Here is a 57,671-nt window from a genome sequence, read left to right on the forward strand (position 1 = left end):
TCCAGAGCATGGTCACGCTCTTGACGCGAACCCTAAAGGGACACCCACCGCCCGCGACGTCGAACACGTCCTCGTGCTCGACGACGCCAACCCACCTACACCTGATCAGCCACCATGTCGCTCAACAAGCGGCTCGGACACTCCTCGGCGGTCGAGACCCTCGACACCTACAGCCACCTGTGGCCGGACTCCGACGACCGCACTCGTGAGGCGGTCGACTCTGTCCTCGCGCCTGCACCTCCTGCGGACTTCCCGCGGACCCGGGATGGTCAGATCTAGCGTCCTCGCAGGTCAGCGACTCATGTGCGGATGAGCTGGCCTGTACGCCGGGTTCTGTCCCCACGCGCGGTTGCCCCCGCGTGGGTGGCGACCATCCATCTACGACGTACGTTGCCGCACGCCTCCAGCGGTCTACCCGGGAGCTCGGACGGGCTGCCCTCGAACGCTCCCTGTCTGACCTTGCTCCGGGTGGGGTTTGCCTAGCCGCACCGGTCACCCGGTGCGCTGGTGGTCTCTTGCACCACCGTTTCACCCTTACCCCGCACGTCCCGAGGGGCGTGCGTGGCGGTCTGCTCTCTGTGGCACTGTCCCGCGGGTCACCCCGGGTGGGAGTTACCCACCACCCTGCCCTACGGAGCCCGGACGTTCCTCGGCCCCCACGACCGAGACCGTGGGGAACGCGGCCGCCCGGCCAGCTCATCCGCCCGGCCAGCCTACCGGTCCGGGCCCCTGGCGTGTCGGACGACCTAGAGTGCTCGGGTGCTCGTCCTCCTGCCGCCCTCCGAGGGCAAGACCGCTCCGGCAAGGGGTGCCCCGGTCGACCTCGCCGCGCTCGGTGCACCGGGGCTCACCGAGCACCGGTCGGTCGTCCTCGACGCCTTGGCCACGACGAGCGCCCGCCCGGACGCCGCCCGGGTGCTCGGCGTGGGCGCAGGGCTCGCGGACGAGGTCGAGCGGAACACGCGCCTGCGGGTGGCGTCGGCAGCGCGCGCCGCCTCGGTCTACACCGGCGTGCTGTTCGCCGCCGCCGGGCTCGACCGGCTGCCCGACGGCGCGGCCCGCGACCGCGCGCACCGCTCGGTGCGCATCGTCTCGGCGCTGTGGGGTGTCCTGGCCCCGGGCGACCGGATCCCCGCGTACCGGCTCTCGATGGCCGTGGACCTCCCCGGGGTGGGGCCGCTCGCGGCGTCCTGGCGCCCGCACCTGGCGGCGGAGCTCGACCGGCGCGCGGGCGAGCTGGTCGTCGACTGCCGCTCGACGGCCTACGCCGCCGCCTGGCGACCCCCGACGGGTGCGCGCGGCTGGGTGGCGGTAAGCGTGCTGCGCGAGCTCGGCGGCCGACGCACCGTCGTCTCGCACAACGCCAAGCACGCCCGCGGCGAGCTCACGCGCCACCTGCTGGTGCGCTCGGGACGTCCGCCGACCACGCCCGAGGGTTTGCTCGCCGCCGCCCGTGAGCTCGTCGGGGGGCCGCTGGTCGACGCGGAGCTCGAGCCGGCGCCGCCCGGGTCGCACGGCGCGCGCGGGCCGCGCACGCTCACCCTCGTCGTCGCCTGACCCGACCAGCAGGCCAGCAGGCCACCCGGCCACCCGGCCACCCGGCGGACGCTCCGTCCCACCCCGTTCACACGGGACGCGTACCGACGACCACCGTCGCGTCGAGGTCGGCCGACCGCACCACGCGCGCCAGCAGGCCCGCGCGGGTCATGGCCTGGACGGTGCGCGGGGCCTGCAGCCCGCTCGACTCGACCAGCACGTGGCCGCCCGTCGCGAGCAGCCGCGGTGCCGCCGCGATCACCCGGCGCTGGACGTCGAGCCCGTCGGCGCCGCCGTCGAGCGTCACGCGCGGCTCGTAGAGGCGCGCCTCCGCCGGCAGCAGAGGGATCTCTGCAGTCGGCACGTACGGCGCGTTGGCGACCAGGAGGTCGACCAGCCCGCGGATCTCGGGGGGCAGCGGCGCGTCCAGGTCACCGAGATGGGCCCGGCCCCCGACCGCGACAAGGTTGCGCCGGGCGCACGCGACCGCCGCAGGCTGGATGTCGACCGCGTGCAGCTCGACACCCGCCACCCCGTTCGCGGCGAGGCCGGTCGCGACCGCGAGGCCGATCGCGCCGGAGCCGCAGCAGAGGTCGACGAGCACGAGCCCGCGCGCGGTCGCCGCCGATGCCCCTGGGCGCGCCCGCTGCTCCCCCAGCAGCACGGCCTCGGCCACGAGCAGCTCCGTGCGGCGGCGGGGCACGAAGACGCCGGGCTCGACCGCGACCCGCAGCCCCGACAGCTCCGCCCACCCCAGGACGAGCTCGAGAGGGACGCCCGAGGCACGCCGCTCCACCAGGAGGTCGAGCTCGGCCGGCGTCGCCGCGGCGGCGACCAGCAGCGCCGCCTCGTCCTCGGCGTAGACGCACCCCGCGGCCCGGAGCGTCGCCACGACCGGCCCGGCGACGTCGTCGGGCGCCTCAGGCACCGGAGGGCGCCCCCACGACGGTGACCTCGCTCGCGCCGTCGGCCCACAGCCGGACGATGCTCACCGACGCGGGCGCGACGCGGATCCGCGCCCACGACGACGAGTTCGCCCCGATCGCCACGCCGACCGCCGAGCGTACGGACACCGAGTGGGTCACGACGACGACCGTCCGTCCCACGCCCGCCGCGCGCACCGCCTCGAGCCCGGCGCGCACCCGTGCGCCCACGTCCTCGATGGACTCGCCGCCCGGTGCGGGGAACGCGGCGTCGTCGTGCCAGCGCTCGAGCTGACCCGGCCACCGGGCCTCGATCTCGGCGGCGGTGAGGCCCTCCCACTCCCCGAAGTCGCACTCGGCGAACAGCGGCTCCACCCGGACGGGCAGCCCCAGCCGCGCCCCGATCACCGCCGCGGTCTCCTGCGTCCGCACCATGGGCGACGCGAGCAGCTCGCTCGGGTCGGGCAGCGCGCCCCACACGTCCTGGCCGATGCTGTGGACCAGCTCGGCGGCGCGCGCAGCCTGTTCGCGCCCGCGGTCCGTCAGCGACGGCCCGACGACGGACGACCCGGAGTACGCCTTGCTGACGGTCATCGGCGTCTCGCCGTGGCGCACCAGGACCACGGTGACCGGCTGGGCGTCGTCGAACCGGACGGGCGCCCCCGAGGCGAGTCGTCCCGGGACGACCGGGTGGACGTCGTCCGGTCGGCCGAGGTCCCGGGCGATCGTCGTCCGCTGGTCCATCGCGACGTTCGCGAGCGCATCGGCCGCGGCGTTCTCGGCGCGCGGCACCCAGGTGTAGGTGACCCGGTCGGGCGCGACGACCGCGCGTGCCTGGGCCGCGAGCCGGCGCATGTCGTCGTGCTTGATCTGCCAGCGGCCCGACATCTGCTCGACCACGAGACGGGAGTCCATCCGGACCTCGACCTCCGCGTCCGGGTCGATCTCGACCGCGGCCCGCAGCCCGGCGACGAGCGCCGAGTACTCCGCGACGTTGTTGGACGTCACACCGAGGAACCCGCCCCGCTCGGCGAGCACCCGGCCCGTGCGCGGGTCGCGGACCAGCGCTCCGTAGCCGGCCGGCCCCGGGTTGCCACGCGACCCTCCGTCGGCCTCGACGACGAGCCGCGCGCGCGTCATCGGGTCAGCCCTTCGCGGGTTCCGGCAGGCGGACCAGGATCCGGCCGCACTCCTCGCAGCGCACCACCTGGTCGGGTGCACTCCGCCGGATCGCCTCGACGTCCGTGGGGTTGAGCTCGAGCCGGCACCCTTCGCAGCGCCGTCCGCGCAGCGCGGCAGCGCCGAGCCCGCCGAGCTGGCCACGGAGCCGGTCGTAGAGCTGGACGAGCCCGGCGTCGAGGCCGGCGGCGGCGGTCTCGCGCTCGGCAGCGAGCGTCGCGGACTCCCGGTCGAGCTCCGCGAACGCCGAGTCGCGCTCCGCCTCCGCCTCGGACTTCTGGCCCTCGATCACCGCGGCGGCCGCATCGAGCTCCGCGAGGGCCGTCTCGTGCGACTCGAGCCGTTCCATGACCGCGAGCTCGATGTCCTCGAGCTCGGCCTGGCGGCGTGCCAGCGCGGTGAGCTCGCTCGTGATCGCCTGCAGGTCCTTCGCGCTCGACGTCCCCGAGTCGATGCGGGCCTGGTCCCGCGCGACCCGCGCGCGCACCTGCTCGACGTCGCCCTCGGCCTTGGTCAGCTCGCGCTGCAGGTCCTTGACCGCGGTCCGCGACGCGACCCGCGACGTGTCGACGTCCGCGAGCCGCGACTCGAGCTCCGCCACGCGCGCGAGTGCCGGGTGCGTCCGCCTCTGGTGGGCGATCTGGGCCGCGCGCGTGTCGAGGGCCTGGACGTCCAGCAAGCGGCGCTGGTCCTCCAGCGGTGCGGTGGTCACAGGGTGCTTCCTTTCGACGAGGCGATCCGCGCCGTCCACGGATCGGTCCGCAGCGTGCTGACGCGCGTGCTCACCGTAGTGCCGAGCGCGGCGAGCTCGGACTCGAGGTCCGCGGCGGCCCGGGGCAGCCAGGGCCACTCGCTCGCGAAGTGCGCCACGTCCACGAGGAACGGCCGATCGGAGCCGTCCCCGGCCGCCGCATCGAACGCCGCCCGCTCCCGCAGCTCGCTCGCCGGGTGGTGACGCAGGTCCGCGGTCAGGTACGCGTCGACGCCGGACGCGCGCACGGCGTCGAACAGCGAGTCCCCCGACCCGCCGACGACGGCCACCGTCACCACCTCCCCGTCGAGGTCACCCGCGAGCCGCACACCCTGCTCGGTCGCGGGCAGGACGGCGGCGACCCGCTCGCCGAACCGGCGCAGCGCCAGCGGCTCCGGCAGCCGACCGACGCGCCCGATCCCGGTGGCGGCATCCCCTCCCGCGAGCTCGAGCACGTCGAACGCCGGCTCCTCGTACGGGTGCGCGGCCCGCATCGCCGCGACGACCGTCGAGCGCAGCCGGCGCGGGGCCACCATCTCGACGCGGGCCTCGTCGACGTGCTCGGCGACGCCCGCGGCGCCGATCGTGGGGTTCGCCCGAGCGGACGGGGTGAACGTCCCGGTCCCGGTCGTCGACCACGCAGCCCGGCTGTACTCCCCGAGCCGTCCCGCCCCGGCCGCGGCGAGCGCGTCGACCACCCGCTCGGCGTCGGCCACGGGGACGAACACGACGTGCTTGTCCATCGCCTCGGCCGGCGCCGGGACGAGCGGGGCGATGTCGACGAGCCCGATCGCCTCGGCGAGCGCCGCCGCGACCCCGCCGACCGCCGCGTCGGCGTTGGTGTGCGCCACGTGGAGCGCGACCCCGGCCCGCACGAGCCGGTGCACGAGCGCGCCCTTGAAGGTGGTCGCCGCGACGGAGTGGACCGGGCGCAGCAGCAGCGGGTGGTGGGTCAGGAGGAGGTCGGCACCCCAGTCGATCGCCTCGTCGACCACGGCGGCGGTCGGGTCGACCGCCAGCAGGACCCGGCGCACCGGCTGGGCGGGGTCGCCGGTCACGAGCCCGACGGCGTCCCACGGCTCCGCGGTGCCGGGGGGGAAGCGCCGGTCGAGCACCGCGACGACGTCCGCCAGCGTGGCCGGCGGGCCGTCGGCCGGGGTGCTGCTCGCCGCGGGGACGGCCGCGTCCGTCGAAGAGGTGGACCTGGTCGGTTCGCGGGAGGCGGTCACCCGTCGAACGCTACCTGCGCTCGTGCGCGACGGGCCCAGCGGCATGCACAGGGGCCGAGCACAGGGCCGAGTGCAGGGCCGAGCACAGGGCCGAGCACCGAGCGGGACCTCTCCCTTGCCGGTCCGCGTCCGCCCGCCCGGAGCCCCCGGAGGTGACCGCGCCGAGGTTCCGGCATGCTGGGCACGGACCGAAGGAGGAGCTGTGGGCCAGAGCCCGATCGAGACGTCGACCGTGCTCGCCGGTCGGTACGAGCTGCTCGAGCGCCTGGGCGCCGGCGGGATGGCGGACGTCCACCGGGCGCGGGACACGCTGCTGGGCCGGGACGTCGCGATCAAGGTGTTCCGTTCGGCTGCCACCGAGGGCGAGTTCGACGCGCGCCAGCGCGCGGAGATCGGCCTGCTCGCGGGGCTCAACCACCCGGGGCTGGTGACCGTCTACGACGCGGGATCGGGCGTCGTGGACGACGGTGCGCGGCGTGCCTTCCTCGTGATGGAGCTGGTCGCGGGGGCGTCGCTCGGCCGGCGACTGTCCGAGGGGCCGCTGCCGCCCGACCAGACGGCGATCGTCGGGGCGCACGTGGCCGAGGCGCTCGCGTACATCCACGAGTCGGGGATCGTCCACCGGGACGTCAAGCCGGCGAACATCCTGCTGCCCGCGGAGTCGCGCACGGGCTCCACCGAGTCCTGGACCAAGCTGACCGACTTCGGGATCGCGCGGCTCGTCGCGGAGGAGCACCTGACCTCGACGGGGCTGCTCCTGGGCACACCGAGCTACCTGAGCCCTGAACAGGCGACCGGCGTCTCGCCCGGTCCCCCGACCGACGTCTACGCGCTCGGTCTGGTGCTCCTCGAGTGCCTCACCGGCGAGCGCGCGTACCCGGGGACCGCGCTCGAGTCGGCTGCCGCACGCCTCCACCGTGACCCCGCCGTGCCCGCCGAGCTGGGCTCCGCGTGGGCGACCCTGCTCATGTCGATGACCGCGCGCGACCTCGCCGAGCGCCCGACCGCCGTCGAGGCCGCAGGGATGCTCCGAGAGCTCGTGACCCTGCCCGAGCCGACGCGCGTGCTGCCCGTCCTCGACGTCCCACCGGCCGACCCCGCACGCGTCCCGGGTCCGCCGACCGAGTCCGAGGCCGGCCTCGCGCACGGAGCGCGATCCGAGCGCCCGGGCTGGTCGGCACGCCTGCGCCCGGGACGGCACGCCGCCGGTGCGATCGTCGCCCTCACCGCGGTGGTCGGGCTGGTGCTCGGGCTGTGGGCGGGCCGCGACGACGCCGGGGCGCCCGCCGGGCCGGTGCAGTACCCCGCGGTCGACGGGCAGCTGGGCGAGCACCTGAGGCAGCTCCAGGAAGACGTGCAGCCATGAGGCCCGGACGCGCGCGGTTCGGACGAGTCCTCGCCGCGTGCGCGGCCGTCGTGGTCACCCTCGGGCTCCTCGGGGGGTGCGCGCAGCGGCCCGACCTGACCGAGAGCGGCGCCGAACGCCTCCAGGCGCGCGTCATGTCCGTCACCGAGGCGGCGGCGGCCGGCGACCTCCCGGGAGCTCGTGCGGCGCTCGATGCGCTGACGCAGGAGCTCGACGCGGCGGCCGCCGCCGGGGAGGTCTCGAGCGAGCGCCGACGCCTCGTCGAGGCGTCCATCGTGCAGGTGTCGGCCGACCTGACGAGCCTGGAGCAGGAGGCCGCGGCCCAGGCGGCTGCGGCCGAGCAGGCCGCGAAGGAGGCCGCCGCTGCGCAGGCAGCGGCCGAGCAGGCCGCCGCCGAGCAAGCCGCCGCCGAGCAGGCCGCCGCCGAGGCGGCCGCCCGCGCAGCCACGGACGAGGGCAAGGGGAACAACGGCAACGAGAACGGCAAGGGGAACGGCAAGGGGAACAAGGACAAGGACGACGACTGAGGCTGAGGAGGTCCTCAGCGCTGTGGGCGCCGGTCTTCTGCCATTCCGAGGCGTACGCAGCGCCCGGGCCGCGTCATCTCTCGGATCGCGCCGGCTCCGTCGGGGAGGGTGGGCCCGGCCGGTTTCGAACCGGCGACCTCCGCGGTGTAAGCGCGGCGCTCTGACCAGCTGAGCTACAGGCCCTCGTCGTGGGGAAAGCGTACCCATCCGACCCCCGGCCCCGACGCGGGCCGTCAGAGCGTCGCGAGGGCCGCCCGGTACGCGTCGAGGTCGCGCGGCCGGCCGGCCGGGCTGACCACGGACCAGCGCACGACGCCGTCGGCGTCGATCAGGAAGCTCCCCCGCAGGGCGCGCCCGCGCTCGGGGTCGAAAACCCCGTACTCCTGCGCGACCGCACCATGGGGCCAGAAGTCGGAGAGCAGGTCGAAGCCGAATCCCTCCTGCTCCGACCACGCCCGCAGCGACGCGACGGCGTCGCACGAGACGACGACAAGGCGCGCACCGGCCGTCTCCAGCTCACCGAGGTCGTCACGGAGCTCGCGCAGCTCGCCGGTGCAGACGCCCGTGAAGGCGAACGGGACGAAGACGAGCACGACAGGTCTCCCCCGCAGGTCCGCGAGCCGGACCGGGGTCCCGTGCGTGTCGGTCAGTGTGAAGTCGGGGGCCGGCGCGCCGACCTCGAACAGGGAGTCGTGGACGGCGGAGCCGTCAGCGACCACGGCCGCGCGTGCCGAGCTTGGTCGCGGACCAGTCGGCGGCGATCGAGAACGTGCTCGTGGCGTGGAGGCCCGTGGTCGTCGCGGCCTCCTCGATGTCGCTGTGGCTCACGTGACCGGGGCGACCGGGCTTGAGGGTGAAGATCCAGATCTGCCCCGTGTCCTCGAGCACCGTCTGCACGTCGACGAGCGTGTCCGCCAGGTCGCCGTCGTCCTCGCGCCACCAGAGCACGACGCCGTCCGTGACGTCGTCGTAGTCCTCGTCGACGAGCTCGGAGCCGGTGAGGTCCTCGATCGCGGTGCGGAGCGCCTCGTCGACGTCGTCCGACCACCCGAACTCCTGAACGACCTGGCCGGCGGTGAAGCCGAGTCGGCTCGCGCCCTGAGACGCCGCGGCGTCCCCCGTCGGGCTCGCGCTGGAAGACACGTGCAGGCCCATTCCCTTCTCGTCGTCGCCCGGCCCTTGGTGCGGCCCGAGCACTGTCCGCACACGCTAGCCCACCGCGGGTCGGGTCGGCGTGGCAAGCCTCCCAGGCGAGCCGGTGTCACGGACGTCACGCGAGCCCGCGAGGCGCTGCGTGTGACTTTCGCTCACGGAAGGTCAGAGAATAGGAGCACTACCGAGACATGCGGGGCTCACAGTCTCCCGACGCCTCGGTCCGATGCTGCACCGGGGCCCATCCGTCCCTGCCGCAGACGAGACGCTAGGAGCGATGGTGGCTTCGTACGAAGAGACCGGACCGCTGATCAACGGCCTGCTCAGCCAGGTGCCCGACATCGACCCGGCCGAGACCGGTGAGTGGGTCGAGTCCCTGGACGGCCTGATCGACGACCGTGGGGGCCCGCGGGCCCGGTACGTCCTGCTCAACCTGCTGAAGCGGGCCCGGGAGCGCAACGTCGCGATCCCGATGCCGTTCACGACGCCGTACGTCAACTCGATCGGCGTGCACGAGGAGCCCTACTTCCCCGGCGACGAGGCGCTCGAGCGGCGCTACCGCTCGTGGATCCGCTGGAACGCCGCCGTGATGGTGACCCGGGCGCAGCGGCCCGGCATCGCCGTCGGCGGCCACATCTCCTCGTACGCGTCGGTCGCGACGCTCTACGAGGTGGGCTTCAACCACTTCTTCCGGGGCAAGGACCACCCCGGCGGGGGCGACCAGATCTACTTCCAGGGTCACGCCTCGCCCGGCATCTACGCCCGCGCCTTCCTCGAGGGCCGGCTGAGCGAGCACCAGCTGGACGGGTTCCGGCAGGAGCTCTCGCACCCGGGCGGCGGCATGCCGTCGTACCCGCACCCGCGGCTCATGCCGGACTTCTGGGAGTTCCCGACGGTCTCGATGGGGCTCGGTCCCGCGTCCGCCATCTACCAGGCGTGGACCAACAGGTACCTGCACAACCGCGGGATCAAGGACACCGCGCAGCAGCACGTGTGGGCCTTCCTGGGCGACGGCGAGATGGACGAGCCCGAGAGCCGCGGCATGCTCCAGCACGCCGCCCAGCAGTCGCTCGACAACCTCACGTTCGTGGTCAACTGCAACCTGCAGCGTCTCGACGGCCCGGTCCGGGGCAACGGCAAGATCATCCAGGAGCTCGAGGCGCAGTTCCGCGGCGCCGGCTGGAACGTCATCAAGGTCGTCTGGGGCCGCGAGTGGGACAAGCTCCTCAACGCCGACAAGGACCGCTCGCTCATCAACCTGATGAACAACACGCCCGACGGCGACTACCAGACGTACAAGGCCAACGACGGCGCGTTCGTCCGCGAGCACTTCTTCGGCCGTGACCCGCGCACCAAGAAGCTCGTCGAGAACATGACCGACGACGAGATCTGGCGGCTCAGCCGCGGCGGCCACGACTACCGCAAGATCTACGCCGCGTACACCGCCGCGATGGCGCACACCGGCCAGCCGACCGTGATCCTCGCGCACACGATCAAGGGCTACGGGCTCGGGTCGGGGTTCGCCGCGCGCAACGCGACGCACCAGATGAAGAAGCTCAAGTCCGACGACCTGAAGACGCTCCGCGACTCCCTGCGCATCCCGATCACCGATGAGCAGATCGACGCCGACCCGTACCAGCCGCCGTACTTCAACCCCGGTGCGGAGGCGCCCGAGATCCAGTACATGCTCGAGCGGCGCCGCGCGCTCGGCGGGTTCCTGCCCGAGCGCCGGACCTCGTACAAGCCGGTCGAGCTCCCGCCCGCGTCGTCGTACGACCTGCTCGCCAAGGGCTCGGGTCACCAGGAGGTCGCCACGACGATGGCGCTCGTGCGTCTGTTCAAGGACCTCATCAAGGACAAGCAGTTCGGCCACCGCATCGTGCCGATCGTGCCCGACGAGGCCCGGACCTTCGGGCTCGACTCGATCTTCCCCTCGGCGAAGATCTTCAACACCCAGGGACAGCACTACCTCGCGGTCGACCGCGACATGATGCTGTCCTACAAGGAGTCCGAGGCTGGGCAGCTCATGCACACCGGCATCAACGAGGCCGGCTCGGCAGCCGCGTTCCAGGCCGTCGGCACCTCGTACGCCACGCACGGCGAGGTCCTGGTCCCGTTCTACTTCTACTACTCGATGTTCGGGTTCCAGCGGACGGGCGACCAGTTCTGGGCGGCCGGCGACCAGATGACCCGCGGCTTCCTCGTCGGGGCCACGGCCGGTCGCACGACGCTGACCGGTGAGGGCCTCCAGCACGCGGACGGCCACTCGCCGCTGCTGGCGGGCACCATGCCGCACGTCGTGCACTACGACCCGGCCTACGGGTACGAGATCCGGCACATCGTGCGGGATGGCCTCCAGCGGATGTACGGCGACGACGGGCGCGACCCCGACGTGGTCTACTACCTGACCGTCTACAACGAGCCGATGCTCCAGCCGGCGGAGCCGGACGGCGTCGACGTCGAGGGCATCCTGCGGGGCATCCACCTGGTCTCGCCGGCCGAGGGCGACGGTCCGCGCGCCCAGATCCTCGCGTCCGGGGTCGCGGTGCTCTGGGCGCTCGAGGCGCAGCGGATCCTCGCCGAGGACTGGGGCGTGCGGGCAGCGGTCTGGTCGGTCACGAGCTGGAACGAGCTGCGCCGGGACGGTCTCGCCGCCGAGGAGCACGCCTTCCTCCACCCGGGTGCCGAGCCGCGCGTCGCGTACCTGACGCAGAAGCTGTCCGAAGCCGAGGGGCCCTTCGTCGCGACGACGGACTTCAACCACCTGGTGCCCGACCAGGTGCGTCAGTGGGTCCCGGGCACGTTCGCGACGCTCGGCGCGGACGGGTTCGGGTTCTCCGACACCCGGCCCGCGGCGCGGCGCCACTTCAAGATCGACGGCCCCTCGACCGCCGTGCGCGTGCTCCAGCAGCTCGCGCGTGACGGCAAGGTCGCGGCTGACGCCCCGGCCCAGGCGATCGACCGGTACCGCCTCGGGGACGTCACGGCCGGCACCTCCGGGAGCGCGGGCGGGGACGCCTGAGCGCAGGCGTCGCCACCCGCCGGCGTCGACCGGCAGACACGAGGAGAGGCCCCCGACGACGTCGGGGGCCTCTCCTCGTTCGTTCCCGGTGCGGTTGTCGGTGCCGTGCGGTTCCCGGCGTCCTGCGCCTTTCGCGTTGCTCGTGCGTCGTGCGAGGTACGACGCAGCCTGCCTATGCGCCCGCGTTCTGCTGCTCCGCGCGGCCGACCGCCGACTCGAGCTCGGCCTTCAGCTTCGCTATCGCGTCCTGATCCGGATAGAAGTCGAGCGCCTGGAGGTGCTGCCGGGCCTCGACGGGGCGGTCGGCCTCGATCGCGGCGAGCACGAGGTGGCGACCGATCTCGGGGGTCTGCTCACGCGGCCGCCAGTGCCCGACGCCGAGGCTCAGCGCATCGTTCGGGAGGCCGGCGTCCCGGAGCACGGCGATCCCCTCGGAGAGCGCCTCGCCCGAGGCGTCCCGCTCGGCCGCGGTGACGAGCCGTCGGATCGTGCCTTCGTGGTCGTCCCGGACCGACAGGCGGGCGAGCTCGACCAGCGGGTACCAGGCGCGCGGATGGCCCGCGAGCTCCTCCGCGAGCGACCAGACCGCGAGGTCGGCCGCCTGCTGGCGCTCGTGCGGGTCCATCGGCGCGGTGAGCGGGTCGCCGTCCGGTCCCGTCTCGGCGGCACGACGCCGGACGATCTCCGCGAGCGCCTGGAAGGCCCGGACGTTGTTCGGGTCGTCGCTCAGCATCGAGCGCAGCGCGTCCTCGTGCAGCGTGTCGCCGCGTCGGGCGGACGTCGTCGGACGCCGGGCGCCGACCTTGGACGCGGACGACGGGCGCCGCATCAGCTGACGCAGGCGAGGAAGCAAAGCCATGGAAAAGACCATAGCCGCTCGACCCGACGCCCACCGGTCGACGGCTCACCGGTGCCGATCGGATGCCGTCCGGATCCACGGCTCGATCGCGCTCCGCCGGCACGGCAGCTTTGTCGCATCCCTACAACGCGCGGCCGTATGCTTCCGGGATGGCCGCGCAGCCCCCCACGACCGGCACGGACACGCTCCGTCGTCTGCGCGACGGGAGCGGCCTCCTGGGGGCCGCGGCGATGCGGCGCCTCGACGAGGACCTCGCGTGGTACCGGGCGCTCTCGGCCGAGCACCGCTCGTGGGTCGGCCTGGTCGCGCAGGCGGGCATCAACGCGTTCGTCTCGTGGTACGCCGAGCCGACGACGCTGCACGGCGTGAGCGAGATCTTCGCGACCGCACCACCCGAGCTGACCCGGTCGATCTCGCTCCAGCACACCCTGCAGCTGGTCCGCGTGATCGTCGACGTCGTCGAGTCGCACAGCGACCAGCTCGCGGCCCCCGGCGGCGAGCGCGACCTGCGCGAGGCGGTGCTGCGCTACTCGCGCGAGGTGGCGTTCTCGGCCGCGGAGGTCTACGCGCGGGCGGCCGAGGTCCGGGGCGCGTGGGACGCACGGCTCGAGGCGCTGGTCGTCGACGCGCTGGCCCGTGGCGAGGCCGACGACAACCTGCGGTCCCGGGTGGCAGCCCTCGGCTGGAGCGGCCGGGGCTCGACGCTCGTCGTGGTGGGGACGTCGGCAGCACCGCTCGACGACGTCCGCGCAGCCGAGCTCCGCCGGGCGGTCCGACGTGCCGCCGACGACGCGCTCGTCGGGATCCAGGGTGATCGCCTCGTCATCTTCCTCGGCGGACGAGGCGACCTGCACGCCGCCGCCGTCTCGCTCCTGCCCCGGTTCGGCGCCGGCCCGGTGGTGCTCGGACCGGTCGTGGCGGGGCTCACCGACTCGGCGAGGTCCGCGCGTGCCGCGCTCGCCGGGCTCGCCGCGGCACCGGCGTGGGAGGAGGCGCCGCGGCCTGTCGCCGCCGACGACCTGCTCCCGGAGCGGGTCCTGACGGGCGACACCTCGGCGCGGCGCACTCTCGTCGAGCAGGCGTACCGCCCGCTGGTGGCGAGCACCGGGTCGCTGCTCCAGACCCTGTCCGCCTACCTCGGTGCGGGTCGGTCGCTCGAGGCGGCGGCGCGCGGCCTGTACGTGCACCCCAACACGGTCCGCTACCGCCTGCGCAAGGTGGCGGAGGTCACCGGGTGGGATCCCCTGGACCCGCGGGAGTCCTACGTGCTGCAGGTGGCGCTCGCGCTCGGCCGCCTGGAGGACGCCGGTTCGCCGCCCGCGCGCTTGTAGGTTCCGGCACTTGTAGAGTTCCGACAACGCGGTTCCCCATCCTTGGTGCCCGTCGTGACCCGGCGCGGCCGGACGATCCGGGCACAGTGGACGGATGCTCGTCGTCGCCTGCCCCGGCCAGGGTGCCCAGTCCCCCGGCATGCTCGCCCCGTGGTTGGAGCTCCCCGGCACGGCCGAGAGGCTCGCGGGGTACTCGGCCGTCGTCGGCCAGGACCTCGCGGCCCATGGCACGACGTCGGACGCCGAGACGATCCGCGACACCGCGGTCGCCCAGCCGCTGCTCGTGGCGACCGCGCTCCTGACCGCTCACGTGGTACGCCACGGCGCGGATCTCCCGAGTGCCTGGGCCGACGTCGTCGCGGGCCACTCGGTCGGTGAGCTGGGCGCGGCGGCGCTCGCCGGCGTGCTGACCGAGTCCGAGGCGCTGCGCCTCGTCGCGGTGCGGGGCGCCGCGATGGCGCGCGCGGCCGCCGCCACGCCGACCGGGATGAGCGCGGTGCTCGGTGGCGACGCGCAGGAGGTCCTGGCGCGGATCGCCGAGCTCGAGCTCACCGCGGCCAACGTCAACGGCGGCGGGCAGGTCGTCGCGGCGGGCACGCTCGACGCGCTCGCGAGGCTCGCGTCCACGCTGCCCACCCGGGCACGCGTCGTGCCGCTCCAGGTCGCCGGAGCCTTCCACACCCGGTTCATGGAGCCTGCGTCGGACGAGCTGGCCACGGCGGCCGCGGCCGTGGTGCCCGCGGAGCCGCGCACCCCTCTGCTCTCGAACGCCGACGGCACCGTCGTGCGGTCCGGTGCGCACGCCCTGGGGCGCATCGTCACCCAGGTGGCCAACCCCGTCCGGTGGGACCTGTGCCAGGCGACGCTGCAGGCTCTGGGCGTCACCGCGCTCCTGGAGCTGGCCCCCGGCGGTGTCCTCACCGGACTCGCGCGGCGTACCCTGCCGGGGGTGGAGACGGTGGCCCTGAAGTCGCCGGCCGACCTCGACGCGGCCCGCGACCTGGTCCGACGACACGCCGGGACCTCCGCCGCGGGCGCGCCCGCTGTGCCTTCGATCCCCGACCGCCAGGAGACCCCGTCGTGACCCGTGCGACCCTCACGCAGGTGACCGGACCTGCCCACACCCGCATCCTGGGCCTCGGGGCCGCGCGCGGCGAGGTGACCGTCCCGAACGACGACCTGGTCGAGGCGATCGACTCCTCCGACGAGTGGATCCGCCAGCGCACCGGCATCGTGACGCGGCGCCGCGCCGTGAAGGAGACGGGAGTCCTCGACCTCGCCGAGCGCGCCGCGCTGGACGCGCTCGAGAACGCGAGCCTGACCGGGGCGGACATCGACGCCGTGATCGTCTCGACGACCACGCACTTCCACCAGACGCCCGCCGCCGCCGCGTTCGTCGCCGACCGGATCGGCGCGACGCCGGCCGCCGCGTACGACGTGTCCGCCGCGTGCGCGGGGTACTCGTACGGGATCGGCCAGGCCGACGCCCTGGTGCGCTCCGGCCTGGCCCGCCACGTCATGGTGATCGGCGCCGAGAAGATGAGCGACTTCGTCGACCCGACCGATCGCACGATCTCGTTCCTCCTGGGCGACGGCGCGGGCGCCGTCGTCGTCGGGCCGTCCGACACGCCGGGGATCGGCCCCACGATCTGGGGGTCCGACGGCGGCCAGGCGCACGCCATCCGCCAGACGCACTCGTGGCTCGACGTCCGGGACGACCCGGCCGCCGGCTGGCCGACCCTCCGCCAGGAGGGTCAGAGCGTGTTCAAGTGGGCGGTCTGGCAGATGGCGCCCGTCGCGCAGAAGGCGATGGACGCCGCCGGCGTCGGCCCTGACGACCTCGACGCGTTCATCCCGCACCAGGCGAACATGCGGATCATCGACCAGATGATCAAGCAGCTGAAGCTGCCCGACAGCGTCGTGGTCGCGCGGGACATCGCCGACATGGGCAACACCTCGGCGGCCTCGATCCCGCTGGCCGCCGAGCGACTCCTGCGCGAGGGTCAGGTGGGCAGCGGCGCGCTCGCGCTCCAGATCGGGTTCGGCGCCGGCCTCGTGTACGCGGCGCAGGTCGTCGTCCTCCCCTGAGACAATTCAGCGTTCGAGTCGGGTTCCGACACCTTCACACCAAGGAGACACGATGGCGTACAACGAGCAGGAGATCCTGGCCGGGCTGGCCGAGATCGTCAGCGAGGAGACCGGGCTTCCGACGGACTCCGTCCTGCCCGAGAAGTCCTTCACCGACGACCTCGACATCGACTCGCTGTCGATGATGACCATCGTCACGCTCGCCGAGGAGAAGTTCTCCGTGCGGATCCCCGACGACGAGGTCAAGAACCTCGCCACCGTCGGTGACGCCGTCTCCTTCATCTCGGGCGCCCAGGCGTAGCACCGCCACGATCGCCCTGCGGTCGGGCGCCCGGCTCCCAGGAGTCGGCGCCCGACCCGCCCCCGAACCGTCCACAGGAGCACGTCATGACCAGCGCATCCGACGTCGTCATCACCGGTCTCGGCGCGACCACGCCGCTCGGCGGTGACGTCGACAGCACCTGGAAGGCCTCGCTCGCCGGCCGGTCCGGGGTCCGCACGCTCGACAACGACTGGGCGGAGAAGTACGAGATTCCCGTCTCCTTCGCCGGGACGCTCGCGGTCCCCTCGGCCGACGTGCTCACCCGTCCCGAGACCAAGCGCATGGACCCGTCCGCGCAGTACGCCATCGTGGCCGCGCGCGAGGCGTGGGTCGACGCCGGGGCGCCGGAGGTCGACGGCGACCGGCTCGGCGCTGTGGTCGCGTCGGGCATCGGCGGCGTCTGGACCCTGCTCGACGGCTGGGACACCATCCGCGAGAAGGGCGCGCGCCGCGTGCTGCCCCTCACCGTGCCGATGCTCATGCCGAACTCCCCGGCCGCCAACGTCTCGATCGAGTTCGGCGCGCGGGCCGGGACGCACGCGCCGGTGTCGGCGTGCGCCTCGGGCGCCGAGGCGATCGCCTACGGCGTGCAGATGATCCGCACGGGCCGCGCCGACGTCGTCATCGCCGGTGGCACCGAGGCCGCCGTGCACCCCATGCCGATCTCGGCCTTCGCCGCCATGAAGGCGTTGTCCACGCGCAACGACGACCCGGCGGGCGCCTCCCGTCCCTACGACGTGACGCGCGACGGCTTCGTGCTCGGCGAGGGCGCGGGCGTCGTCGTGCTCGAGAGCGCGGAGCACGCCGCCGCGCGGGGTGCACGGGTGTACGGCCGCGTCAGCGGGCTCGGCATGAGCTCGGACGCGCACCACATCGCCGCACCCGAGCCGACCGGCGCCGGGCAGACCGCCGCCATGCAGCGCGCGCTCGAGGACGCCGGGATCAGCGCGAGCGACATCGTGCACGTCAACGCGCACGCCACGTCGACGCCGCTCGGCGACATGATCGAGGCGCGCGGGATCCGCGCGCTCCTCGGTCCGCACGCCGACCAGGTCGCGCTGTCCGCGACCAAGTCGATGATGGGTCACCTGCTCGGGGCGGCGGGCGCGGTCGAGACCATCCTGGCGGTCCTGGCGCTGCGCGAGCGGACCGCTCCCCCGACCATCAACGTGACGGAGCCGGAGCCCGAGCTCGAGGTCGACCTCGTGCGGGACACGCCTCGGGACCTGCCGGCGGGCCAGATCGCCGCGATCAACAACTCGTTCGGCTTCGGCGGGCACAACGTGGCGCTGGTGCTCACCAGCACCTGACGACGTGCCGCGAGTGAAGAGTCGGCCGCTCGGCCCGCCCTTCGCGCTCGCCCGGATCCGAGACATCCCGGGTCCGCCCGGACCCGGGACGTCCCGGCCCGACGTCAGCCGACGCGGTGGAGCCAGCGCACCGGTGCGCCAGCGCCGGCGTACCGGAACGGCTCGAGCTCGTCGTCCCACGCCTGGCCCAGCGCGAGGTCGAGGTCCGCGCGGAGCCGGGCGGCGTCGTGGCCGTGCGCGAGCGCGGCGCGGATCCGGTCCTCGGGCACGACGACGTTGCCGTGCACATCGGTCGCCGCATGGAAGATGCCGAGCTCCGGCGTGTGGCTCCAGCGCGCGCCGTCGGCGCCGTGGCTGGCCTCCTCCGTGACCTCGTAGCGCAGGTGCGCCCAGCCGCGGAGCGCGGACGTCAGGCGGGCGCCGGTCCCCTGCGGGCCCTGCCACGAGTGCTCCGCGCGGAACAGGCTCGGCGCAGCGGGCTGCTCGGTCCAGTCCAGGCTCAGGCGCGCGCCGAGGACACCGCCGGCTGCCCACTCGATGTGCGGGCACAGCGCTCGCGGTGCTGAATGCACGAAAAGTACACCGCGGGTGATGACACCAGCCATGTCGTCCCTCCTGACGGGTCGAGGTTCGTCTTCCCCAACGACCTCATCCCTGACGGGAGGGGCACGGTTTCGCGGCGTGCTGTGGCGCCATCATGCCCCATCCGGGCGGTCCCGGGCTACAGCGATGTGGTTCGGCGGCCCAGGAGCGCGCGGGGTCCGCAGCTCAGGTGGGTCAGAGCTGCTCACGCATCGCGCGCATGGCCTTCTTGCGGACCGTGCGCTCCAGCCGGTCGAGGTAGAGCATCCCGTCGAGGTGGTCGACCTCGTGCTGGAGGCATCGCGCCATCAGCTCGGTCCCCTCGACGCTGACCTCCTTGCCGTCCAGGTCCGTCCCCACGACCCGCGCGTACCACGCACGCTTGGTCGGGTACCACAGGCCGGGGACCGAGAGGCACCCTTCGTCGCCGTCCTGGTAGTCGTCCGACAGTTCGGCGATCGTCGGGTTGAGCACGTACCCGATCTCGTCGTCGATGTTCCAGGAGAACGCCCGCAGATTCACACCGATCTGGTTCGCCGCGAGACCCGCGCGCCCCTCATGGTCGACCGTCTCGAGCAGATCCTCGACCAGGGAGCGAACCCGCGCATCGATCGTCGTGATCGGCTCGCACGGGGTGCGCAGGACCGGGTCGCCGACGGTGCGGATCTCTCTCATCGCCATGGCGCGATCCTTTCATGAACCGACGACGCCGAAGGCTAGAGCCACCGCGGTCGACGCGCCGGGGAACGCAGCAGCGCGTGGGTGCGAGAGGCACCCACGCGCTGCGCGGAGCTGCGTCGATCGACTGCTCAGGCGGACGGGTCGCGCTGCTCCGGGACGCCCGTGAGGAGCTGGCGCACCTCGGACTCGTGGAAGCGGCGGTGGCCACCGAGCGTGCGGATCGCGGAGATCTTGCCGGCCTTCGCCCACCGGGTGACCGTCTTCGGGTCGACGCGGAACATCGTGGCGACCTCCGACGGGGTCAGAAGGGCGCCCGGGGCGTTGGAGTCGGACGTGTTGTGCGCACTGGTAGGCATGATTGCGGAGTTCTCCTGTCGTTCGGTAGCTCGGCTGGCCCTGGAGGCCCCGTGGCTTTGCGTCCCCACCTCTCGGCGGGTTTGCCGTTTCGCTGACATGGACATCATGTCCGGAACTGGACATTTGTGCAACAACGCCTGACATGCGGGTGAAAGAGATCACCCCGTCGGGCTAGTCGGCGGTCCGGGCGACCGGTGCCGGGGCCGCAGTCGTTCGCATGCGAAAGGTGCAAGTTCGGCCAAGAGAGCGTACAGTCGAGGCAACGTCCACGCGAGAGCGGGACGGGCGAGCCCAGAGGCTCGCTGCCAGAGACGGGCGCCTCACCCTGTGCAGGTAAGGCGCCCGTCCGCATGTCCCGCGGAAGTGAGGCCTCCCCCGCGGGCCCACGTAGCTCCGCCGGAGCGATCCGACGGGCTGCCCGCGTGGGGCAGGTGGTGGGGCAGGTGGGGCTTGAACCCACGACCCACGGATTATGAGTCCGCTGCTCTGACCGGCTGAGCTACTGCCCCGCAGGCTGTCACGCTACCGGCTGCGTCGGCGGGCCTCGTACCGGCAGATCACTCCGGAGGCGCGTTAGCGTACGGGGATGCCGATCTTTGCGCGCCGCGCTCCCCTGCCGCCCGACGTCCGAGCGCGCGTCGACCTCGCGGCGCGGGACAGGGTCCTCGCGGCGGCCGAGCTCACGGACGGCTGGGCGATCGCCACACGTCTCGCGCTCTACGTGGTGGCTGCGCCCAGAGACGTCGAACGCAGGGCGTGGGCCGACGTGGACCGCGCGACGCTGGACCCGGAGCGGTCGGTCATCACGGTCGACTGGGTCGATGGCGGCCGACGCGAGCTGCACGTCGCGGATGAGAACCAGAACGCGTTTCCGCGCACGCTCCACGAGCGGGTCCAGTCCTCCGTCGTGCACAGCGAGACGGTCGAGCTGCCGGGCGGCGGCCGCGTACGGGTCGCGCTGCGCCGCGACGAGGACGGCGAGCTGTTCTCCCAGGTGATCGGCGACGGCCTGACCGACCTGGGCGATCCGGGCGTCGCGGCGCGCGTGGACGCCGCCGAGGCACGGGTCCGCGGAGCAGCAGGACTGCCTCTCTAGGGCTGCTACAGTTTCTCCCGCGATCCCTCGTAGCTCAATTGGCAGAGCATCCGACTGTTAATCGGACGGTTACTGGTTCGAGTCCAGTCGAGGGAGCACACCGAAAGGCCCCTGACCAGCGGAAACGCCGGGTAGGGGTCTTCTCATTGCCCCCGCGTGCAACCCGCGTGCAATAGCGAGGGGGGCCGACCGAGGGTCTGACGGGTGGGCGGAGGCACTGGTGGCGCTCAACAGCGGCGCGCCGAGGCACACTCGGAAGCGCCGGGAGGCGACGTCGACCACGCGGCCCGGACCGCTATCGAGCTCGAGTCCAGCTCTGTACTGGCGACCGGCAGGCAGCCGGTTCGCCCTATCGCTCGCGTCGACCGACTCGTCGTCCGATGCTCAAGCCGGACGTTCGGGCGTCGGGTGCGGCGGCTGGCCCCCTGCCGATGGGACTGCCCGGGCCGTGCACCGGCTCGAGCAGCGCATCAATGTCGACTTGGCGGACACGTACGACGCGGGACCCCACCCTGACGGCGCGGAGCTCGCCGGTAGCGATCAGGCGACGGACGAACCGCTCGGTGACTCTCAAGCGGTCGGCGACCTCGGCGACGGTGAGGAACTCCGGGCGGCGGGCGGCGTCGTCGACCACGGTCCGTGTCGGCTCGTGCACGAATCCGCACCTCCCCTACCTCTCGGCCCGCCAGTCTCCCGCCGGAACCGAGGCGCGACTCGTCATGCGGGCGTAAGTGCCGTGAAGCCGACGGTCACGAGTGCGACCTTGCCGCGTTCGTGCCAGCCGGCGGTGTGGGCGATGGCGTGGAGCACGATCGTGGTGTTGACCTGGTCCAGGCGGCTGAGCAGGTGGCCGAGCGGTTGCTCAAGGTCGTGACCGGCCAGGCCGACGGCGACCTGCAGCATCGCGATCTCTGAGCCGCTGGCGGGTGCTCGGCGGGCGAGCTCGGCGGCTGCGGTCCAGTCGATGCCGATGTACTCGGGTCCGTCGTCGCCGATCAAGAGCGCGATTCCCGTGAAGTCGCGTCGGTGCAACCAGCCCCGGTGAGCGAGCAGCAGCTCGACGGCGGCCTCGGCCGGGTACAGACCACGCGCCCACGCCCGCAGGCCGGTCGCAATCTGGTCGAAGGTCAGGTCGTCGATCGCATGCATCTCGGGCTCCTCACGTCGGCTCGGGCGCTCGCGGCGTGGTGTGACTACGGCCGACTAGCGCGAGGTACGCCTCGTCCCGGGCCAGGTGCGCCCGTTCGGCGATGGCCTGGGACAGGGACGTGATCGTCACCATCAGGTGGTCCGCAAGGATCGAGATCTCCGGCTCGGCGGGGCCGTCCGTGTCACGGTGGAGCTCGGCCCAGTAGCTCTCCAGGCGATCGTCGTAGCCCCACGCCGATCGCTGGGACCAGCCGGGCAGATCGATCGGACGCTCGAAGCTGTGGCGGGTCATGGGTCGCTTCTTCCGATCGGCTCCTGACCGGCGTGGTGGCCGACGTCGACACGCAGGGGCTCGGCGCGCAGGGTGAGACCGTCGGCGCCGGAGAGTGCCTCGATCCGGACGGTCGCCACCCGTGCGTACATGTCCTCGACGACACCGAGCTGCTGCTCGCCGACCGGAGCGAGGCGGCCGGTGAGCTTCGCTTCCGCGAGCACCTGGCTGTCGGTGACTTCCTCCCCGGCCAGGATCCGGCCCGGGACGTAGACCTGGTGGGCGCGCGCCATCCGGGCGACCGTGGTCCGGTTCCAGGTCGCGATCTCAGAGGTCATCCGCACGGCACCGACCAGGGCCTGACTCAAGCGTCGGGCCTCGCCGCGCGGGAGGTCCGGCGCCGGCGCCGCGAGCGGGGCGATCGGGCGCAGGAGGTGCCCGAGGCGGTGCAGGTCTTCGGTAACACGCGGGTCGGCGGGCTCAGCGGCCCGCCAGGAGAACAACGCCCGGGACAGGTCCTGCCACGCCTTTCCGTGGCGGACCAGTGCCGTATGCCGGGGGTCGACGGTCGTCGCGTGGGCAGTGGGTGAGCCGCCGAAGAACGCCAGGGCATGGGCATGCACCGCGACCCCGAGCGTGGCGTAGGTCTTGAGGGTGTCCACGGACGGGTGGTCGGCGCGGGCCATCTCCCAGGCGGTCCGGCGCAGCCGCAGCATCCGGTCGTAGATCTCCTCGGCCGCGTCACCGGTCCGGATGGGCGCACCGGCGGCAGCCAGCTGCTCCAGGTGCGCCCAGGTGGGCAGTGACCCCACCCCGGCCACGTCGCGGGCGTGGGCGTGCGCCTCGGCGAGGTCGGGCACCAGGTCCCGGATCTCTCGCCAGGGCACGCCGGCCTGCAGGGCCCGCAGCGCGAGGTGGTCCGCACCGGTCAGCAAGGTGGCCGCCATGTCACCCACCTCGGCCAGACCCGCCTGGCGGGCCGCCGGATGCCGCAACACCGCGTCCACATCCGGCGTGCGGGCATCGCCCGACGCGTCGAAGTGGGTGGCCAGCAGTTCGCCCGCGGCATGCACGCACCGGGCCGCGATCCCCCACGGCGACTGGCTGACCCGGGCACCCACCCACGCCCACGGCGGCTTCGGACCCACGACCTCGTGAAGCACTTCCCCCAGCCGCACGGCGGCGCGTTCGCGCGGGTCCGGCGTGGCCGAGGCGGTGATTCCTTGAGTGCGGGTCGGCTCCAGAAGCACCCACGTGTGCTCCTTCAACGCCAGCAGCAGCTCACGGAAGTCGCCCATCGCGTTCCGCGCGAACTCGGGCTCCTCCAGAGGAAGCCCCTGCATCCAGGCGACGCCAGCCTGGATCCCGATCGCCGCTCGCAGCATCAGGTCCCCGTACGTCGCCGGCGCGCTCACCGCGCACTCCCGTCGAGTTCCGCGCGCGCCGCCGACAGGAGCGTCAGCACTCGTGCGCCGAGCAGTGTTTGCGAAATGTCCGCGTCGGGCTGCGCCAGGGCACGCATGACGGCTCGCTCGGCAGCGACTACCAGCTCGTCGACGGCAGCGACGACCGCCCCGGCGTCGATCATGGAGACGTCGCCGAGGTCCACCGCCACCGACGCGGACCTGTGGTACGCGATCGATTCGATCTCAGTCAGGGCGTGCGACAGGTCGAGCGCCGCGTACACCAGTCCGAGGCCCTGGTCAGGCGTCGGCGACTCCGCGGGATTCAACGCCACCTGACCCGCCGCGTAGACCAGCGTCCACGCGCCATCCCAGCCATCCATGCCGTCGACGAGAGCCGAAACCGGATCACGCCAGTTCGCATTCATCGCAACTCCGCCCCGACGGTCCCCGCGCACGCCACACTCACACATCACCTTGCACGGCCGCTCGAACGGAACGCCCCGAGCGGGCGCGTACCTGTGGAGGGACGTCGCCATTACAAGCAGGTGTGCACGACAAGCGTCGAACACCGGGCTCCCGACGAGAACCGGACTACATTGCCCGCGCGTAACGGGCCCGTCGCGCGGGAGGGGCTATCGAGCGCTGTGCGAACTCCTCGTCCGTCCACTGCTCGCCCCGGCGCCAAAGCACCGTCACCACCGTGCGGCGCTCCGGGATCACGACGATCGCGAGATCGCCGCGCTGGTACACGAACCGGCCATGACCGTAGTCGAACGCGCTGTACGTCACCTCAGGCGCCGCGATGACCTCCAGGATCGACCGGACGGACACCCCACGGATTCGTGCCTTCTGACGAGCGTGGGGGCAGAGTGACCACCCCACGGTGGAGCGGATGTCCGCGACGGCGGTCATCGCCCAACACCGTCGAGCACCTCTGTGAGACGCGCGTGGTGCCAGGAGCCAGGCACACCCTTCGAGTTCAGATACCCGAACGTCGAGAGATACCGAGCGATCCAGACGCCGTTCTGGCCCTCTGCTTCGAAGTGTCGCGCGGCGGTCCTCGCTGCCTCGAAGTCACGGACGTGATCGGGTTCCTGCATGATTTTCGCCGCCTCGGCGTTGAGCGCCGCCCACGCTGGTGCACGCGTATCGAGCCGCTCCAGGAGTGCGTCCTGGCTGTACTTGCCGGAGAGGCGCTCGACCTCGATGAGTCGCGCACTGGTTGTTCCGTCGAGGCGGTACAAGGACCGACGAGCGAGGGGCGCGGCTGGCGGCGTGACGAGCGCGATCCGGTCGCCCGCTGCCACCGGCCAACTCCTTGTTGCCGTGAGCAACAGGTCGCGGGTGAGCTCGTCCAGCTTCGACCAGGACGGCACGACGACACCGCCGCCGTGCAGCATGACGGCGTTGAGGCGTCCGATGATCAGATCGTGAAGCACACCGTCGAGCGCGTCAGGGTCGTCGGAGCCGAACTCGAGGCGCTCGCCGAGGAAGAACGTGCCGCCGGCCTCGACTGCGCGCTCTTCGCGGGTCCAGCCATCGGTGGCGGGAGTGCCGCGGTCGCCGATGAAGGTGAGCCCGCGGCGGGCGCCGCGTGACGGCTCGGAGAGCGAGTAGACGGGCGACTCGGCTGGGTACGGGACGGGGATACGCATTGCGCTGAACCTCCTTGAGGCACGACGGGGTGTCGGTGCACGGCAAGCGTCGACCCGGTCGGCTCTCACACCATATTGAGCATTGTGACACTCTGCCGGTACTTATCTCCCGAACTTATGTCGAGGTCATGTGAGAGCCGTGACCTGTGCGAATACGGCTTGTACGCTCACCAGCGAGAGGTAGGGGACTCCAGAAAAATGGCGGCGCCTCGGGCTTGACAAGATGTTCAGTTGCCCCCGAAGGCGGGCGGCGGAAACGTCATCGAATGCCACGGGAGAACGGCTACCCGAGTGGTGGGGGCTCATGCAAAGGGACCGATCACTCCTCGCGCTCACCGGAACCTCTGGATAGTTCCTGGGCGAACCTCCATCGCGCGCATCGTGCCAGCCAGCACTGACCGCCGATGCGCGCCGGTTCCCGACACGCTGCGCGGTCGATGGGTAATTCCACCTCGTCCTCTCCCATGACCACCGTGCCGAGGCGCTGAACTCGTGAGGTCAACCCTCGGCCAGGGGCCGCGACGGACCGCACGTGATGCACCGCTACGTCAGCGCCGGCGGCTCGCGTCGGATGACCGCGCGAAGCCGAGCACTCAGTGGTGCACGGGGCTGTGATCGGACGAACTGCATGCGCACTGTGGTGACCTCGAGCGTGGCAGCGTCGACGTACGACAGCAGCCCGGACCACATGAACACGATGGAGCCGGACGTGACGTCCACTGGGTCGAGAGCTCGCCAGATCTGCGGTGGGCGGCGGTCGTACGTGCGGTGCAGCTTGAGGAGTGTCACCCCGTCGTCCACCCATCGATCGAGGACGACCCATGCTTCGCCGTTCGTCTGTCGGTACGCGGCCGCGTCGTTGTAGAGACGGTCATCGCGTCGAGCTTGACTGAGCTGTCGGCGCCCGTCGGCGAAGGTGTACAGCCCGGGCGCTGTGCGACGTGTCGCGGTGGTCGAGGCCGGGGACGGCTGCCGAAGCGTGCACGGGTGCTTGGGCCACGGCGGTCCCATCTCGTCGAAGAACACGCGGCTACCGTGCTCGTTTGAGTAGAAGTACACCGCCGCGCCGCAGACAGGGCATTGGGCATTGGGTCGCACCCAGCGCTGCGAGAACGGCGCTGTGCGCACCGGTCGTGGTCGGGGCGGCGAGGGGTAAGCGGTCCGGGCATATGAGCTCCGAGCACGACCGCTGGTACGAGTGACCGTGTGCGTGGACACCCAGTGCCTGGTTCCGCCCGGGCCGCGTCGCCAGTGCCCGCTGCGGCGGTAGGTAGTCAATCCTTGTCTTCCTCATCGGAGTCGATGCCGAGCGATGCGAGCGCGAGGCGCTCTTGCTCCTTTTCGACGATCGTGCGTGCGAGCTGCGACTCGGAGATGTCGACGGCGCCCGGTGCCGCGGCCGTGAGGGCGGAGTCGCGGACGTAGGCGTCGAACAGCAGCTTCTTGGTGCCGAGGATCTCGAGCATGCGCTGGTCGACGGAGTCGGCGACGAGGAGGCGGTGCACCTGCACGGTGCGGACCTGACCCATGCGATGGGCGCGAGCGATGGCCTGGGCTTCGGTCGTCGGCTTGACCTGCGGTTCGCACAGGATGACGACAGATGCCGCTTGAATGTTCAGCCCGACGCCGCCGGCCTCGATCTGCGCGACGAGTGCACCGGCATTGGTGGAGTTGGCGAAGTCGTCGACGACTCGTTGGCGCGCCACCGGAGGTGTCGATCCTGTCAGCGGTCCGAATGCTCGATCGCCAAGGGCTCTGGCGACGATCTCGAGCACATCGCGAAAGTAGGAGAACACGACGACTTTGCGCCCGTTGGCGTTCGCCTCGTCGGCGATCTCGAGGAGGCGCTCGAGCTTGGCGGAGCCGCGCGGGTCGGGAACCGCGAACGCTGCACGTCGCATCGCCATGAAGTTCCCGGCGGCGACCGCGGACCGGTAGACGGCGCCGTCGTGCCGGCCGAACTGCTCCCACTCCTCGATCTGCAGCAGCTCGGGTAGCTCGGTGAGGACGTCTTGTTGGTTTCGGCGTAAGTACACCGGCGCCACGGCGCGGCGGAACGCGTCAGCACCGGCGATCCCGTGTCGAGGCTCGATCTGGCGTGCGACCTCGGGCTGGAGGTAGTGCACGAGTGCGCGGAACTCCTCGACGCGGTTCTCCATCGGGGTGCCTGACAGGAACAGGACCCGTTCGGCCCGGCCGGCCATGCACGCGACGGCTTGGCTGCGTTTGGCGCGCGGGTTCTTGACGTAGTGAGCTTCGTCAACGACAAGCATCGCAGGAACGGTGTCCCCCAGACTTAGCGCGGAAAGCGCCTCGAACGTGGTCACACCCACGCCGCCTCGTTGCCGCCAGAGCTGCGCCGCGCGTGCACGCGCCGGGCCGTGCAAGGTGAACGGTGTCAGCTTGCTGTGCTTGGCGACTTCGCGGGTCCAGTTGATCAGCACAGATGCCGGGCACACGACGAGGAAGTGGCTGGGGCCGCCCGTTGCAAGGTGAGCCATGGCAGCGATCGCCTGCATGGTCTTTCCCAAGCCCATCTCGTCCCCGATGACAACCCTGCGCTGGACAAGCGCGAACCGGGCACCGAAGGACTGGTACCCACGCAGCGGTACGAGCAGCAGGGTGTCGTCGAGCGGTTGGGCGTTGATCCGCTCGACGATCTCGGCGGGAAGGAAGCCGTCAGCCGCAGCGACGTCGAGGCCGAGGTCCACCAGACCGCCGAGCAACCCGTAGTAGACGGGCGAGCGCTTCTCGAAGTCAGCCCACAGCTCGGGATCCGGCATGAAGTGCCGAATTCCGTTCGCCACTCGTGCCGATTCCGACTCGATGCCGGTGCTACGTCCCCACGCGAGGAGGTCGGCCAGGTGCGCGGCCGCGACCGCTCCGGCCGACTTCTTGGTGTTGCCCATGAACAGGCGGCGGACCGGGCTCGCCGCGGCTGGCGCGGCATCGGCGCTTGCCGCGGCGACCGAGACCGCGAACGTGCGGGCGCCTTCGATGCGGTCCTCAGCAGAAGCGACGCCCTCCCACACGCGGAGGGCCCGCAGCAGTGCCGTGGTGGCCTGATCGTTGGGGTCGAGGTCGATGCGGACCTTGATCGAGTCGACGACCGCTCGCCTGATCTGCTCGGCGGCCGCGAACACCTTCGGAGCGGTGCTCTCGCCGACTCCGGGAACATGCTGAAGTCGGGACGGTCCGGCGCGGAGGACGTCGGCGACGGTTCGGTAGCCGTGGTTGTGCAGCGCGCCAAGTCGGAGGCGCCCTCCGGTGACGTCCCTGACCCTGTCGATCGGCATGGACGCGAGATCCGACCACACGCGCGCGTCGCGGACCTGGTTGAAGGCGGCAACGACGTCCTGGCGGGCGCGCCCCAGGTTCTGGTCAAGAGAAGCGACGGCTTGGCATGCGACCTTGCTTCGGCGGACCAGGTCGGCGACCGCCTCCCGGTCGAGCACCGTCTCGGTCGTCACCTCGGCGGTCCTCCCTGCGCCCAGGTGTGAGCCCAGGACTGGTTGTAGGACAGGGTGCGGAAGTCAGAGGTATCGGTGTCGTCGAAGGGTCGCTCGAGGTACCGCACGACGTCGTGACTCGAACCGTCGCGGCTCACCCACACCAGGGCGAGGCGGTAGTCGTCCCCCAGGTTCTTCGCGGTGACGACCTCGTTCTTGGTGATCGTGAACGTTGCGGCGCCTTCGATGCGCCCCTTGACCTCGATGCGCACAGCACGCCCAGTGGGCCGCACCGACCGGATGTCGAAACCGGGGTTGCTGTGCGGCATCTCCTCGGGTCGCCCACCGAACTCTCGTTCTGCCGCCATCACGGCCGCGACCGCGCGACGCTCCACCTCCTCGGTGCTGCGGGCGAACATCGCCACCTCGGTCGGGCTCGCGCCTCCGAGCTGGTCGAGCAGGCCCTGCGGGATGACGAGCGCGGCGCCCGCGACGACCGGCGGGTGCTCGGCGAGCTGGGCGTCGGCGTCGAGAGCCGCGATCCGAGTAACCAGTCGGTGTTCGAGCTCGCGGGCGCGCCGCTCGGCGGTCTCGGGCGACATGCGCAGCCGGCGTCCGGCGCCCTGCAGGTCGAGCAGGCGGACGTGCTCGCTGTCCCAGAACGCGATCTGCCCGATCAACCGCGAACGGACCTCGGTCCGAGTGCGCTCAACCTGGTGGGACACCCGGGCGTAGACCTCAGCGCGGTGCTCGCCCAGGAGGTGCTCGACCGCCCATGCGGCCGCGACGTCCTCAGCACCCGCCCGAAGCCACGGCTGGTCAAAGACTGCAGAGACTGTCTCGGCCTCGGTCGCCGTAGCGCCCCGATAGTCCAAGTAGGGTCCCGGCCCCCCGCCGCGGAGCTGACCCTGGTCGTCGAGCTCGACGAAGGAAAAGCGCTTCGAGACGGTGCGTGCGTGACCATTGGTGATTTGTTCCGCGATCGCCACCAGCAGCCTCGGGGTGGTCCCGGGGTCGTTCGGGTCGACGAGCACCGCGCCTTGACGCAGGGTCGCCGCGCACTGGCTCACCGTCATCTCGACGACCGCATCGAGCAACGGGTGGCCGGGTGCGACGAGCTGAGCCGACGTCAGCCCCGCCGGGTGCATGTGCTCGCGCTCGAAGGCGACGCGCTCGTACCGGGTCAGGACAGCGGCTCCCGTACCGGCTTGCCGGTCGTAGTCCCGGATCGCGATCGGGACGTTGGTTATCTCGAACCGGCCCCGCTCGCGCGGCTTGATGGTGCCGCCGAGGCGCCGGAACGCGGCGAGGAAGAACGCCTGGATGAAGTGTGGCTGCAACCGGCGCGCCTGGGCGTCCTCCATGCGGCGGCGGATCTCGTCGACGTCCGAGTCCGGGAGGCTGTCGTGGTGCAGCGCCCGTTCGGTGAGCAGCTTGCCGATTCCTTCGCTGATGCTCGCGTCGATCACCGTGTGCAGGAACGCCCGGGTGGTCGGTTCGTCGCCGTAGCGGATCGCCCGGACCATGAGGTCGCGCAGCGGCTGGTCCTCGAAAGCGTCGCCGAGGACGTCGAACACCTTTCCGCCGTAGGCGGCGCGCTGCTCCTCGACCTTCTCCAGTAGACGCAGATACACCTCACCTTCGCGGGTGCCTGCAGCCACGAGGTTCCACAGGTGGCAGACCTCGGTCTGCCCGATGCGGTGGATGCGGCCGAAGCGCTGCTCGATCTTGTTCGGGTTCCACGGCAGGTCGTAGTTGACCATCAGGTGCGCCCGCTGCAAGTTGAGACCCTCGCCGGCTGCATCCGTGGCTACGAGGATCCGGACGTCCTTGTCCTGGGTGAACAGCTCTTGCGTCTTGCGGCGGTCCTCGCGGCGCACGCCACCGTGGATGGTGACCACCGACCGCTCGTCGCCCAGGAGCGAGGAAATGCGTTCCCGGAGGTACTCGAGGGTGTCGCGGTGCTCGGTGAAGACGATGAGCTTGCGGTACTGACCGAACGCGTCGGTCTGCACAGCGTGGTCGACGAGGATCGAGCGCAGCTCGGACCACTTGCGGTCGGTGCCCGATGTCCGTACGCGGTGGGCCACCTCGACGAGGTCGTCGAGCACCGCGATCTCCGCCTGGAGCTCCGCCCTCGTGCGGGCCGCGGTGGCCGCGTCGACGACCGCTTCCTCGAGCTCTTCGAGCTCATCGCCGGCCAGGTCGTCGAGCGCATCATCGACGCGATCGTCCTTGCCCAGGATCCGCGCGAGCCGGTCCTTCACCGGCAGGTCGTCTTCCAGGCGCTCGACGCTGCTCTCCCGCAGCCGCTTCTGCAGCCGCGCTCGCCGACGTTCGAGTGACCGCAGGATCGCTTCGGGACTGGACGCCAGGCGCCGCTGCAGCACAGTGAGGGCGAACCCCACGTTGGTGCGCCGGCGCCCCTCGCCCTCGTCGAGGTTGTCCGCGCGCCCCATCTCCTCGCGGACGTAATCGGTGACGACCTCGTAGAGCTCCTGCTCCTGGTCCGAGAGTCGGTACGGCACGGTGGTCGCTCGCCGCTCGGGGAACAGCGGTTTGCCGTCCATCGTCAGGAGCTCTTCCTTAACCATCCGGCGCATGAGGTCGTCCGGACGCACCGCGTGAACGCCGTCGCGGTATTTGCCCTCGAACCGGTCGCCGTCGAGCAGTGCGAGGAAGAGCTGGAAGTCGTCCTGCTTGCCCGCGTGCGGGGTGGCCGTCATGAGCAGCAGGTGTCGGGTCACCCGGCCCAGGAGTCGACCGAGGTCGTACCGCTTGGTGATCGACACCTCCTGCCCGAACCAGTGCGCCGACATCCTGTGTGCCTCGTCGACGACGACCAGGTCCCAGTCGGTACGCCCCAGGGATTCTTTGAGCTCGTCGGAGCGGGAGAGCTGGTCCATGCGGGCGATCAGCAGCGGGTGCCGCTCGAACACGTTCTGGTCGAGCCCTGTTGCCTCGATCATCGGGCGGTTCAGCACCTCGAACTCCAGGCCGAACTTCTCGTGCAGCTCGTCCTGCCACTGCTCGACCAGTGAACCCGGCGCGACGATCAGACACCGTGCGAGGTCGCCCCGCAGCATGAGCTCCTTGACGTAGAGCCCACACATGATCGTCTTGCCGGCGCCCGGGTCGTCCGCGAGCAAGAACCGCATCGGCACACGCGGCAGCATCTCGCCGTACACGGCCTTGATTTGATGCGGGAGGGGTCGCAGGTCCGAGGTGGAGATCGCGAGCATCGGGTCGAACAGTGCCGCGTACCGGATACGTAGAGCCTCGGCGCCGAGCCGCCACTCGTCGGCGTCGCCGTCCATCGGACGGGTCCGGCCGGCGTGTTCGAGGCGCAGGCGCGACTCGTCATCGCGACGGAGCAGGGTCTGCCCGTTCGTGCCGTCCGGAGCGGTGTAGGTGACCTGGATGATCGACGAGCCGAACCACTTCGTCGACACGACCTGCACCGGCCCTGCCCCGGCGACACCCGTCAGCCGAACTCCGGGAACGACCGACTCCAGCGTCACCCGGAGCGCGTTCACAAGGTCGCCGTTCGCGTCCATCCTCACCCCAGTCTCATCGGCAGCCGCCGTGTCATCGTGACCGTAGTGGTCCCATCAGACGTTGGTCGCTGCCGCAACTCCGGGTCCGGGAGTTCTCCCGTAGTTTTGCACTACCCTTCACTGCAAGGATCCTGCAAAACATCGGAGAAACAGTGCCACGGGATGACGACGTCCGTGCCGCGCTCCTGGCCGTCCGCAGCAGTCAGGCTGCCAAAGACGTGGAGACTGAACGTCTGGACTTCAAGACAGTTGGGCGCTCCATCCTCGACACGCTGACGGATCTCGCTGCGGCCGCTGCATGCTTCGCGAACCATCACGGGGGGACAGTCGTCGTCGGCGTTCGGGATCACCCTGGTGGCCTAGACGCCTTCGTCGGCTACGGCAAGCTGGACGCCGCGGGGACCCGGCGGGCGATCTTCGAGCGCACCGAGCCGCCACTGACCGTCGACGTCGCTGAGCTGAGCTTCGAAGGAACGCCGCTGCTGGTCATCACCGTGCCTGAGAGCGCCGCTGTGCACGCGGTCGGCGGCCGTCACACCCAGCGCGTCGGCACGTCCTGCATGCCGATGTCCGCTGACCGCATCGCTCGGCTGGTCGCGGACCGGCGAGGCGACGACTGGACCGACGAAGCGACCGATCTACCGGTCAGCGCGATCGACCCGATTGCCATGACCACGGCGCGCCAGTTTCTTCGCGATGCCACTGATCCGGCACGCCGCGCGTTCGCCCACCTCAGTGACGAAGACCTACTGCGCGCGCTGGGCGTCGTCGCAGCTAACGGACGGCTCAACCACGCCGGAGCACTGCTGTTCGTTGATGACCTGAACGCCCGCAAGCACACGGCGTACGTCCACCGACGCACGTCTGCCGGCGACCTAACTGCGAACGAGCAGTTCTCGGGCCCGCTCGTCACCACCCTCGCGCGCGTCCTCGACCTGATCTCTGCGCGAACGGACACAACTTCTGTCGACGTCTCACCGCTCGTCCAGGTCCAGGTCGCGGACCTGCCACCCACAGCAATCCGCGAGGCACTCGTGAACGCGGTCATGCACCGCGACTACCGGGATTCGTCGCGGATCGTCGTCGAGCACACCGCCACCCGACTCGCCGTGACCTCGCCAGGCCCGTTCGTCAGCGGTGTCACTACGTCGAACGTGCTCACCACCGCCTCCCGATCGCGCAACCCACGCCTCGCCGAAGCGATTCGCAAGCTGGGGCTCGGCGAGACCGCGGGCATGGGTGTCGACCGCATGTACGCGGCGATGGCCCGGCTGGGTCATCAGCCCCCGCACTTCGACGCCGACGAGGCGACAGTTCGCGTGACGCTCACCGGTGGGGCGCCCAACGCGCACGTCGCCCGCTTCGTCCAGGCGCTCCCTGACAGCAGTGCGGACGACGCCGACATCATGCTGACGTTGCTCACGCTGCTCCATTCCCGGATAGTGAACGCAGCTGGACTCTCCCCGCTGCTTCAGAAGCCCGCGGCTGAAGTTCAGACGGTCCTCGACCGGCTCGCCGCGCCACCCTTCGACCTCGTCGAGCCGACGCGGGAGACGATCCGTCACGCACACCCGAACTACCGGCTTCGTGAGACGCCGTTGCGCACCCTTGGGACGGCTGTCACGTACAGGCGAAGGACAACCGACTCGGTCGACAGTCGGGTTCTCGACCTGCTCCGAGAGACCGGCACGATCAACGCACGCATGGTCCGCCTCGTCCTCGAGACCGACGCCTCGACGACATCCCGAATCCTCGGAGACATGGTCGACCGAGGTCTCCTGGTCAAGACCTCCACGGCCGAACGCGGCCCCAGCGTGACCTACGGAGCTGGCCCCAAGATGCCGACAAGTAAGAAGCCGACGTCGATCCACAAGCCGACGCCTGGCGACCCCACACTGTTCGAAGGAGATGCATGACCGAGCCGACGACTAGCCCGATCCGCCGCAAGCTGATCGAGGTGTCGTTGCCCCTCGAGGAGATCAACCGCGAGTCGGCCCGGGAGAAGTCGGTCCCACGGAAGGGGCATCCCGCGACGATGCATCTCTGGTGGGCCCGCCGGCCACTTGCAACTGCGCGCGCGGTCTTGTTCGCACAGCTCGTTGACGACCCTTCGTCACACCCCGACAAGTTCCGAACCTCCGAGGAGCAGGCAGCGGAGCGCGAGCGCCTCCACCAGATAATTCGCGAACTGGTCGTATGGGAGAACGCCAACGACGAGGGTCTGCTGCGACGGGCACACGCCGAGATCGTCGCCAGCGCGCCCGACGGCACTCCGCCCGCGATCCTCGACCCCTTCGCGGGCGGTGGGACCATCCCACTCGAGGCGCAACGTCTGGGTCTGGATGCACACGCGTCGGATCTCAATCCCGTCGCCGTTCTCATCAACAAGGCACTGATCGAGATCCCGCCGAAGTTCTCCGGGCGTCCCCCGGTGTTTCCCGGCGCTGCCGAGTCCCGCCTCGGAGGATGGCCGCGAGCGTCCGGCCTCGCCGAGGACGTCCGCCGCTACGGCGCATGGATGCGCGACCGTGCCTCCGAACGCATCGGCCACCTCTACCCCCAGGCCGCGCTTCCCGACGGCTCGCCGGCGACAGTCATCGCTTGGATCTGGGCGCGAACCGTGACGTGCCCGAACCCGGCGTGCAGGATCGAGATGCCGCTCGTGCGGTCATGGTGGCTTGGCAAGAAGAAGGGCAAGGAGGCGTATGTCGTCCCTCGCGTGGTGGACGACCCGAGCGTGCCATCCGGGCGTCGGGTCATGTTTGACATCGCGCACGACCCAAGACTCGGTCCAACGAAGGACAACGACGGAACGGTGATGCGCACAGGCGCGACCTGTTGCGCCTGTGGTTCGACGGCCGACCTCAAATACACGAGGGCTGAAGGACGTGAGGGTCGCCTCGGTTCGAAGCTCATGGCCGTCGTCGCCGAAGGCGTGCGGCAGCGTGTCTACCTTCCAGCAAGTGACCAGGCAGACGCGGCAGCCAGGGTGGAGCGTCCAGCGCACCTACCCGATGGAGAGGTCGCAGACAATCCCAGATGGTTCTCAACTCCCGCTTTCGGGATGACGAAATTCACCGATCTCTTCACGAATCGGCAATTGGTCGCCTTGACGACCCTCAGTGATCTTGTGTCAGAGGCCCGAGACCAAGCGCTCAAGGATGCCGTCAGTGCCGGCTGCCCTGACGGCTTCCCCCTCGAGCTCGGCGGCACCGACGCCGTTGCCTACGCCGACGCGATAGCCACGTTTCTCGCATTTGCACTGAGTAAGCTAGCTGATTGGTCCTCGTCCATCTGTTCATGGATACCTCAAATTGAGGGCGTCCGCGACACCTTTGCGCGCCAGGCGCTGCCAATGGTCTGGGACTACGTCGAGATTAATCCGTTCTCCAACTCCGTTGGCAACGCTGGTGCTCACGTCACGTGGGTGGCGGACGGGGTTGACGGTCTCCCTTCACGCAGCGAAGTGCGCGCATCCGCGAGTCAGGCCGATGCGGCGCGCACGACCTTCTCGTCGACCGAAGTGGTCTCTACGGATCCGCCCTACTACGACAACATCGGCTACTCCGACCTGTCGGACTTCTTCTACGTGTGGCTTCGCAGATCACTCCGCGAGGTTCATCCCTCACTCCTGAGCACCATGCTTGTTCCCAAGGCGGAAGAACTCGTGGCTAATCCGTATCGCCACGGCGGTAAAGAGGGTGCCTCGCAATTTTTCGAGGACGGCTTCGAACGGGTCTTTGCCCGCGCTCGTGAGTCTGCAAACGAGAACTATCCGATCACCGTCTACTACGCGTTCAAGCAATCGGAGCTCGAGTCCGAGGGTGTGTCCTCCACGGGCTGGGCCACCCTCCTCGAAGGCATGATTCGGTCGGGCTGGGCGATCACTGCGACGTGGCCGGTCCGGTCTGAGCGTTCTGGCCGAATGATCTCCGTGGGTACCAACGCGCTCGCCTCGTCGATAGTCCTTGCCCTGCGTCCCCGTCAGGAATCCGCCCAGGCGATTACGCGCCGAGGCTTCCTCGCCGCGCTCAAGTCCCGACTGCCGCAGGCGCTGCGGGAGATGCAGCAGGGAGCGATCGCCCCCGTGGACCTCGCGCAGTCCACCATCGGCCCCGGCATGGCCGTGTTCTCGTCGTACGCCAAAGTTGTCGAGCCCGATGGCACGCCGATGACGGTCAAGACCGCCCTCGCGCTGATAAATCAGGCGCTCGACGAGGTTCTCGCCGAACAAGACGGCGATCTGGACGCGGACACCCGGTTCTGCCTCAAGTGGTACGCCCAGTATGGCTGGTCGGAGAAGGCATTCGGGGAGGCCGACGTTCTGGCACGGGCAACCAACACCTCTGTCGATGGTCTCGCCCGTGGCGGGGTGCTGACCTCCCGCGCGGGCCGCGTCCGCCTGCTCCCGCCTCAGGACCTGCCGTCGACCTGGGACCCAGACGCGGACGACCGGTTATCGGTGTGGGAGGCGATGATGCACCTGGCCCGAGTCCTCGACTCGGGCGGCGTCGAGGCCGCCGGCGCGCTGATGCCGCGCATCAGGCAGCGCGTCGATCTCGAGACGGTCCAGCTCCTCGCCTACCGCCTCTACGAGCTCACACAATCGACCCGCCCGTCCGACGCGCTCTTGTTCAACGCGCTCGGCACGTCCTGGTCCGACCTCTCGTCGGTCGCCCGACGCACCGAGGCCACCGTGACGACCAGCCAGTCCAGCTTCGACTTCGATGCCCTCGACGAGGAGTTCTGATGGCGCTCAGCAACAAGGACAAGATCAGCCGGGGGTTCGACGCGCTCGCGCGCGGGCTCCGACCGTTCATCGACCAGCACATGGGCGCATCTGCACCGGGCGGCGACTGGGTGGCGCTGCTCGAAGCGCGCGACGCCCAGCGGCACGGTGCAGCCCGCGGCTACTCAGCCGACGACCCCCGGTTTCTGCTCAAGGTGGTCACCGAGGAGTGGCGCGCGTTCGGTGGCGAGCTGTCCCGGGTGACGCAGTCGTATGCATCCGAGCTGCGCGAGGTCGGGAACCGGTTCGCGCACGGCACCGCGTTCAGCACCGACGACACCACCCGGGCCCTCGACACGATGGAGCGTCTGCTCACCGACGCGCACGCCCCCGAAGAGGCAGCGGCCGTCAACGCACTGCGCCTTGAGCACCAGCGCGCGGCGTTCGAGGAGCAGACCCGCAAGACAGTCCGTGCCGCCGTCGGTACCGTCGCCACCCCCGGCACCGGCCTCAAGCCCTGGCGCGAGGTCATCACCCCGCACGACGACGTCGCGCGAGGTCAGTTCAACGCCGCGGAGTTCGCCGCCGATCTGCATCAGGTCGCCACTGGCCAGGCCACTCAGCGTGAGTACTCCGACCCGCAGGAGTTCTTCGCCCGCACCTATCTCACGGAGGGGCTCAAGGACCTGCTCGACAGGGCCGTGCGCCGCATGTCGGGAGACGACAACGCCTCGCCGGTCGTGAACCTGCAGACCAACTTCGGTGGCGGCAAGACCCACTCTATGTTGGCGGTCTACCACCTGTTCTCCGGGCTGCCAGCCTCGTCATTCCCGCAGGGTGTCCAGGACGTCGTGGCGGACGGCGACCTGGCCTCGCTGCGTGTCCGCAAGGTCGCGCTCGTCGGTACCCACCTCGGTCCGAACCAGCCTCGGCGCAAGGACGACGGCACTGAGGTCAACACGCTGTGGGGCGAGCTCGCCTGGCAGCTCGGTGGGCGGCAGGCGTACGACCGGATCGCCGAGTCCGACCGGTCGGGCACCCCGCCCGGCGACGCGCTCACGGCGCTTATCCGCGACCACGCGCCGGTGTTGATTCTCATCGACGAGTGGGTCGCGTATGCGCGCGGCCTGTCGGACGAGAAGCTCGCGGGCGGACGGTTCGAGGACCAGTTCACCTTCGCGCAGTCGCTGACCGAGGCGGTCAGCGCTGTGCACGGGGCGATGCTGCTGGTCTCGATCCCGGCGTCGGACACGCTCGACAACGGCGACGCCGCGTCGACCATCGAAATCGGCGGTGAGCGGGGCCGGCGCGCCCTCGTCGCGCTGCAGAACGTCGTCGGGCGCAAGGCCGATCACTGGCGCCCCGCCAGCAGCGTCGAGTCGTTCGAGATCGTGCGCCGACGGCTGTTCCACGAACCCGACGCGAGCGCCCGCACGGAGATCGCCGCCGTAGCGCGGCAGTTCGTGACGTTCTACCGCGACAATCACGGGCAGTTCCCGTCGGAGGCCGAGGACCAGGGTTACGAGGAGCGGATCCGCGCCGCATATCCCATCCATCCGGAGCTGTTCGACCGGCTCTACACCGACTGGTCAACCCTCGAGCGCTTCCAGCGCACCCGGGGTGTGCTGCGCCTCATGTCGACCGTCATCCACGAGCTCTGGTCGTCCAACGACGCGAGCCCCTTGATCCTGCCCGGCTCCGTTCCACTGCACGCCCCGCGCGTGGCGAGCGAGCTCACGAACTACCTGCCGGACTCCTGGAAGCCCATCATCGACAAGGACATCGACGGCGAGGGCTCGACACCCGTCCAGATCGACGCCAGCCGTCCGGGCACCTTCGGTGCCCGATCGCTGACTCGACGCATCGCGCGGGAGATCTTTCTGGCCTCTGCACCGACCCTGGGCACCGACCACAAGGGCGTCGAGCGCCCCCGGCTGTGGCTCGGTGTCGCGATCCCCGGCGACACCGTCGGGAACTTCGGCGCCTCACTGGAGGTGCTGGGACAGCAGGCGACCTACCTGTACGCCGACAACGCGCGCTACTGGTTCTCCACTACCGCCTCTGTTACCCGGACCGCGAGCGACATCGCTGACCGGCTCCGCGACGAACCCGAGCGTGTCTGGAACGAGGTGATCCGTCGTCTCAAGCCGCTCGTCGCCGACAAGGGCTTGTTTGCAGGCGTGCATCACGACCCGCGTGACTCGTCGGGCGTCCCGGACCTCGATCAGGCGCGTCTCGTCGTCGTACCACCGTCGCAACGTCACACCCGGGGCGACAACGAGTCCCCCGCCATGCGCTGGGCTGCTGACACGCTCCTGCGCGTCGGATCGGCCCAGCGCAGGTTCCGGAACACCGTGGTGTTCCTCGCTCCCGACGGTCAGCGCTGGGACGACCTCGACGCGTCGATCCGTGACTTCCTGGCGTGGGACGAGGTCGACCGGTCGTCGCAGACTCTCAACCTCACCGCTCAGCAGGCCGCACAGGCGAGCGCGCGCCGGCGTCAGACCGACGAGGACGCGACTAATCGCATCGCCGCGACGTTTACCTGGGCGCTCGTCCCCGAGCAGCCGGACGCCGGAGCCCCTCCTGCGCTTCGGGCTGAGCGAATTGCGGACGCCGGATCTGGGCTCGCAGTCCGGGCATCGGACAAGCTGCGGCGCGGCGGCGAACTCGCCGTCGCCTTTGGTGCAGCGGGTGTCCGCATGGCTCTCGACGGTCCGCTCGCCGGTGCGTGGTCCACAGGCCGGATCAGCGTCGGTGACCTGTGGAACCTGTACGCGCAGTACCCCTACCTCGACCGGCTGCGCGACCGCATGGTGCTCGAAAACGCGCTGGTCGGTGCTCTCGACTCCCTCGTCTGGGAGATCGAGGGGTTCGCGCTTGCTGAGGCGTACGACGAGACAGCCGAGCGCTACGTGGGCCTTGTGCTTCCAGGAGATCGGCCGGAGCCGGCAGCGTTGAGCGATTCCTGGCTCGTGGTGAAGCCGGCCGTCGCGATAGAGCAGCGCGCCGAGGAGTCGAAGCCTCGCCCGACCGACGATCCCGCAAGCTCGGAGCAGGGTGAGCGTGAGTCGAACGCAACGATCAACCCGAACGCCGGTTCTGTCCCGTTCCCACCCACCACTTCGACGCCTCCGGCCTCGGTGACAACGACCCGGTACTTCGGGTCCACCCGGCTCGACCCAGAGCGGTACGGCCGGGACTTCGCTCGCATCCAGCAGGAAGTCTTGCAGCACCTGTCGTCGACCCCCGGGACCCGCCTCGAGGTGAGCATCGAGATTCAGGCGGTGAACCCCGACGGTTTCAGCACGGAGACGGTGCGCACGGTGCGCGAGAACGCGACGACTCTGCGCTTCGACGCCAACGGTTTCGAGGAGGCGTAGCGAAGCGGTCGACCATCCTGAGCCGACGAGTCGGCCGAAGCGCTGGGTGCGCCGGAGCCCATGGAGCGGCCAGAGCCGCGAGTCAGGCGGCCCTGAGCGGGGAGGTCGGCGAACGCGGAGGTCTTGCCGGCCGCCCGCGATGACCGCTTCGCGATGGCCAGACTGGATGCGTAGAGCCGCGTTTGGCTGCGAGCCCCAGATGTCCCACAGGCTGTGGGACAAGGGCACACCCGTTCACCGTCCCGTCAGAGTTTGAGTCTGGAGGTCTTCGCTTGCCCGACCAACCGAACCCGACCACCGGTCTCTTGCGCAACAGCCTGTTGCACGAAGGCTTCCTGCTGCGAGCCTGAGACAGGGCGCGGCCAGCGCGTCCTTGCGACGGAGGACCTCCGTCCACTCCACACCCTGCGGCAACGCCTCTTTGAAGCCTTCTCCACGAAATGGCGACAGTCCCACACTTCGGACGGTTCGACAAGGCCGGCGTTGCCTACATCGAGCACCCAAAGCGGGTCGTGGGCACTTGGTGGACCCCACCAACGAGCAGATCGCCGTGGCCTGGCTCCATGATGTCGTTGAGGACACGCCTACCACCCTGGAGGATGTCGAGGTGGCCTTCGGTTCGGTGGTCGCGGCGGCAGTCGACGCAATGACGCATCGCCCTGGGGAGCCTAGACTCGACTACTACGCCATGGTCAGAGCCAACTCGCTTGTCCTCACGGTGAAAACCGCGGACTTGGCGGACAACACCGACCCCATACGGCTCGCTGCCCTCCCGCCAGAGCTCGGCGCCCGACTGGAAGCGAAGTACGCCGTCGTCCGTCGCGAGCTCTCTTTTCCCGAGCACGTGAGTCCCGTGCATGCCTCGAGAACCACGGACGGCTGCGGCTGACCGGCGATACTCCCAGCGAATCCAGTCTCGGGCGCAACGCCGACCCGTAGGTCGTACGTCGGGCGCTCGCCCGTCGGGGACCGGAGAACGCGTTGGTCACCGAGGTATTCACCCCGCCGGACGTGCTGCGGCGGGCGGTGTTCCTTGGCGCTGTTCTTGTCACAGCGCTCAGAGCGGACACCTCTCGCTCACCCGGATCGCCGAGGGCGAGCGGACGCATCTGCTGCCCACCGACCATTGCCATGCTGCTCCGCCAGACGAGTCCTGCGGAGGCAGAAGCCTGCAGGACTCGTCTGGCATTTCCGGTTCCGGCCATCGCGCGCAGCCTGGTCTTCTCCCCCGCGCCGGCACCCCAGTTCCTGACGCGCCCGCACGCCCGCGGGCAGCGCGCGGAGGGGGTCGCGGTGTTGTCGATGCACCGGCTGACCGCCGGGGCCGGGTACCGGTACCTGCTGCGGAACACCGCCTCGGGCGACTGCGACCGCTCCGGCGCGGGCGGGTTGACGGCGTACTACACCGAGACGGGGAACCCGCCTGGCCGGTGGCGCGGGTCGGGCCTGGCCGGGCTGGCGGGCGGGGACGGGGTGCGGGCCGGCGCGCTCGTCACCGAGGAGGCGATGGCGCACCTGTTCGGCGCCGGCCGAGACCCGGTCACCGGCCTGGTCCTGGGGCGGGCGTACCCAGTGTTCGCCCCGGCAACCGACCGGATCCGCGACGCGGCCGCCCGGCTACCGACGTCGATGGGCGCGGTGGAGCGGCAGGCCGCGATCGAGACGATCACCAAGGTGGAGCTAGCCAAACCGACCCGCACCGCGGTGGCCGGGTTCGACCTGACGTTCACCGTCGCGAAGTCCGCCTCGACCCTGTGGGCGCTGGCCGGCCCGCGCACCCAGCAGGCGGTCCTGGACGCACACCGCGCGGCGGTGACCGACGCGCTGACGTTCCTGGAGGACACCGCCCTGTTCACCCGAACCGGCACCGACGGGTGCGCGCAGGTCCGCACCCGCGGGATGATCGCCGCCGCGTTCGACCACTGGGACACCCGCGCGGGCGACCCGAATCTCCACACCCACGTGGTGCTCGCCAACAAAGTACAAGGGCCCGACGGGGCGTGGCGGTCGGTGGACTCCCGCGCCCTGCACCACGCGGTGGTCGCCGTCTCCGAGCTGTACGACAACCTGTTCGCCGACGAGCTCACCCGCCGCCTGCCCGTGGCGTGGAGGTGGCGCGACCGCGGCCCCAAACGGACCCCAGCCTTTGAACTGGACGGAGTCAGCGACGACCTGCTCCGGGTGTTCTCGACCCGGTCGGCGCAGGTCGACCAGGCCATGGTCGACGCCCTGGCCACCTTCACCGCCGACCACGGCCGCGCCCCGAACCGGATCGAGATCACCCGGCTGCGGCAGGTCGCCACCCGGGCCACCCGTCCGCCCAAGCACGTCCACCCGCTCGGGGAGCTGCTCGCCACCTGGCGGCACCGCGCCACCACCGGCGGCCACGACCCCGACCGGGTGGTCGGCGCCGTCCTGCACCACCCCACCGCGGGACCGGGGTGGGCCAGCACGGAGGTGCCCGACGACGTCGTCGGACACCTCGCCACGGCCACGCTGGAGCAGGTGATCACCCGGCGGTCGACATGGACCCGGGCCAACGTGCTGGCCGAGGCCGCCCGGCAGACCCGCGGGCTGCAGATGGCCACCGTCTCGGACCGGCACGACCTGCACACCCGCGTGGTTGACCGGGTGCTGGCCCGGTGTGTGAGTCTGGCCGCCCCCGAGGTGTTCACCGTCCCGGCTGAGTACCGGCGTCCCGACGGGACGTCGGTGTTCACCCGGGTCGGGGAGGACCGGTACACCGACACCCGCGTCCTGGACGCCGAGTCCCGGCTGCTCGCCGCGACCGGCGACCGCACCGCGCCGGTCGCCCCGGAGGACGATGTCGCGGCCGTGACCGGCTCCCCCATTAGCCGCACGAGGCACCGCGGGCAGGTCACCCTCGCCGCCGACCAGCGGGAGGCCGTCCAGGCGATCGAGACCTCCGGGCGGCGCCTGGACGTGCTGGTGGGCCCGGCCGGCACCGGGAAGACCACCACCCTGCTCGCGCTGCGCCGCAGCTGGGAACGCACCCACGGGCCCGGCAGCGTGATCGGCCTGGCCACGTCCGCGACCGCTGCCGGCGAGCTCGCCGACGCGCTCGGGATCGGCTGCGAGAACACCGCGAAATGGCTCTACGAGTCCCACGGCCCCGGCGCCGCCGCCCGCCGCGACCGCATCGCGGACCTCGCGCAGTCGCTGGCCCAGGCCGACGCGCGGACCGGTGGGCGCCGGATCGGGCAGCTGCGCAGCGCGCTGGCGCGGGCCAGGGCGGAGCAACAGGGGTGGGCGCTGCGCCCGGGGCAGCTGCTCATCGTGGACGAGGCCTCTCTGGCCGGGACCTTCCAGCTGGACGCCCTCACCGCGCAGGCCACCGCGGCTGGGGCGAAGGTGCTGCTCGTCGGGGACCACGCCCAGCTGTCCGCCGTCGACGCCGGCGGCGCGTTCGCCCTGCTCGCCGAACGCGGCCACCCGGCCACGCTGCGCACCCTGTGGCGGTTCCACCACCCCTGGGAAGCCCACGCCACCCTGCTGCTCCGGGCCGGCAACCCCCGCGTCCTGGACACCTACGACGACCAGGGCCGCATCCAGGCCGGACCCGGGGAGGTGATGCTCGAGGAGGCCTACGCGCACTGGCGCGACTCCGCCGCCGCCGGGCACACCGCGATCCTGCTTGCCGCCGACCAGCGCACCGTCGACGCCCTCAACGACCGCGCCCACACCGACCGCGTCACCGAAGGCGTTGTCGCCCCCCATGGCATCACCACCCCGACCGGCGTCACCATCGCCACCGGCGACCGGGTCGTCACCCGCCACAACGCCCGCCACCGGCGCGTGCCCACCGGCGGCTACGTCCGCAACGGCGACCTGTGGGACGTCACCGCCACCCACCCCGACGGAGCCCTCACCCTCACCCGCGTCACCCGCCACGACGCCCCCACCGGCACGACGTCGGGGGCCCGGTCGTCGCGCCCCGCGGTGCGGCTCGACGCCGCCTACGTGGCGGCGCACGTCGAGCTCGGCTACGCCACCACTACCCACCGCACCCAGGGCGTCACCGTCGACCACGCCCACGCCCTGGCCGCCCCCGGCATGACCCGGGAAAACCTGTACGTCGCCATGACTCGCGGCCGGCACCTGAACAACGTGTACGTCGCCATCGACGGGGTCGACCCCACCTGCGACGCGCTGCCCGACCCGCACGGCACTTCCCCCGGCCTCGACATCCTCGCCCGCATCCTGGCGACCAGCGGCGCGGAGATCTCCGCCACCCAAACCCTGGCCCGCGCCCAGGACGAGGCCGGCTCCCTGCACCGCCTCGCACCCATCCACCACACCCTCGCCACCGACGCCGCAACCCGCCGTTGGCGCCCGCTGCTACCCACCTGCGGACTGGACCCCGGCCAGGTCACCGCCCTCTGGGCCTCCCCCGAACGCCCCGCACTCATCGGCGCCCTGCGCCGCGGCGAAGCCCGCTGCCTACCCATGCAACGGATCCTCACTCAGCTCGTGCGCGATCACACCGAAGCGCACGGCCGCACCCGTGGGGCCGACGTCGACCTCGCGACCGCCCTCACCCGCGCCCTGACGGAGTTCCTGGACGCCGGGCGCCCGACCCGCGACCCGCACGAGGCCGATCACGTCGGACCGCTCGAGCCCATCGACCCCACCGACCCGGCAGCCGACCCGATCGGCCAGCTGGACGCCCTCATCACCGCACGGGTCTCGACCCTCACCGCCCTGGCCATCGCGACCCACCCCGCCTGGATGCGGCCCCTGGACCCCGAGCCCGACCCCGGCCCCGAGCACCAGGCCTGGACCGCGGCGGTCGCCGCCCACGTCACCCACCGCGACCTCCACCAGCTCACCGAACCCGGGCAGCTCGCCCCCCGCACCGGGCCGCCGCCGCTCGCGCTGGCCACCGCGCCACACACCGCCCGCCACCACGAAGCCAGGAGCATCCACCGATGACCACAGACGACACAACCCCCCGACTCCGCGCGCCGCTCGGTCCTGCCGAGCCGATCTGCTGGCCCGTCTACGACGACCAGGACCACGAGCAGATCATGCTCGCCGAGGTCGGCGAATGGGTCGACTGGATCCGCTGGCGCTACACCCTCGACCACCGCACCATCCCCACCTGCTGGCCCCAGCACGGCGCCCTCATCGAAGAACTCTCCGCCCTGTACACCGCCTGGCAGACCGCCTACACCAACCCCGACGGCACAGCACCCCTGCTCTGGATGAACCACTTCCACGCCGCCCGCGAACGCCTCACCCAATGGGTCGCCCGCACCGGCTGCCGACCCTCCGAGCACCGAGTCCAGTGAGCAGGCATCCGGATCTGCCTGCGGGCTCAGGTCCTCGCGAGGCACTCTCCGCGCGGTCGTCGTGGACTGAGGGTGGTCGTAGGCGGCATCGCTGGTCCCTTCCACCCCGCCTAACCTCGGCCTTTCACGGTGGTCGCGTGCCGTAGACGTGAAAAGTGCTCCTGAACTGGGATGATGTGTCTTGCGAGGGACAGATCAGCCGAGTTCGAGGAGCACCTTCCAGGTGATGAAGCGTAGCGGGTTCTATCCGCGGTTGGTCGTCGACGCGGACGGCGGGTCGGCGGTCGGGCAGGCCGGTGGGGTGCTGCTGACAGGTGCGGTGCGGGCCAGTGGTCTGGACGTCGCGTTGAGCGCCGCGCTGGCGCCGTGGCGGGCGCGGTTCGCGACGCACGACCCGGCCAAGGTGCTGCTCGACCTCGCGGTGACACTCGCGCTCGGCGGGGACGCCTGCTCGGACCTGGCCACGGTCCGCGCCGAGCCGGCGGTGTTCGGCCAGGTGGCCTCCGACCCGACGGCCTCGCGGACCCTGGCGCGGCTGGCAGGCGACGCGGACAAGGTCCTGACCGCGATCGACGGCGCCCGCGCGGCCGCCCGGGCGCGGGTCTGGGACGCCGCCGGGGCCAACGCGCCGGACCACGACCGAGACGCCCGCCGCCCGTTGGTGATCGACCTCGACGCCACCCTCGTGACCGCGCACTCGGAGAAGGAGAACGCGGCGCCCACGTTCAAGCGGGGGTTCGGGTTCCACCCGTTGTGCGCGTTCGTCGACCACGGGCCCCAGGGCACCGGTGAGCCGTTGAGCATCCATCTGCGCCCGGGCAACGCCGGGTCGAACACCGCCGCGGACCACCTGCAGGTCATCACCTCCGCGCTCGCCCAGATCCCCGGTCCCACCCGCGGCAAGTCGGTCCTGGTGCGCATCGACGGCGCCGGCGGCTCCCGCCAGGTCATCGAGGCCCTGACCCGCCGCCGGCCTGGCCTACTCGGTCGGGTTCACGCTCCCGGAACACAGGCTGCTCGCCTGGTACTCCCTCATCCATACTCCGCCGGCCCACCTGACGACGCCCTGGACCGAGTTCGCTCGGGTCTTGAGGCCGGGCGCGTTCCTGCTGACCGCCTTCCAGGCCGGCCAAGGTGAACGTGTGAATCGATCCAGCGCGTACGGGCACGCCGTGCCACTGACCAACTACCGCCACGACCCGAAACACATGAGCACCGTGCTGAACGACGCCGGCTTCGACGTCCAGACCTACCTGCACCGCTCACCGGAAGGGCACGAGAAGACGCCCCAGGCCATCGTGCTCGCCCGACGGCGCCACTAGGTCAACGACCGGTCATGCCGCACCGAGGGCGGCTACGCTCGCCCGGATCCGCCGCGGCGCGGGGCGCTCGCCGAACGCGCGTCTGCGTAAGGCGGTCTATTTCTGGGCACCCCGCGTCCACAGGGCCGCGTCGAGAAGTCGCAGCCGACCGTGGTCGGGGCGGACGTCGGCGTCGTGTCGCAGCTGGTCCGCCAGTGAGTCGATGGCGTCGATGACCGCCCAGTCTCCGATCAGCGCCCGGAAGACCTGGTAGTCGATCTCGTGGTCGCCTCGGTCCTTCTCGGGGATGAGGCCGAGGTACTCGCAGGCGACGTTGTGTCCTGCACCGGGAAAAGGTCCGTCGCTTGCGGGCGCGGAGCTTGCTGGCGGTGACCCAGGCGTTCGGGTTCCGCGTCGCCGGTGCGACAGCGCGGACCGCACCTTCATGTAGAAGTCACTCATCGCCGTCAGATCGCTCCATGGGGTCGTTCGGCGGGGAGCTCGAGGACGGTGGACCCGGCGACGTTCCGGTCGCCGTCGTAGTAGCGGGCCAGCCGCTCGAATGGGCGGGCGCTGGGCGTGGTTGCTGAGCGCCATGAGCGCCTGCTCGACTGCGTGCTTGATCAGCGGTGCTCCAGCGACTGACGAGAGGTCGGGAGCTGGCTGTCAAACCTCCAGTGTTCATCATGGCGGTGGTCGTCGCACGTCCGAAGCGGGCCGGGCCGGGAGTTGAGTGCTCTCTATTCGGATCAGCGTGGGGATGGGTGCGTGGGCAGGCGTAGCGTCGCGGCCTGCCACGGCGCCTGCACTGTTGTCCGGCGCTCGCGGGTCGGATCGCGGTGCCGGAGTTGACGTCACGGCCAGCTCGCTGGCCGGCGGCGTCGGCAACGGGAGCAGGTCGCCGATGGCGCGGGCGGTGGTCAGTGCGGTCGTGGCCGTTGTCCGCAGAATGTTGAGATCACCGTCGCTCCAGCCGGCGAGGTAGGGCACGGAGTACGTGGTGGAGTCGAGGCCGGCCTGGGCGGTGACGAGGTAGGCGATGGACTCGGCCTCGACCTCGGCGCGGCCGCGGCAGGCGTGGTCGTGGGCGTAGGTGGGGAACCGGTGTTCGTGGTCGGCGTGGACGTGGCCGAGCTCGTGGGCCAGCGTCTTGACGGCCTGGACCGGGTCGACGTCGTCGCGGATGCGCACCGTTCGGGTCGCGTAGTCGGTCCACCCGTTGGCCCCGCGACAGGCCCCGCGCTCGAGACGGTACCCGTCGGCCGCCAGGATCTCGGCGAGGTGGTCCCACAGGTGCTCGGGCGCGGTGCCGCGCAACAGTTCCGGGGCCACGTCCGGCAGCGGGTCGCCCTCGGTCTGGGTGAGGTCGAAGACGTGCACCACCTTGAAGCCGCGCAGCTCACGGCGGGTGACCGCCGTGTCGGCGTCGGGCGTCATCGGACGGTGCTCCGAACCGGCGCCCACGGTCGGCGCCGGGACGCCGGCGGGGGCGTGGTGGTCCCGGGTGCGGTACACGCAGGGGGCCAGGATCGCGATGCCGTGCTCGCCCTTGAGGACCCGGCGGCCGAGGGAGTTCCACGTCCTGATCCCGGCCACCCGGGTGGCGTCGGGGCGCTGGACGGCGATCAGCAGCACGTTCGACGGCGAGTAGTCGGGGAACCGGGCCGCCACCCGCAGCATGGTCGCCCAGGCCGGGGAGGAGGTCAGCGCCTCGACGGCGGCGATGAGCTGGTCGTGCAGGGCGGCCAGCCGCTCCTCGGAGGATGGCCAATCGCGGCGCGCGGTGCCCACGGCCACCTCACCGCCCCGACGGTGCGGGGTGGACCGTCCCGGTCGGGAGCAGTGCCCCCTGGCAGACCGGGGTGGACCAGCCGATGTACCCGGTGCCGCGCAGGTACATGGCATCGAGGCGGGCGAAGGACAGCAGGTAGACCCCGCCCTGGTTGCCGGTGGCGGCGTCGAACACCTCGTTGGCGGTGACCAGGATCTTGTCGGCGTCGCAGCCGGGGTCGGCCTGCACGACGATGGACACGTGCCCGAAGGGCCGTCCGGTGTTCCAGTACACGAACGATCCCAGGGGTGGGCACCGGTCGCCGGGGCGGGCCCGGCCGGTGGCGACCATCTGGGCCCAGTGGGCCTTCGCGGAGGGGTACCCGGAGGTGGCGTACCCGTAGGCGCGGCACGCGAGCCGGTCGCACAGCTGGCGCCACCCGGAGCTGACCCCGACGTAGGACAGGGCGGTGCGTACCCCGGTGGCGACGTCGCTCGTGCTGTTGTCGGGGACCACCACGGCCGAGCTGTCGGCGCCGAGCTGGGGCAGGCACCCGGTGCCCACCACCGCCTCGGGGGGGCGGGGGGCGGCGGGCACCGGGGCGTTGGTGGGCGCAGGGGCCGGGGCGGGGTCGAGGGGTTCTTCGGCGGCCCCGGAGGTGGTGTCCACGGCCCAGGCCGTCACCCGGTCGTTGACGGTGGTGATGAACCGGGCGGTGATGGCGGGCAGGGCCGGGTAGGTGCGCAGCCGGGACTCCCCGGCGTTGTGGGCGATGATCAGCGCGTCGAGCTCGGGCAGGGCCGAGGAGGCCCAGTCCGGGTGCTCGGCCCGGATCTGGCGCACCCCGTTCAGCCGGGTGCACAGGTAGGTGCCGGCAACGGTGGCGTGGATGTCGGGGTCGCGCACGTCCCACTGCCCGTTGCGGTCCAGGTCGGCCGACCAGGGGTGGCCGTACGCGGCCTGCCAGATGGACGCGTTGAGCTGGAACAGTCCCCAGGTGCCGCCGTTGACGTCGTCGGCGTACGCGTCCGGGGAGAACCCGGACTCCTGGGCCATGACCGCCGCGATCCAGGTCTCGGGCAGGTCCGGGCAGGCCGCCTTGGTCGCGGCGACCCACGCCCGGGCCGGCGCGGGCACGGGCGCGCTGTCAGCCAGCGCGCCGCCGGCGGAGGTGGTGATGCACGCGGACGTCGTCGCGCCCAGCGTCAGGGCGGTCAGCAGGGCCACCGCGGGCACCACCCCCAGGCCCAGGCCACCGAGGGCGAGCAGGGACTTCTTCACCGGGGCACCTCCGTTGTCGCGTGCGCGGCAGCAACTTCGACGGCCGTTTGGTCGGCGCGCAGCCGGGGCGCGTCGGGTCGCCCGGTCCAGGGTTGTAGGTCGATGACCACGGGGCGGGTCTGGCGCAGCAGCAGGATCCCGGTGCCGAACGGCAGGGTGCGCAGTGCGGCGGCTGGCAGGACCGGGACGGTCCGGACCGAGGTGGAGGAGGACCGGTCCCCGGTGCGGGCGCGGGTGCGTGTCTCGGTGAGCTCGTCGATCTCCCCGAGCAGGCGGGCGACGTCGTCCAGGTCGCGGTACTTCGCCAGCCCGCCGAGGACGATCTTGACGGTGGCGGCGTCCCAGAGGGTGTCGGCGGCGTGCTCCCCCCACCGGTGGCGGGCCTGGGCCAGGGACTGCAGGACGGCGAGGGTGGTGATGCCGGTCCCGCCACCCTCGGCCATCAGGGAGGGCAGGGACGGTAGCGGGGTGAGGTTGGCGATCTCGTCCAGGGCGAGCAGCAGTGGTGGGTCCAGGCGTGCGCCGGGTGAGCGGGCGGCCAGGGCGCGGGCGGTCTCGGTGATGTCCTCCACGAACGCCGCGAGCAGCGGGGCGCAGGAGGCGGAGGTGACGGCGGCGGCGAGCAGGTACAGGGTGCCGGACGCGCGCAGGAACGCGGCCGGGTCGAACCCGTCGCGGGGTCCGGGGTCGACGGCGGCCAGCACGTCCGGGTCGGCCAGGGCGGCCAGGGACTGACGCACGCCGAGCCAGATGGAGTCTCGGGTGCGGGGGTCGGCGTGGATGGCGGCGTCCAGGGCGTCGGCCCACCCGTCCGCGGCCGCGGTGGCGCGGTTGAGGATGGCCACGGCGTCCTCCGCGAGGACCGGGTTGAGGGACCACCGGTACAGGTCGACCGCGCGGCGCCCGTCCAGGGCGGCGGCGTGCAGCAGGCAGCGCAGGGCGGACTCGGTCTGCCCGGCCCAGAAGTCCGAGTCCGACACGCTCGCACCGAAGCCCGCGCCCGCTGCGAGCCCGCGGGCCCGGACCAGCGCGGTTCGGGGGCTCTCACAGCCGCGCACGGGCGACCAGCGCAAGCCGCCGGGCAGGCCGGCGAGACGCTGGGGGTCGAAGACCGCGACCGGGCCGCGGCGGGCGCGAGCGTGCAGGGTGACGGCGAGGTTGTCCGGGCGGGTCGAGGTCGACACCACCGGGCCGGGCGCGTCCAGCACCCACGGGATGACGACGTGCAGGCCCTTGCCCATCCGCGGTGGGCCGACCAGCAGCGCGGAGTCCTCCACCGAGCACCACAACTCGGTGCCGCCCACGCGCCCGAGCCGGTACCCGACGTCGCCCGCCCCGACGCCGGGCCCCACGGACGGGCGCACCACGCGGGCTCGGCGCAGCAGGGCGGTCTTGCCGGCGGCGGACTGCGCTTCGGCGCGGGTGGCCAGTCCGGGCAGGTGCCGGATCCGCTGCACCGCGGACACCGCCCAGCTGGCATGCCGCGACCACCATCGCCATGACAGCACCCCGACGGCTCCGAGGCCGGCGACCACGAGAGCGCTGGTGGCCCAGTACAGGCCCGGGTCGGGCACCGCGTCCGGGTTGCCCCAGGCCCGGGACGGTGTGGCTGGCTGCCGAAGCGCACCGAGCGCGGCCCGGATCCCGCCCTGCGGAAGGTCACCGGAAGCGAGCAGAGTTGCACCGGCGGCACCGACCCACAGGACCGCGCCGAGCGTGAACACCGCGGCCGCGGCCGTGAGCAGCCAATCGGTCCAGTCCGACGCTGCACCGCTCCCGGGCGTCGCTCCGTAGCGGGGCGGTCGGCGTGGGGGCGGCCTCATCCCGTCACCGGTCCGACGGGTGGCTGATCAGGACGGGGGCCGCGGCGGTGCTGGCCCTCGTCGAGGCTTGTGGCGTGGCGCCGGACGCGCGGCCCTACGGCGTCGGGCATGACCGAGGAGAGCACGTTGAGGGCCTGCACCAGTCGGATGCCGGTCTCGAGCAGGTCGACGACCTGGGTGCCGGGGTTGGCCGCGCTGGCCCGCAGTACCCGGGCGCCCGCGTGGGCCAGCAGCCGCAGCTGGTCCCCCGCGACGACGCGGCGCAGGTGGCCCGGCACCGAGGACTCCTCCGCCGCGACGGCGTCGCGCAGCTCGGCGGCGTCCGGGGCGGTGCCGGTGCGTCGGGCGGTGCGCAGTACTGCCGCGGCCAGGGAGATGGGGTCGATGGTGCGCCCGGTCTCGGCCATCTCGCCCAGGGCCAGATACACCGTGCGCCACGGCTTGTTCAGCAGCCGGTCCGGGCCCAACCACGCGTAGGTGGGGGCGATGGCGGTCGGGTGGGAGGCCAGGCAGGCGACCAACCGGGCCTCATGCGAGCGCGCCTCGGCGCGGTCGAGGGCGGGGCCGTGGTTCAGGACCTTGTCGGCGGTGCGCCGCAGCTCCAGGGACGCGGCGCCGGCCTTCAGCTGCGTGGGCAATTGGTCGACGAAGTGGCCGATCTCCTCCCCGTTCGCCAGCGCCCACCGCTCCCCCGCGACCAGGTACCCGGCCCCGACGATCCGCAACGCCGCATGCAGCGGCTGGGCCTCCAGGTTCGTCGCGGCATGCAGGGCGGCGGCCTCAAGCAGGACGCCCTGGGCAGCGATCTCGCGGCGGACCCCGAACTCCACCACGAGTCGGGCGTGCGGGCGGGCGTCGGGGTTCGCCGGCACGCACGCGACCAGGTCGTGGATCCGCACGATGTCCGCCAGGCGGGAGCCGTGCCGGGCCACCAGGTCCACGCCGAGGCATTCGACGTCCAGGGGGCGCCCGGCGACGTGCGCTTCGCGCAGCGCGGCCCACACCATCCGGTGCCACGGGTCGGCGAAGTCCTGCCCGCGCACCCATGCCTCCACCTCGGCGAAGGGGGCGGGGTCGAGCAGGAGTCCGCCGAGGGTCGCCTGCTCGGCAAGGTGGACGACGTCATCGGTCCGGATCATGACGGGACCTTCCCGGTGGGGTAGGCGCGCATGGCGGCGTCGGTGTCGAACAGGGCAGCCTCGTCGGGGTGCAGGTGGTGGTGCACGACGTGCGAGCGACGGGGCAGCTTCCACAGCCCGGTCCCCCGACCCAGCGCGGGCAGCAGGTCCCGTTCGGTGCCGGTCAACCCCAGCGCCGCGGCGGTCGCGGCCAGCTGGTCGGTCTCCTGGCGGTAGATCACCCGGGTCGAGCAGTCCGCGAGCAGCCCGGCGGCGATCGCGCGGGCCTCGGTGCCGGCGTGCCCGACGGCGTCCAGGTCGGACAGGCGGTGCAGGATCAGCAGGTTCGCGATCCCGTACGCGCGGGACAGCTTCCACTGCGCCTGCATGCGCTGCACCAACGCCTGCGAGCGCATCAGCCGCCACGCCTCGTCGTAGATGACCCACCGCGGCCCCGCCCCGGGTGCGGCCAGGGCCGCCTCGAGCCACGCGGAGGTGCACGTCATCGCCAACGCCAGGGCGTCCTCGTTGGACCCGAGCCGGGACAGGTCCAGGGCCACCATCGGCGCGGCCGGGTCCAGGTGCCCGGTGGACGGCCCGTCGAACAGCCCGGCGAGGTCCCCCCGGACCAGGCGCCGCAGGCCGTGGGCCACCTCCCGCCCCTCGGCGGTCCGCTCGACCGCGGTCGACCCGTCCGCGCGCGCGGCGTCCGGGTCGGGTGCGGCGAGGGCGTCGATGACGTCGGGCACGGTCGGGGCCGGGCGGCGGGCGGCGACGGTGACGGCGGCGTCCAGTGCGCCGTGCTCCGCCGGTCGCAGCGGGCGACCCAAGGTGGTCTCGGCCAGGGCGACCAGCAGCCGCGCGCGCCGCCCGTGCACGGCGGCCGGGTCGCCGTCGCCGGCGTCGAGCGGGTTGAGCCGCACCGCCGACCCCGGCCCCAGGGCCAGCACCACCCCGCCGACCGCCCGGGCCACCGCGGCCCACTCCCCCTTCGGGTCCCCGGGCACGTAGACGCGCCGCCCGGCGGCGATCGACCGGACCGCCAGGGACTTTGCCAGGGCGGACTTGCCCTGCCCGATCACCCCCGCCAGGAGCAAATTCGGGTTGGTCAGCTCACCGGCCGCGTACAGGTCCCACGGGTCGAAGCAGAACGGGCCCCCCGTCAGCGCGTCGGTCCCGACGAGCACCCCGCGGTCCAGGGCCGGGGCGGTCAGGAACGGGTAGGCACCGGCCAGGGTGGCCGACGACGCCCGGTGCGGCGCCAGGCCCAGCCCGCGCCACGCGGTCAACCGGCCGGGCGCGGCCCGGAACCGGCGCGGGCGTGCGCCGCGGCCGCGGGTCAGGTGCTGGTCCGGGCCACTCACAGCGCACCCCGGGCCAGGGGCAGCGCGCCCGCGGCGTGGGCCAGGCCCTGCTGGCCGACCAGGCGGCGGACCTCGCACAGGGACTGGGCGGCGTCGGTCTCCATCGCCGCGCAGCCCGCGGCCAGCTCGGCCGCGGTGGAGACGGTGACGGTGATCAGGGCGGTGAACCGCAGGTCACCGTGCCCGGCGACCAGCTCGGCCTCCCGGCGCAGCAGGTCGTCCAGCTCGGCGCGGGTCGCCTCGTCCTCGACCTGCCCGACCCGGACCCGGTGCGCGGCGTCCGCGGCGTGCTCGACCTTGCCGCGGCGGATCTCCCGCAGCGCCCGCGCGACCGGCACCGGCTCGGCGATCAACGACACCGTCCGCCGGGCGCCGGGGGCAAGCAGCAGCGGGCGCAGGAACCCCGGATCGGTCTCCGTGCGCGGCCACTGCGCGACCCAGTACACCGCGTGCACCGCGGTGTCGGTGCGCAGGCGGTCCCACTCCTCCGTCGCGCCCGTCGGCCCGGGCAGCCGCACCGGCAGGTCGACCGGTGCGGTCTCGGCGCGGGCCGCCGCGTCGGGGGCGTACGCGCGACGCAGCACACCCCCGAGCGCCTCCGGGCGCACCCACGCGTCCAGGTGCAGGTCCGCCCCGACCAGTGCCTCCCCCAGCGCGCCCAAGGTCAGCTCGAGCGTGGCGGCGGCCTCGGGTCGCAGGCCGCGCCCGAGGTGGCGTGGTGCGCGGACCGCGACACTGATCAAGGTCTCCTGCCGGGTCGCGCTCGACTGCACGTTCGCCACCAGGGCCGCGACCACGCCGTCGGCCCACGACCCGGCCCCCGCATCGTGGGCGGCCCACCAGCGGCGCACCGGGTCACCCCCACCCGGTACCGCGCGTTGCAGCACCTGGACGCGGACCACGGCCGACTGCTGGCACCAAGTCGCGAGCACCCGGCCCCACCCGGCGACCTTGCGGTCCTGGGTTACGGCGTCGTCCAGCAAGAACCCCGATCCACTGACCCGGGCGATCGCGGTCACCGTCCCGGCCCGGCGATCCAGCACCAGCGCGGCCCCCGACGTCGGCGCGGCGGTGACCATCAACGTGCCGGGGATCCCCGGCAGCGTGAGCGTGCGGGCGTCGGGCACCCGGCGGGTCGAGACGACCAGGGTCGTGCGCCCGAGGAAGCGGCGGGCCCGCCACTCGGCGAGCAGCGGCACCCAGGCCACCACCGGCCGGCCCGCGACACTGACCGTGCCCGCGACCAGCAGCGGCAACCAGACCGCGGCGCTCACCACCAGCCCGCCCGCCCCGCGCGAGTACACCGCCCCGGTCGCGATCGCCAGCCCCGCGGCGACGACCGCGACCTGCGGACCCGACAGGCCCAGCAGCAGCCCGCGCCGCTCCAGACGCCCGAACCGGGCCGCGGCCGGGCCGGTGCTCATCGCGGCTCACCGCCCCGGACGCCACCTGCCGCGCCGTTGACGGGGAGCTGGGGTGGGCGGGCGGCCTTGGTCGACCCGATCGAGCCGATCAGCTTGGAAGTACCGATCTGTTGGGCCAGGTGCATCCCCGACCGCCCCGCGGTCCGGGCGCCGGTGGTGACCGGGCTCGCCGCGACGGCGGAGTTCATCACCGCGGCGGCCTCCATGCCCGACCAGTGCAGGAACCGCCACGTCAACCACGGGGCCAGCACCGCGATCGACAACAGCAACAGCCCCACCAGCACGTCCGACAGCCCTTGACCGGCGGCTGGCGCCGTGGTCTGCCCGGTGGTGGTCGGTCCCACGCCGGCGAACGCCGACGCCCCCACGACGAACACCACCACGATCGCGACCTTGCAGAACACCAGGGCGGCGACGATCTCCAACCAGCGCCGGGTCCAGATCCGGGTCTGGTCCCACGCCGACCCCGCGAACGCGATCGGCGCGAACACCGCGATCAGCAGCAGGGCCGCCTTGCGGAACACCATCACCCCCCACAACGCGATCAGCCCCACGATGAGCAGGAACCCGACAACCAGCTGCAGCCCGGGCCCCAGCACCGTGGACATCGCCACGAAGTCGAAGAACCGGGACACCGCCGCCGAGACGGTCGTATCCGCCGACGCGGCGATGAACGCACAGATCCCGTCCACCGCGCTCAACGCCAGCTGGGTGACCGCCAACGCGAGCGCCGACCCGACCAGGGCCTTACCGACCCCTACGACGGCGCGGGCCAGACCGCCCGGCTCGCGGCGCAGCACCGAGGTCAGCACCTGCACCACGAACAGCCCGACCACCACCGGCAACGCCACCGCGGCGATCACCGCCACGTTGCCCCGGAACCACGCCGCGGTCAGGTCGATGCCCGTCGTCTCATCCAGCGACCGGTACGACGCCTGCGCCACCTGCTCCGCCGCGTCCAGGAACGCCCGGCCCAACCCGCCCAGCATGTAGTCGCTGGCCGCCGTCTGCACCGACCCGGTGACCGCCCCGGCCGCGCAGGCCGGGCTCAACGGGACCGCGCACGGGTCCAGGGCGGAGACTGGCATGTCAGATCCCCGCGCCCAGGCCGGAGAAGAACCCGATGATCGCGTTCGCCCCGCCGATCAGGATCGCGCCGCCCGCGGCGACCAGCACGCCGGTCTTCCCGCTCGAGGCGTGGGAGTAGTTCCCCTGCTGGTGGGCAACCGCCCACACGATCACCGAGATCACCAGGCCGGCCACGCACGCCACCAGACCCCAGGTCAACAGCGCCCCGACGATGCTCCGGACCACCTCCAGGCCCGGCAGCCCGTCGGTGTTCGGGGTGATGCCCGGATCCTGTTGCGGAAGCGTGGCGACGTCCCGGATCGCACCGTGCACTCCCGCTGCCCACATGAACCCGCACCCCCACCTGACGGTTCAGAGCCGCTTCCTTCTGGCGATTCCTTATCTGCAGGGGTGCAGTTGCGGCCTACAACACCGGGCTACACGAGCACGTACCGTCCGGCGTCTGTCAGGGCGGGCCGGGAGCGGGTTCGTCGTTGGTCACACGGGGTGACCCAGGCACGGACGGCTGGGATCATCCGCAAGAGCGGCGAAGCAGCCGGCGTGGGTCGATCAATGACTCGACCGCGGCGGCTCGACGCGATATTGGTGGGGCGGCCGCGCATGTCGGTGCGGACCCCTCAGTAGCCGTCTTCGATCACGCCCGTGGGCTGTGCGCCCGCCGCGATACGGGTGAGGTTCTCGGCGACGCGGCGAGCGAGCGCGGGCCAGCGCAGCGAGGTCGGGTTGGCGGAGTGCGAGCTCACGATCACGCGGTGGTGCGTCCAGAGGGGATGGTCGACGGGCAGGGGCTCGGGGTCGGTGACGTCGAGCACCGCGCCGCCGAGGTGTCCGTCGTCCAGGACGCGGAGAAGCGCGGCTGTGTCGATCGCCTCGCCGCGACCGACATTCACGACGCAGCCGTCCGTGGGCAGGGCGCGGAGGGCCGCTTCGTCAACGAAGTGTCGGGTCGCAGGAGTGGCCGGAACGGCGAGGACTATGTCGTCGACACGTCGCCACACCTCGCGTGCGTGTGCGGTGGCGACTGTTTCGTGCGCTGCCTCGACGGGCTGGCCGGTCCGGGTCACGGCCAGCACGGTGGCCCCCAGGGTGACCAGTCGGTGCATGGCCGCGGTACCGATCCCGCCACCACCGACCACTGCCACGGTTCTCTGGGTAAGCGGGCGATAGCCGATCGGCGACCACCGATCCTGGTGGGCGTGCTGGATGAGCCGGTGAACGGCTGCCAGGAGGCCGGCGACCGCATGTTCCGCGACGTGGTCGGCGTAGACGCCGGCTGCC

48 protein-coding genes, 3 tRNA genes, 1 other RNA gene, 1 pseudogene and 1 riboswitch (1 of these 54 running past the window's edge) are annotated in these 57,671 nt (G+C 71.8%); of the genes and pseudogenes, 20 read left to right on the top strand and 33 right to left on the bottom strand.

From position 1 onward, the window contains the following. Nucleotides 1–114 precede the first annotated feature (114 nt). Nucleotides 115–279, top strand: coding sequence for a hypothetical protein (locus HIR71_RS02785; RefSeq protein WP_169323233.1), 165 nt, complete (start codon nucleotides 115–117; stop codon nucleotides 277–279). 27 nt (nucleotides 280–306) lie between these two features. Here the strand turns inward: HIR71_RS02785 and rnpB are convergent. Beyond that, nucleotides 307–699: RNase P RNA component class A (gene rnpB / locus HIR71_RS02790), an RNA gene on the bottom strand. Nucleotides 700–759: 60 nt separating this feature from the next. Here rnpB and HIR71_RS02795 point away from each other — a divergent pair. Further along, nucleotides 760–1,557 (top strand): YaaA family protein, encoded by a 798-nt coding sequence (locus HIR71_RS02795; protein ID WP_169323236.1) that lies wholly within the window; start codon nucleotides 760–762, stop codon nucleotides 1,555–1,557. 67 nt (nucleotides 1,558–1,624) lie between these two features. Here the strand turns inward: HIR71_RS02795 and HIR71_RS02800 are convergent, their stop codons facing one another. The 4 genes from HIR71_RS02800 to HIR71_RS02815 are packed head-to-tail and all read right to left on the bottom strand — an operon-like array spanning nucleotide 1,625 to nucleotide 5,522. Continuing rightward, entirely contained in the window at nucleotides 1,625–2,464 is an 840-nt protein-coding gene (locus HIR71_RS02800; RefSeq protein WP_169323238.1) for a putative protein N(5)-glutamine methyltransferase, read from the bottom strand. Continuing rightward, nucleotides 2,457–3,599: a bifunctional RNase H/acid phosphatase gene (locus HIR71_RS02805; protein ID WP_169323240.1), complete on the bottom strand. Its 1,143-nt coding sequence runs from the start codon at nucleotides 3,597–3,599 to the stop codon at nucleotides 2,457–2,459. Before HIR71_RS02805 ends, HIR71_RS02800 begins: the two co-directional genes overlap by 8 nt. A gap of 4 nt (nucleotides 3,600–3,603) precedes the next feature. Further along, complete coding sequence (locus HIR71_RS02810) at nucleotides 3,604–4,350, bottom strand: zinc ribbon domain-containing protein (RefSeq protein WP_169323242.1); 747 nt, start codon at nucleotides 4,348–4,350, stop codon at nucleotides 3,604–3,606. Beyond that, nucleotides 4,347–5,522 (bottom strand): Nif3-like dinuclear metal center hexameric protein, encoded by a 1,176-nt coding sequence (locus HIR71_RS02815; protein ID WP_249051528.1) that lies wholly within the window; start codon nucleotides 5,520–5,522, stop codon nucleotides 4,347–4,349. The genes HIR71_RS02810 and HIR71_RS02815 overlap by 4 nt, the downstream gene beginning before the upstream one ends. Before the next feature lie 298 nt (nucleotides 5,523–5,820). Here HIR71_RS02815 and HIR71_RS02820 point away from each other — a divergent pair, with 298 nt between their 5' ends. Both HIR71_RS02820 and HIR71_RS02825 read left to right on the top strand, forming a co-directional pair. Next, entirely contained in the window at nucleotides 5,821–6,984 is a 1,164-nt protein-coding gene (locus HIR71_RS02820) for a serine/threonine-protein kinase (RefSeq protein ID WP_311836048.1), read from the top strand. After that, on the top strand, nucleotides 6,981–7,511 hold the full coding sequence (locus tag HIR71_RS02825; protein ID WP_169323248.1) for a mucin-associated surface protein: 531 nt from the start codon (nucleotides 6,981–6,983) through the stop codon (nucleotides 7,509–7,511). Before HIR71_RS02820 ends, HIR71_RS02825 begins: the two co-directional genes overlap by 4 nt. A gap of 109 nt (nucleotides 7,512–7,620) precedes the next feature. On the opposite strand, the gene HIR71_RS02830 is transcribed toward HIR71_RS02825, so the two are convergent. The 3 genes from HIR71_RS02830 to HIR71_RS02840 all read right to left on the bottom strand — a co-directional run bounded on the left by HIR71_RS02830 (nucleotide 7,621) and on the right by HIR71_RS02840 (nucleotide 8,666). After that, nucleotides 7,621–7,694 (bottom strand) — tRNA-Val (locus HIR71_RS02830). Nucleotides 7,695–7,744: 50 nt separating this feature from the next. After that, the gene (locus tag HIR71_RS02835; protein WP_169323250.1) at nucleotides 7,745–8,230 is read right to left on the bottom strand and encodes a peroxiredoxin; all 486 of its coding nucleotides are present in this window, start codon (nucleotides 8,228–8,230) and stop codon (nucleotides 7,745–7,747) included. Further along, complete coding sequence (locus HIR71_RS02840) at nucleotides 8,220–8,666, bottom strand: DUF3052 domain-containing protein (protein WP_169323252.1); 447 nt, start codon at nucleotides 8,664–8,666, stop codon at nucleotides 8,220–8,222. The genes HIR71_RS02835 and HIR71_RS02840 overlap by 11 nt, the downstream gene beginning before the upstream one ends. 277 nt (nucleotides 8,667–8,943) lie before the next feature. Between HIR71_RS02840 and aceE the strand changes: the two genes are divergently transcribed. Next, nucleotides 8,944–11,685: a pyruvate dehydrogenase (acetyl-transferring), homodimeric type gene (gene aceE / locus HIR71_RS02845; RefSeq protein WP_169323254.1), complete on the top strand. Its 2,742-nt coding sequence runs from the start codon at nucleotides 8,944–8,946 to the stop codon at nucleotides 11,683–11,685. A 172-nt stretch (nucleotides 11,686–11,857) separates the two neighbouring features. Here the strand turns inward: aceE and HIR71_RS02850 are convergent, their stop codons facing one another. Beyond that, complete coding sequence (locus HIR71_RS02850; protein WP_169323256.1) at nucleotides 11,858–12,544, bottom strand: hypothetical protein; 687 nt, start codon at nucleotides 12,542–12,544, stop codon at nucleotides 11,858–11,860. Between the two features lie 149 nt (nucleotides 12,545–12,693). On the opposite strand from HIR71_RS02850, the gene HIR71_RS02855 reads away from it, so the two are divergent. From HIR71_RS02855 to fabF, 5 genes are all read left to right on the top strand, one after another. After that, complete coding sequence (locus tag HIR71_RS02855) at nucleotides 12,694–13,875, top strand: PucR family transcriptional regulator (RefSeq protein ID WP_249051517.1); 1,182 nt, start codon at nucleotides 12,694–12,696, stop codon at nucleotides 13,873–13,875. A gap of 94 nt (nucleotides 13,876–13,969) precedes the next feature. Then, on the top strand, nucleotides 13,970–14,959 hold the full coding sequence (locus HIR71_RS02860) for an ACP S-malonyltransferase (RefSeq protein WP_169323260.1): 990 nt from the start codon (nucleotides 13,970–13,972) through the stop codon (nucleotides 14,957–14,959). Beyond that, the gene (locus HIR71_RS02865) at nucleotides 14,956–15,963 is read left to right on the top strand and encodes a beta-ketoacyl-ACP synthase III (RefSeq protein ID WP_169323262.1); all 1,008 of its coding nucleotides are present in this window, start codon (nucleotides 14,956–14,958) and stop codon (nucleotides 15,961–15,963) included. The genes HIR71_RS02860 and HIR71_RS02865 overlap by 4 nt, the downstream gene beginning before the upstream one ends. Before the next feature lie 52 nt (nucleotides 15,964–16,015). Next, nucleotides 16,016–16,264, top strand: a complete 249-nt coding sequence (locus HIR71_RS02870) for an acyl carrier protein (protein WP_169323264.1) — start codon at nucleotides 16,016–16,018, stop codon at nucleotides 16,262–16,264. Nucleotides 16,265–16,350: 86 nt separating this feature from the next. Continuing rightward, entirely contained in the window at nucleotides 16,351–17,595 is a 1,245-nt protein-coding gene (gene fabF, locus HIR71_RS02875; RefSeq protein WP_169323266.1) for a beta-ketoacyl-ACP synthase II, read from the top strand. Between the two features lie 104 nt (nucleotides 17,596–17,699). Here the strand turns inward: fabF and HIR71_RS02880 are convergent, their stop codons facing one another. The 4 genes from HIR71_RS02880 to HIR71_RS02895 all read right to left on the bottom strand — a co-directional run bounded on the left by HIR71_RS02880 (nucleotide 17,700) and on the right by HIR71_RS02895 (nucleotide 19,724). Next, nucleotides 17,700–18,200 (bottom strand): DUF3145 domain-containing protein, encoded by a 501-nt coding sequence (locus HIR71_RS02880; protein WP_169323268.1) that lies wholly within the window; start codon nucleotides 18,198–18,200, stop codon nucleotides 17,700–17,702. A gap of 172 nt (nucleotides 18,201–18,372) precedes the next feature. Then, nucleotides 18,373–18,858, bottom strand: coding sequence for a peptide deformylase (gene def / locus HIR71_RS02885; protein WP_169323270.1), 486 nt, complete (start codon nucleotides 18,856–18,858; stop codon nucleotides 18,373–18,375). 128 nt (nucleotides 18,859–18,986) lie between these two features. Next, entirely contained in the window at nucleotides 18,987–19,214 is a 228-nt protein-coding gene (locus HIR71_RS02890; protein WP_169323271.1) for a BldC family transcriptional regulator, read from the bottom strand. A 21-nt stretch (nucleotides 19,215–19,235) separates the two neighbouring features. Then, nucleotides 19,236–19,310: riboswitch (cyclic di-GMP riboswitch) on the bottom strand. Nucleotides 19,311–19,647: 337 nt separating this feature from the next. Then, nucleotides 19,648–19,724, bottom strand: a tRNA-Ile gene (locus tag HIR71_RS02895). Between the two features lie 77 nt (nucleotides 19,725–19,801). Between HIR71_RS02895 and HIR71_RS02900 the strand changes: the two genes are divergently transcribed. After that, complete coding sequence (locus tag HIR71_RS02900) at nucleotides 19,802–20,311, top strand: hypothetical protein (protein WP_169323274.1); 510 nt, start codon at nucleotides 19,802–19,804, stop codon at nucleotides 20,309–20,311. 23 nt (nucleotides 20,312–20,334) lie between these two features. Then, a tRNA-Asn gene (locus tag HIR71_RS02905) sits at nucleotides 20,335–20,407 on the top strand. A 253-nt stretch (nucleotides 20,408–20,660) separates the two neighbouring features. Here the strand turns inward: HIR71_RS02905 and HIR71_RS02910 are convergent. The 10 genes from HIR71_RS02910 to HIR71_RS02955 form a co-directional block, all read right to left on the bottom strand. Beyond that, nucleotides 20,661–20,966: a helix-turn-helix domain-containing protein gene (locus HIR71_RS02910; RefSeq protein ID WP_169323276.1), complete on the bottom strand. Its 306-nt coding sequence runs from the start codon at nucleotides 20,964–20,966 to the stop codon at nucleotides 20,661–20,663. Nucleotides 20,967–21,028: 62 nt separating this feature from the next. Next, on the bottom strand, nucleotides 21,029–21,460 hold the full coding sequence (locus HIR71_RS02915; protein ID WP_169323278.1) for a hypothetical protein: 432 nt from the start codon (nucleotides 21,458–21,460) through the stop codon (nucleotides 21,029–21,031). 10 nt (nucleotides 21,461–21,470) lie between these two features. Then, nucleotides 21,471–21,752, bottom strand: a complete 282-nt coding sequence (locus tag HIR71_RS02920) for a hypothetical protein (RefSeq protein WP_169323280.1) — start codon at nucleotides 21,750–21,752, stop codon at nucleotides 21,471–21,473. Further along, complete coding sequence (locus HIR71_RS02925; RefSeq protein WP_169323282.1) at nucleotides 21,749–23,146, bottom strand: hypothetical protein; 1,398 nt, start codon at nucleotides 23,144–23,146, stop codon at nucleotides 21,749–21,751. Before HIR71_RS02925 ends, HIR71_RS02920 begins: the two co-directional genes overlap by 4 nt. Then, nucleotides 23,143–23,562, bottom strand: coding sequence for a hypothetical protein (locus tag HIR71_RS02930; RefSeq protein ID WP_169323284.1), 420 nt, complete (start codon nucleotides 23,560–23,562; stop codon nucleotides 23,143–23,145). Before HIR71_RS02930 ends, HIR71_RS02925 begins: the two co-directional genes overlap by 4 nt. A gap of 166 nt (nucleotides 23,563–23,728) precedes the next feature. Next, nucleotides 23,729–24,049 carry a hypothetical protein gene (locus HIR71_RS02935; protein WP_169323286.1) on the bottom strand — a complete coding sequence of 107 codons (321 nt, stop codon included), beginning with the start codon at nucleotides 24,047–24,049 and terminating at the stop codon, nucleotides 23,729–23,731. After that, nucleotides 24,046–24,861: a hypothetical protein gene (locus HIR71_RS02940; RefSeq protein ID WP_169323288.1), complete on the bottom strand. Its 816-nt coding sequence runs from the start codon at nucleotides 24,859–24,861 to the stop codon at nucleotides 24,046–24,048. The genes HIR71_RS02935 and HIR71_RS02940 overlap by 4 nt, the downstream gene beginning before the upstream one ends. A 474-nt stretch (nucleotides 24,862–25,335) precedes the next feature. Then, nucleotides 25,336–25,581 (bottom strand): hypothetical protein, encoded by a 246-nt coding sequence (locus tag HIR71_RS02945; protein WP_169323290.1) that lies wholly within the window; start codon nucleotides 25,579–25,581, stop codon nucleotides 25,336–25,338. Between the two features lie 485 nt (nucleotides 25,582–26,066). Beyond that, a complete protein-coding gene (locus HIR71_RS16655) occupies nucleotides 26,067–28,262 on the bottom strand; it encodes a DEAD/DEAH box helicase (RefSeq protein WP_211373715.1) in 2,196 nt (731 codons plus the stop codon). Then, a complete protein-coding gene (locus tag HIR71_RS02955; protein ID WP_169323559.1) occupies nucleotides 28,259–31,798 on the bottom strand; it encodes a helicase-related protein in 3,540 nt (1,179 codons plus the stop codon). The genes HIR71_RS16655 and HIR71_RS02955 overlap by 4 nt, the downstream gene beginning before the upstream one ends. 152 nt (nucleotides 31,799–31,950) lie before the next feature. Between HIR71_RS02955 and HIR71_RS02960 the strand changes: the two genes are divergently transcribed. From HIR71_RS02960 to HIR71_RS02995, 8 genes and pseudogenes are all read left to right on the top strand, one after another. Continuing rightward, complete coding sequence (locus HIR71_RS02960) at nucleotides 31,951–33,714, top strand: ATP-binding protein (protein WP_169323292.1); 1,764 nt, start codon at nucleotides 31,951–31,953, stop codon at nucleotides 33,712–33,714. Continuing rightward, nucleotides 33,711–36,548, top strand: a complete 2,838-nt coding sequence (locus tag HIR71_RS02965) for a DUF1156 domain-containing protein (RefSeq protein WP_169323294.1) — start codon at nucleotides 33,711–33,713, stop codon at nucleotides 36,546–36,548. The genes HIR71_RS02960 and HIR71_RS02965 overlap by 4 nt, the downstream gene beginning before the upstream one ends. After that, a complete protein-coding gene (locus tag HIR71_RS02970; RefSeq protein ID WP_169323296.1) occupies nucleotides 36,548–39,910 on the top strand; it encodes a DUF499 domain-containing protein in 3,363 nt (1,120 codons plus the stop codon). The genes HIR71_RS02965 and HIR71_RS02970 overlap by 1 nt, the downstream gene beginning before the upstream one ends. 523 nt (nucleotides 39,911–40,433) lie before the next feature. Beyond that, on the top strand, nucleotides 40,434–40,799 hold the full coding sequence (locus HIR71_RS02975; RefSeq protein WP_249051518.1) for a hypothetical protein: 366 nt from the start codon (nucleotides 40,434–40,436) through the stop codon (nucleotides 40,797–40,799). A 413-nt stretch (nucleotides 40,800–41,212) separates the two neighbouring features. Further along, nucleotides 41,213–44,863 (top strand): MobF family relaxase, encoded by a 3,651-nt coding sequence (gene mobF / locus HIR71_RS02980; RefSeq protein WP_169323298.1) that lies wholly within the window; start codon nucleotides 41,213–41,215, stop codon nucleotides 44,861–44,863. Beyond that, entirely contained in the window at nucleotides 44,860–45,222 is a 363-nt protein-coding gene (locus HIR71_RS02985) for a hypothetical protein (RefSeq protein WP_169323300.1), read from the top strand. Before mobF ends, HIR71_RS02985 begins: the two co-directional genes overlap by 4 nt. Nucleotides 45,223–45,445: 223 nt before the next feature. Then, nucleotides 45,446–46,331 (top strand): annotated as a pseudogene (locus HIR71_RS02990) (transposase); the annotation flags it as partial. A gap of 33 nt (nucleotides 46,332–46,364) precedes the next feature. After that, a complete protein-coding gene (locus tag HIR71_RS02995) occupies nucleotides 46,365–46,544 on the top strand; it encodes a hypothetical protein (RefSeq protein WP_169323303.1) in 180 nt (59 codons plus the stop codon). Nucleotides 46,545–46,640: 96 nt separating this feature from the next. Here the strand turns inward: HIR71_RS02995 and HIR71_RS03000 are convergent, their stop codons facing one another. From HIR71_RS03000 to HIR71_RS03045, 10 genes are all read right to left on the bottom strand, one after another. After that, entirely contained in the window at nucleotides 46,641–46,985 is a 345-nt protein-coding gene (locus HIR71_RS03000) for a hypothetical protein (protein WP_169323305.1), read from the bottom strand. Nucleotides 46,986–47,207: 222 nt separating this feature from the next. Next, nucleotides 47,208–48,314: an ArdC-like ssDNA-binding domain-containing protein gene (locus HIR71_RS03005; protein ID WP_169323307.1), complete on the bottom strand. Its 1,107-nt coding sequence runs from the start codon at nucleotides 48,312–48,314 to the stop codon at nucleotides 47,208–47,210. Between the two features lie 7 nt (nucleotides 48,315–48,321). After that, nucleotides 48,322–49,575 carry a transglycosylase SLT domain-containing protein gene (locus HIR71_RS03010; RefSeq protein WP_169323309.1) on the bottom strand — a complete coding sequence of 418 codons (1,254 nt, stop codon included), beginning with the start codon at nucleotides 49,573–49,575 and terminating at the stop codon, nucleotides 48,322–48,324. Further along, nucleotides 49,572–51,398: a type IV secretory system conjugative DNA transfer family protein gene (locus HIR71_RS03015; RefSeq protein WP_169323312.1), complete on the bottom strand. Its 1,827-nt coding sequence runs from the start codon at nucleotides 51,396–51,398 to the stop codon at nucleotides 49,572–49,574. The genes HIR71_RS03010 and HIR71_RS03015 overlap by 4 nt, the downstream gene beginning before the upstream one ends. Further along, the gene (locus tag HIR71_RS03020; protein ID WP_169323314.1) at nucleotides 51,395–52,537 is read right to left on the bottom strand and encodes a DnaB-like helicase N-terminal domain-containing protein; all 1,143 of its coding nucleotides are present in this window, start codon (nucleotides 52,535–52,537) and stop codon (nucleotides 51,395–51,397) included. Before HIR71_RS03020 ends, HIR71_RS03015 begins: the two co-directional genes overlap by 4 nt. Continuing rightward, on the bottom strand, nucleotides 52,534–53,880 hold the full coding sequence (locus tag HIR71_RS03025) for an ATP-binding protein (protein ID WP_311836049.1): 1,347 nt from the start codon (nucleotides 53,878–53,880) through the stop codon (nucleotides 52,534–52,536). Before HIR71_RS03025 ends, HIR71_RS03020 begins: the two co-directional genes overlap by 4 nt. Continuing rightward, complete coding sequence (locus HIR71_RS03030) at nucleotides 53,877–55,304, bottom strand: SCO6880 family protein (protein ID WP_169323315.1); 1,428 nt, start codon at nucleotides 55,302–55,304, stop codon at nucleotides 53,877–53,879. Before HIR71_RS03030 ends, HIR71_RS03025 begins: the two co-directional genes overlap by 4 nt. Then, nucleotides 55,301–56,392, bottom strand: a complete 1,092-nt coding sequence (locus HIR71_RS03035; protein WP_169323317.1) for a hypothetical protein — start codon at nucleotides 56,390–56,392, stop codon at nucleotides 55,301–55,303. Before HIR71_RS03035 ends, HIR71_RS03030 begins: the two co-directional genes overlap by 4 nt. A gap of 1 nt (nucleotide 56,393) precedes the next feature. Further along, nucleotides 56,394–56,720 (bottom strand): DUF6112 family protein, encoded by a 327-nt coding sequence (locus HIR71_RS03040; protein WP_249051519.1) that lies wholly within the window; start codon nucleotides 56,718–56,720, stop codon nucleotides 56,394–56,396. A gap of 290 nt (nucleotides 56,721–57,010) precedes the next feature. Next, nucleotides 57,011–57,671, bottom strand: partial view of an NAD(P)-dependent oxidoreductase gene (locus tag HIR71_RS03045; RefSeq protein ID WP_169323319.1) — the 3' portion only. Its footprint extends 5 nt past the window's final position; 661 of the gene's 666 nt are visible here — the last part of the coding sequence; its start codon lies beyond the right edge, outside the window — the gene reads right to left on this strand; its stop codon occupies nucleotides 57,011–57,013.

The organism is Cellulomonas fimi, assembly GCF_012952065.1.
Lineage (GTDB): Bacteria > Actinomycetota > Actinomycetes > Actinomycetales > Cellulomonadaceae > Pengzhenrongella > Pengzhenrongella fimi_A.

Bases quoted from the DNA above. Each gene is read 5' to 3' on its own strand.
- HIR71_RS02785 (WP_169323233.1), top strand. From the start codon at position 115: ATGTCGCTCAACAAGCGGCTCGGACACTCCTCGGCGGTCGAGACCCTC.
- HIR71_RS02805 (WP_169323240.1), bottom strand. From the start codon at position 3,599: ATGACGCGCGCGCGGCTCGTCGTCGAGGCCGACGGAGGGTCGCGTGGC.
- HIR71_RS02825 (WP_169323248.1), top strand. From the start codon at position 6,981: ATGAGGCCCGGACGCGCGCGGTTCGGACGAGTCCTCGCCGCGTGCGCG.
- HIR71_RS02840 (WP_169323252.1), bottom strand. From the start codon at position 8,666: ATGGGCCTGCACGTGTCTTCCAGCGCGAGCCCGACGGGGGACGCCGCG.
- HIR71_RS02850 (WP_169323256.1), bottom strand. From the start codon at position 12,544: ATGGCTTTGCTTCCTCGCCTGCGTCAGCTGATGCGGCGCCCGTCGTCC.
- HIR71_RS02855 (WP_249051517.1), top strand. From the start codon at position 12,694: ATGGCCGCGCAGCCCCCCACGACCGGCACGGACACGCTCCGTCGTCTG.
- HIR71_RS02860 (WP_169323260.1), top strand. From the start codon at position 13,970: ATGCTCGTCGTCGCCTGCCCCGGCCAGGGTGCCCAGTCCCCCGGCATG.
- HIR71_RS02870 (WP_169323264.1), top strand. From the start codon at position 16,016: ATGGCGTACAACGAGCAGGAGATCCTGGCCGGGCTGGCCGAGATCGTC.
- fabF (WP_169323266.1), top strand. From the start codon at position 16,351: ATGACCAGCGCATCCGACGTCGTCATCACCGGTCTCGGCGCGACCACG.
- HIR71_RS02880 (WP_169323268.1), bottom strand. From the start codon at position 18,200: ATGGCTGGTGTCATCACCCGCGGTGTACTTTTCGTGCATTCAGCACCG.
- def (WP_169323270.1), bottom strand. From the start codon at position 18,858: ATGGCGATGAGAGAGATCCGCACCGTCGGCGACCCGGTCCTGCGCACC.
- HIR71_RS02890 (WP_169323271.1), bottom strand. From the start codon at position 19,214: ATGCCTACCAGTGCGCACAACACGTCCGACTCCAACGCCCCGGGCGCC.
- HIR71_RS02900 (WP_169323274.1), top strand. From the start codon at position 19,802: ATGCCGATCTTTGCGCGCCGCGCTCCCCTGCCGCCCGACGTCCGAGCG.
- HIR71_RS02915 (WP_169323278.1), bottom strand. From the start codon at position 21,460: ATGCATGCGATCGACGACCTGACCTTCGACCAGATTGCGACCGGCCTG.
- HIR71_RS02920 (WP_169323280.1), bottom strand. From the start codon at position 21,752: ATGACCCGCCACAGCTTCGAGCGTCCGATCGATCTGCCCGGCTGGTCC.
- HIR71_RS02930 (WP_169323284.1), bottom strand. From the start codon at position 23,562: ATGAATGCGAACTGGCGTGATCCGGTTTCGGCTCTCGTCGACGGCATG.
- HIR71_RS02935 (WP_169323286.1), bottom strand. From the start codon at position 24,049: ATGACCGCCGTCGCGGACATCCGCTCCACCGTGGGGTGGTCACTCTGC.
- HIR71_RS02955 (WP_169323559.1), bottom strand. From the start codon at position 31,798: ATGGACGCGAACGGCGACCTTGTGAACGCGCTCCGGGTGACGCTGGAG.
- HIR71_RS02965 (WP_169323294.1), top strand. From the start codon at position 33,711: ATGACCGAGCCGACGACTAGCCCGATCCGCCGCAAGCTGATCGAGGTG.
- HIR71_RS02970 (WP_169323296.1), top strand. From the start codon at position 36,548: ATGGCGCTCAGCAACAAGGACAAGATCAGCCGGGGGTTCGACGCGCTC.
- mobF (WP_169323298.1), top strand. From the start codon at position 41,213: ATGCACCGGCTGACCGCCGGGGCCGGGTACCGGTACCTGCTGCGGAAC.
- HIR71_RS02985 (WP_169323300.1), top strand. From the start codon at position 44,860: ATGACCACAGACGACACAACCCCCCGACTCCGCGCGCCGCTCGGTCCT.
- HIR71_RS03000 (WP_169323305.1), bottom strand. From the start codon at position 46,985: ATGAGTGACTTCTACATGAAGGTGCGGTCCGCGCTGTCGCACCGGCGA.
- HIR71_RS03015 (WP_169323312.1), bottom strand. From the start codon at position 51,398: ATGAGGCCGCCCCCACGCCGACCGCCCCGCTACGGAGCGACGCCCGGG.
- HIR71_RS03020 (WP_169323314.1), bottom strand. From the start codon at position 52,537: ATGATCCGGACCGATGACGTCGTCCACCTTGCCGAGCAGGCGACCCTC.
- HIR71_RS03030 (WP_169323315.1), bottom strand. From the start codon at position 55,304: ATGAGCACCGGCCCGGCCGCGGCCCGGTTCGGGCGTCTGGAGCGGCGC.
- HIR71_RS03035 (WP_169323317.1), bottom strand. From the start codon at position 56,392: ATGCCAGTCTCCGCCCTGGACCCGTGCGCGGTCCCGTTGAGCCCGGCC.
- HIR71_RS03040 (WP_249051519.1), bottom strand. From the start codon at position 56,720: ATGTGGGCAGCGGGAGTGCACGGTGCGATCCGGGACGTCGCCACGCTT.